The sequence below is a fragment of the Martinezella dioscoreae genome, assembly GCF_009176305.1.
Classification (GTDB): Bacteria; Pseudomonadota; Alphaproteobacteria; order Rhizobiales; family Rhizobiaceae; genus Rhizobium; species Rhizobium dioscoreae.
Map to the genome: position 1 here is coordinate 1 of NZ_BLAJ01000011.1, position 57671 is coordinate 57671.

Annotated in this window: 51 protein-coding genes and 1 tRNA gene (1 of these 52 running past the window's edge); 27 read left to right on the forward strand and 25 right to left on the reverse strand. The window is 60.7% G+C overall.

The features are described 5' to 3' along the window. Positions 1-171 precede the first annotated feature (171 nt). Positions 172-1383, reverse strand: a complete 1212-nt coding sequence (locus tag GDN47_RS27010; protein WP_113354301.1) for an acyltransferase family protein — start codon at positions 1381-1383, stop codon at positions 172-174. A 166-nt stretch (positions 1384-1549) separates the two neighbouring features. Then, complete coding sequence (locus GDN47_RS27015; RefSeq protein WP_152094658.1) at positions 1550-2125, reverse strand: NADPH-dependent FMN reductase; 576 nt, start codon at positions 2123-2125, stop codon at positions 1550-1552. 73 nt (positions 2126-2198) lie between these two features. Here GDN47_RS27015 and soxR point away from each other — a divergent pair, with 73 nt between their 5' ends. Beyond that, entirely contained in the window at positions 2199-2663 is a 465-nt protein-coding gene (soxR, locus tag GDN47_RS27020; protein ID WP_145636333.1) for a redox-sensitive transcriptional activator SoxR, read from the forward strand. A gap of 9 nt (positions 2664-2672) precedes the next feature. On the opposite strand, the gene glpD is transcribed toward soxR, so the two are convergent. Continuing rightward, the gene (glpD, locus tag GDN47_RS27025; RefSeq protein ID WP_113421293.1) at positions 2673-4184 is read right to left on the reverse strand and encodes a glycerol-3-phosphate dehydrogenase; all 1512 of its coding nucleotides are present in this window, start codon (positions 4182-4184) and stop codon (positions 2673-2675) included. 114 nt (positions 4185-4298) lie between these two features. After that, a complete protein-coding gene (locus tag GDN47_RS27030; protein ID WP_113333658.1) occupies positions 4299-5072 on the reverse strand; it encodes a DeoR/GlpR family DNA-binding transcription regulator in 774 nt (257 codons plus the stop codon). Between the two features lie 97 nt (positions 5073-5169). Between GDN47_RS27030 and GDN47_RS27035 the strand changes: the two genes are divergently transcribed. From GDN47_RS27035 to GDN47_RS27075, 9 genes are all read left to right on the forward strand, one after another. Then, positions 5170-5940 (forward strand): SDR family NAD(P)-dependent oxidoreductase, encoded by a 771-nt coding sequence (locus tag GDN47_RS27035; protein WP_152094659.1) that lies wholly within the window; start codon positions 5170-5172, stop codon positions 5938-5940. Between the two features lie 102 nt (positions 5941-6042). Next, the gene (locus tag GDN47_RS27040) at positions 6043-6381 is read left to right on the forward strand and encodes an ArsR/SmtB family transcription factor (protein WP_113354296.1); all 339 of its coding nucleotides are present in this window, start codon (positions 6043-6045) and stop codon (positions 6379-6381) included. 70 nt (positions 6382-6451) lie between these two features. Beyond that, the gene (locus GDN47_RS27045; protein ID WP_113333661.1) at positions 6452-7348 is read left to right on the forward strand and encodes a LysR family transcriptional regulator; all 897 of its coding nucleotides are present in this window, start codon (positions 6452-6454) and stop codon (positions 7346-7348) included. Between the two features lie 160 nt (positions 7349-7508). Next, positions 7509-7988, forward strand: coding sequence for a formate dehydrogenase subunit gamma (locus GDN47_RS27050; protein ID WP_113354295.1), 480 nt, complete (start codon positions 7509-7511; stop codon positions 7986-7988). Next, entirely contained in the window at positions 7985-9541 is a 1557-nt protein-coding gene (locus GDN47_RS27055; RefSeq protein WP_113354294.1) for a formate dehydrogenase beta subunit, read from the forward strand. The genes GDN47_RS27050 and GDN47_RS27055 overlap by 4 nt, the downstream gene beginning before the upstream one ends. Positions 9542-9546: 5 nt before the next feature. Next, on the forward strand, positions 9547-12426 hold the full coding sequence (gene fdhF, locus GDN47_RS27060) for a formate dehydrogenase subunit alpha (protein WP_113354293.1): 2880 nt from the start codon (positions 9547-9549) through the stop codon (positions 12424-12426). Positions 12427-12613: 187 nt separating this feature from the next. Continuing rightward, the gene (gene fdhD / locus GDN47_RS27065) at positions 12614-13441 is read left to right on the forward strand and encodes a formate dehydrogenase accessory sulfurtransferase FdhD (protein WP_145636329.1); all 828 of its coding nucleotides are present in this window, start codon (positions 12614-12616) and stop codon (positions 13439-13441) included. Next, positions 13431-13697 carry a formate dehydrogenase subunit delta gene (locus GDN47_RS27070; protein ID WP_113333905.1) on the forward strand — a complete coding sequence of 89 codons (267 nt, stop codon included), beginning with the start codon at positions 13431-13433 and terminating at the stop codon, positions 13695-13697. Before fdhD ends, GDN47_RS27070 begins: the two co-directional genes overlap by 11 nt. A gap of 103 nt (positions 13698-13800) precedes the next feature. Further along, positions 13801-15462: an OFA family MFS transporter gene (locus GDN47_RS27075; protein WP_145636327.1), complete on the forward strand. Its 1662-nt coding sequence runs from the start codon at positions 13801-13803 to the stop codon at positions 15460-15462. 72 nt (positions 15463-15534) lie between these two features. Here the strand turns inward: GDN47_RS27075 and GDN47_RS27080 are convergent, their stop codons facing one another. The 6 genes from GDN47_RS27080 to GDN47_RS27105 form a co-directional block, all read right to left on the reverse strand. Beyond that, positions 15535-17208, reverse strand: a complete 1674-nt coding sequence (locus GDN47_RS27080; RefSeq protein WP_145636324.1) for a methyl-accepting chemotaxis protein — start codon at positions 17206-17208, stop codon at positions 15535-15537. Positions 17209-17506: 298 nt separating this feature from the next. Continuing rightward, complete coding sequence (locus tag GDN47_RS27085; RefSeq protein WP_095436032.1) at positions 17507-17983, reverse strand: chemotaxis protein CheW; 477 nt, start codon at positions 17981-17983, stop codon at positions 17507-17509. A 367-nt stretch (positions 17984-18350) separates the two neighbouring features. Then, positions 18351-19286, reverse strand: a complete 936-nt coding sequence (rocF, locus tag GDN47_RS27090; RefSeq protein ID WP_113354439.1) for an arginase — start codon at positions 19284-19286, stop codon at positions 18351-18353. 473 nt (positions 19287-19759) lie between these two features. Continuing rightward, positions 19760-23944 (reverse strand): translocation/assembly module TamB domain-containing protein, encoded by a 4185-nt coding sequence (locus GDN47_RS27095; protein WP_145636322.1) that lies wholly within the window; start codon positions 23942-23944, stop codon positions 19760-19762. A gap of 65 nt (positions 23945-24009) precedes the next feature. Further along, complete coding sequence (locus GDN47_RS27100) at positions 24010-25935, reverse strand: autotransporter assembly complex protein TamA (protein WP_145636320.1); 1926 nt, start codon at positions 25933-25935, stop codon at positions 24010-24012. Between the two features lie 302 nt (positions 25936-26237). After that, entirely contained in the window at positions 26238-26537 is a 300-nt protein-coding gene (locus GDN47_RS27105) for a YMGG-like glycine zipper-containing protein (protein WP_069612891.1), read from the reverse strand. 297 nt (positions 26538-26834) lie between these two features. Between GDN47_RS27105 and GDN47_RS27110 the strand changes: the two genes are divergently transcribed. The 4 genes from GDN47_RS27110 (at position 26835) to hemA (ending at position 31991) form a co-directional block, all read left to right on the forward strand. Beyond that, complete coding sequence (locus GDN47_RS27110; protein ID WP_113333911.1) at positions 26835-27323, forward strand: (2Fe-2S)-binding protein; 489 nt, start codon at positions 26835-26837, stop codon at positions 27321-27323. Positions 27324-27404: 81 nt separating this feature from the next. Continuing rightward, complete coding sequence (locus tag GDN47_RS27115) at positions 27405-29750, forward strand: xanthine dehydrogenase family protein molybdopterin-binding subunit (protein WP_152094660.1); 2346 nt, start codon at positions 27405-27407, stop codon at positions 29748-29750. A 15-nt stretch (positions 29751-29765) separates the two neighbouring features. After that, positions 29766-30560: an FAD binding domain-containing protein gene (locus GDN47_RS27120; RefSeq protein WP_113354285.1), complete on the forward strand. Its 795-nt coding sequence runs from the start codon at positions 29766-29768 to the stop codon at positions 30558-30560. Between the two features lie 219 nt (positions 30561-30779). Continuing rightward, positions 30780-31991, forward strand: coding sequence for a 5-aminolevulinate synthase (gene hemA / locus GDN47_RS27125; RefSeq protein WP_069612971.1), 1212 nt, complete (start codon positions 30780-30782; stop codon positions 31989-31991). 88 nt (positions 31992-32079) lie between these two features. Here hemA and GDN47_RS27130 read toward each other — a convergent pair whose 3' ends face one another. Continuing rightward, positions 32080-32709, reverse strand: coding sequence for a LysE family translocator (locus GDN47_RS27130; RefSeq protein ID WP_113354438.1), 630 nt, complete (start codon positions 32707-32709; stop codon positions 32080-32082). A gap of 120 nt (positions 32710-32829) precedes the next feature. Next, positions 32830-34023: a 1-deoxy-D-xylulose-5-phosphate reductoisomerase gene (dxr, locus tag GDN47_RS27135; RefSeq protein WP_113390813.1), complete on the reverse strand. Its 1194-nt coding sequence runs from the start codon at positions 34021-34023 to the stop codon at positions 32830-32832. 197 nt (positions 34024-34220) lie between these two features. On the opposite strand from dxr, the gene GDN47_RS27140 reads away from it, so the two are divergent. Beyond that, positions 34221-34487, forward strand: coding sequence for a BON domain-containing protein (locus GDN47_RS27140; RefSeq protein ID WP_113354283.1), 267 nt, complete (start codon positions 34221-34223; stop codon positions 34485-34487). 362 nt (positions 34488-34849) lie between these two features. On the opposite strand, the gene GDN47_RS27145 is transcribed toward GDN47_RS27140, so the two are convergent. Both GDN47_RS27145 and GDN47_RS27150 read right to left on the reverse strand, forming a co-directional pair. Further along, positions 34850-34926: transfer RNA gene (locus GDN47_RS27145), tRNA-Arg, on the reverse strand. 122 nt (positions 34927-35048) lie between these two features. Further along, positions 35049-36209, reverse strand: a complete 1161-nt coding sequence (locus GDN47_RS27150; RefSeq protein ID WP_113354237.1) for a M20 aminoacylase family protein — start codon at positions 36207-36209, stop codon at positions 35049-35051. A 195-nt stretch (positions 36210-36404) separates the two neighbouring features. On the opposite strand from GDN47_RS27150, the gene GDN47_RS27155 reads away from it, so the two are divergent. Together GDN47_RS27155 and GDN47_RS27160 are read left to right on the forward strand one after the other, a co-directional pair. Next, positions 36405-37571 carry a D-alanyl-D-alanine carboxypeptidase family protein gene (locus GDN47_RS27155; protein ID WP_113354236.1) on the forward strand — a complete coding sequence of 389 codons (1167 nt, stop codon included), beginning with the start codon at positions 36405-36407 and terminating at the stop codon, positions 37569-37571. Between the two features lie 15 nt (positions 37572-37586). Next, the gene (locus GDN47_RS27160) at positions 37587-38789 is read left to right on the forward strand and encodes a CobW family GTP-binding protein (RefSeq protein ID WP_113354235.1); all 1203 of its coding nucleotides are present in this window, start codon (positions 37587-37589) and stop codon (positions 38787-38789) included. A gap of 378 nt (positions 38790-39167) precedes the next feature. Here GDN47_RS27160 and GDN47_RS27165 read toward each other — a convergent pair whose 3' ends face one another. The 5 genes from GDN47_RS27165 to GDN47_RS32150 all read right to left on the reverse strand — a co-directional run bounded on the left by GDN47_RS27165 (position 39168) and on the right by GDN47_RS32150 (position 43108). Beyond that, positions 39168-39401 carry a sulfurtransferase TusA family protein gene (locus tag GDN47_RS27165; protein WP_113354234.1) on the reverse strand — a complete coding sequence of 78 codons (234 nt, stop codon included), beginning with the start codon at positions 39399-39401 and terminating at the stop codon, positions 39168-39170. Beyond that, a complete protein-coding gene (locus GDN47_RS27170; RefSeq protein WP_113354435.1) occupies positions 39394-40707 on the reverse strand; it encodes a L,D-transpeptidase family protein in 1314 nt (437 codons plus the stop codon). Before GDN47_RS27170 ends, GDN47_RS27165 begins: the two co-directional genes overlap by 8 nt. Before the next feature lie 230 nt (positions 40708-40937). Then, a complete protein-coding gene (locus GDN47_RS27175; protein WP_113333922.1) occupies positions 40938-41891 on the reverse strand; it encodes an acetyl-CoA carboxylase carboxyltransferase subunit alpha in 954 nt (317 codons plus the stop codon). A 63-nt stretch (positions 41892-41954) separates the two neighbouring features. Further along, on the reverse strand, positions 41955-42944 hold the full coding sequence (gene xerD / locus GDN47_RS27180) for a site-specific tyrosine recombinase XerD (protein ID WP_145636314.1): 990 nt from the start codon (positions 42942-42944) through the stop codon (positions 41955-41957). Beyond that, positions 42941-43108, reverse strand: coding sequence for a hypothetical protein (locus GDN47_RS32150; protein WP_167078112.1), 168 nt, complete (start codon positions 43106-43108; stop codon positions 42941-42943). Before GDN47_RS32150 ends, xerD begins: the two co-directional genes overlap by 4 nt. Positions 43109-43268: 160 nt before the next feature. Between GDN47_RS32150 and GDN47_RS27185 the strand changes: the two genes are divergently transcribed. Genes GDN47_RS27185 through GDN47_RS27195 form a run of 3 tightly spaced genes read left to right on the forward strand, consistent with a single transcriptional unit; the run spans position 43269 to position 46299 of the window. Continuing rightward, positions 43269-43862 (forward strand): shikimate kinase, encoded by a 594-nt coding sequence (locus GDN47_RS27185; protein WP_069612905.1) that lies wholly within the window; start codon positions 43269-43271, stop codon positions 43860-43862. After that, a complete protein-coding gene (gene aroB / locus GDN47_RS27190) occupies positions 43859-44989 on the forward strand; it encodes a 3-dehydroquinate synthase (RefSeq protein WP_152094661.1) in 1131 nt (376 codons plus the stop codon). The genes GDN47_RS27185 and aroB overlap by 4 nt, the downstream gene beginning before the upstream one ends. Next, on the forward strand, positions 44989-46299 hold the full coding sequence (locus GDN47_RS27195; RefSeq protein WP_113333925.1) for an HlyC/CorC family transporter: 1311 nt from the start codon (positions 44989-44991) through the stop codon (positions 46297-46299). The genes aroB and GDN47_RS27195 overlap by 1 nt, the downstream gene beginning before the upstream one ends. Positions 46300-46314: 15 nt before the next feature. Here GDN47_RS27195 and GDN47_RS27200 read toward each other — a convergent pair whose 3' ends face one another. Next, on the reverse strand, positions 46315-46602 hold the full coding sequence (locus GDN47_RS27200) for a BolA family protein (RefSeq protein WP_113333926.1): 288 nt from the start codon (positions 46600-46602) through the stop codon (positions 46315-46317). A 109-nt stretch (positions 46603-46711) separates the two neighbouring features. Here GDN47_RS27200 and GDN47_RS27205 point away from each other — a divergent pair, with 109 nt between their 5' ends. The 4 genes from GDN47_RS27205 (at position 46712) to GDN47_RS27220 (ending at position 51656) form a co-directional block, all read left to right on the forward strand. After that, positions 46712-47332: a J domain-containing protein gene (locus GDN47_RS27205; protein ID WP_145636310.1), complete on the forward strand. Its 621-nt coding sequence runs from the start codon at positions 46712-46714 to the stop codon at positions 47330-47332. Between the two features lie 309 nt (positions 47333-47641). Further along, entirely contained in the window at positions 47642-48631 is a 990-nt protein-coding gene (gene cobS, locus GDN47_RS27210; protein ID WP_095436016.1) for a cobaltochelatase subunit CobS, read from the forward strand. A gap of 17 nt (positions 48632-48648) precedes the next feature. Beyond that, positions 48649-50550, forward strand: a complete 1902-nt coding sequence (gene cobT, locus GDN47_RS27215) for a cobaltochelatase subunit CobT (protein ID WP_113333927.1) — start codon at positions 48649-48651, stop codon at positions 50548-50550. A 110-nt stretch (positions 50551-50660) separates the two neighbouring features. Beyond that, the gene (locus GDN47_RS27220; protein ID WP_152094667.1) at positions 50661-51656 is read left to right on the forward strand and encodes an esterase-like activity of phytase family protein; all 996 of its coding nucleotides are present in this window, start codon (positions 50661-50663) and stop codon (positions 51654-51656) included. Positions 51657-51755: 99 nt separating this feature from the next. Here GDN47_RS27220 and GDN47_RS27225 read toward each other — a convergent pair whose 3' ends face one another. Further along, complete coding sequence (locus GDN47_RS27225; RefSeq protein ID WP_113333929.1) at positions 51756-52391, reverse strand: queuosine precursor transporter; 636 nt, start codon at positions 52389-52391, stop codon at positions 51756-51758. A gap of 117 nt (positions 52392-52508) precedes the next feature. Beyond that, positions 52509-52808, reverse strand: a complete 300-nt coding sequence (gene rpmB / locus GDN47_RS27230; protein WP_069612914.1) for a 50S ribosomal protein L28 — start codon at positions 52806-52808, stop codon at positions 52509-52511. 237 nt (positions 52809-53045) lie between these two features. Between rpmB and GDN47_RS27235 the strand changes: the two genes are divergently transcribed. Continuing rightward, entirely contained in the window at positions 53046-53822 is a 777-nt protein-coding gene (locus GDN47_RS27235) for a DUF3108 domain-containing protein (protein ID WP_112336429.1), read from the forward strand. Positions 53823-53956: 134 nt separating this feature from the next. Next, positions 53957-54856 carry an aromatic amino acid exporter YddG gene (gene yddG, locus GDN47_RS27240; protein WP_113421385.1) on the forward strand — a complete coding sequence of 300 codons (900 nt, stop codon included), beginning with the start codon at positions 53957-53959 and terminating at the stop codon, positions 54854-54856. Positions 54857-54877: 21 nt separating this feature from the next. On the opposite strand, the gene GDN47_RS27245 is transcribed toward yddG, so the two are convergent. From GDN47_RS27245 to gloB, 3 genes are all read right to left on the reverse strand, one after another. Next, entirely contained in the window at positions 54878-56035 is a 1158-nt protein-coding gene (locus tag GDN47_RS27245) for an esterase (RefSeq protein WP_113421386.1), read from the reverse strand. A 134-nt stretch (positions 56036-56169) separates the two neighbouring features. Beyond that, the gene (locus tag GDN47_RS27250) at positions 56170-56595 is read right to left on the reverse strand and encodes a cupin domain-containing protein (protein ID WP_113333931.1); all 426 of its coding nucleotides are present in this window, start codon (positions 56593-56595) and stop codon (positions 56170-56172) included. Beyond that, positions 56595-57365 carry a hydroxyacylglutathione hydrolase gene (gene gloB / locus GDN47_RS27255; protein WP_113421404.1) on the reverse strand — a complete coding sequence of 257 codons (771 nt, stop codon included), beginning with the start codon at positions 57363-57365 and terminating at the stop codon, positions 56595-56597. Before gloB ends, GDN47_RS27250 begins: the two co-directional genes overlap by 1 nt. A gap of 53 nt (positions 57366-57418) precedes the next feature. Between gloB and GDN47_RS27260 the strand changes: the two genes are divergently transcribed. Then, positions 57419-57671 carry the beginning of a class I SAM-dependent methyltransferase gene (locus GDN47_RS27260; protein ID WP_145636305.1) on the forward strand. Its footprint extends 527 nt past the window's final position, so the window shows 253 of its 780 coding nt (coding positions 1-253); it begins with the start codon at positions 57419-57421; the stop codon falls past the right edge of the window.

A 57671-nucleotide genomic window follows, 5' to 3' on the forward strand; every position in this document is an offset into this window, starting at 1 on the left:
GAAAGGGAAGTTACAAAGGTGCCGTCAGGCGGATGAGGGGGTGTTGCCAAGAGCACGAAAATCCCCGCATCCAAATCGGTCGCCCCCCTCATCCGACCCTTCGGGCCACCTTCTCCCCGAGGGGAGAAGGAGTTTGTGGTGTCTACGCACCTCACATGCGATTGCCCTATATCACGCAGCTACGGGCTGCATTTGTTTGTTTTCCCGTGTCCGTGCCCAATGGATGACGGGGCGTTCGAGCAGGACATAGCTCAGCGTGCCGATGGCGAAGATGACGGTGGTTGCAACCAGGCTTGAGACGATCCAGCCGCCCAGCACGTCATCCGAGCCTGCGCCGAAGGATGAGGGAAAGAGCTGCGGCATCAAGGTCAACACGATATCCTGCCAGATGTAGACGCCGAAGGAGACGGTGGCGACATAACGGCTGACAGGATTGTCGAGCAGCTTTGCCAGCAGCAGCGATTGGGGAAGCGTGCAAAGCGCAATCGCGACCGCCAGGGGAAGCAGCGGGAATTGATAGGGAATGCCGAGCCAGGCGTAGCCCTCCGCAGCACCGCCGATCGACTGCGGCAACTGCCACGCGCCCATGATGATCGCGAGTGCGCCGATGATGTCATAGATCGCTGAGCGTCGGGCTGGGAGGAGTGTCTGAATGCCGGCGGCGAGCGCGCCGATCGCGAATATCGCAAAGAAGCCGATCGGGTTGTAGCGCGGCATCCATTCCTTGGCGCCGCCCTGGAAGCCATATTGCCATCCGCGCCCGACATTGTCGGTTGGAAGATAGGTGACCACGAGCCAATGGCCGACCAGAGATATTGCGATAATGCCGATCCAGAGCGCACGGCTGACAAGAATGGAACGGGTTCTCAGTTTCGGATGAAACAACAGCAGGAAGCCGATCGGCATGAGAACATAGCAGGTCGTCTCGAAGGGGATCGACCATAGCGGCCCATCGCCTTGCACCGGGAAAAAGGTGCGCCAGTGCCATTGGCTCATCAGGAAGAAACCGGCGATATAGCGGCCGACCAGTTCTGCATCGAGCGGAAAGCCGTAGATGGTGAAGCTGATCACGAAGCCGAACGTCAGGGCAAACCAGAAACCCGGCAGGATGCGTGCGGCGCGGCGCATGGCATAGATCTTCAGCGAAGGTAGGGGTTGAGCTCTATCCAGTGCCAGCCAGAAGGGACGTGCAAGAAGGAAACCGCTGAGGACGAAGAAGACCGAGACGCCGTGATTGCCGAAGCGCGCGATTATGAAGGTCATGTCCAGATCCGGCGGGATTTTGTAGAAATTCATTCGGAGCACGAGATGGTGAACAAGCACCATCAGACATGCGACAGCGCGCACGAAATCCGCTCCTCCCAGCCGCTTGGCGTTCTCCATTCGCGTATCCGCCCGAGATCTCCTTCTATTGGGTTAGGTCATTGCGACGGTTTCGGCAAGCGTGATCCTTGAAGGCAGGACGCCCGGACCCGTGGTGCCGGGTCCGGGCGTCGGACCGATCTCCCGCACCTGCCAGAAACGAGAGATCGGATTACTGGGATAAGGATCAGGCGGCGGCGGAGCGATAGGGGCGCGTGGCGCGCGCCGGTTTCAGGGCGTTGCTCCACCAAGTCAGCCGCGCGATCATGACAACGAGCGATTTTCTGGCATCGAGCGGGTTTTCCAATGTGCCATCCTCGGCAAATCTGCCCCACGGATTGGCGAAGCTGATAGTATCGCGCACGGTGACGGTATGGAGTTCGGCAAAGACGAGCCGCAACTGTTCGACCGCGCGCAGGCCGCCGGAAACTCCGCCATAGGAAACGAAGGCGACAGGTTTGCCATGCCAGGGCTCATAGACGAGATCGAGGACGAATTTCAGCGAGGCCGTGAAGCTGTGATTGTATTCCGGCGTGACCACGATGAAGGCATCGGCATCGGAAAGCCGCTCCGATAGGGCCGCGACGCCCGGATGCTCGCGATTGTGTGCGAAAGGCAGATCGAATTCGAGGGGATGGACCAGATCGATGTCTATAAGCGGATAGTGTGCCAATTCGCGGGCAACCCAATTGACCACCCGGTCGCACAGCCGGCCGGGACGCGTGCTGCCGTAGATGATCGCCAGCCGGGTTCTTTCTGTCATGTCTTGCTCCTGCTTTACGCGGTTCGGAGCCAGGGTTATAAAACCTCAAGTAAAGTTGAGGTCAATAGCGAAAATGGGAAAAATCGATCCGGCTCAATTTCCGAAGCTGCTGACTGTTGGCGAGGTGGCGGCGCGCAGCGGCGTGGCCGTATCGGCGCTGCATTTCTATGAGGCGAAAGGCTTGATCGAGAGCCATCGCAGCAGCGGCAACCAACGGCGCTATCCGCGCGAAGTGCTGCGGCGAGTCTCCATCATCAAGGTGGCCCAACGCGTCGGTATTCCGCTTGCCGAGGTTCAGGCGGCTCTTCAATCGCTGCCGCAGGGGCGCACGCCGACCGCGTCCGACTGGAAGGCGCTTTCGGAGCGGTGGAAGGACGATCTCGACGCTCGCATCAAGCGCCTGCAGGGACTTCGCGATCAGCTGGACAGCTGTATCGGTTGCGGCTGCCTTTCGCTCGATAGCTGTCCCTTGCGCAATCCGTGGGATGTGCTTTCCGAAGAAGGCGCAGGCCCGCGGCTGCTCGATCCCGGAGAGTGAATTGGCGACTCAGGCGTGGACGTGGCTCTCTGCCATATAGCCGTCGAGAGCTGCGGCTTCTTCCTTCGAAAGATAAAGACCCTTTTTGGAGCGCCGCCACAAGATGTCTGCGGCGTTATACGCCCATTCCTGTTCCATCAGGTAGCGCACTTCCGCCTCGTAGAGATCGCTTCCGAAATAGCGGCCGAGATCGGCGACCGTCTTTGCGTTGCCAAGGATCATGGCGGCGCGTGTGCCGTAGCGGCGGATGAGGCGGCGGGCATGCGGATCGGCAAGGAAAGAATAGCGCGACTTGAGCTTGGAGACTTCGGCCTCATAGCCGCGAACCGGAAAGTCGCCGCCGGGCAGCGAACTGCCGGCAGTCCAGGGCGTACCCTTCAGGCCGATGGCCTCGCCGATCTTCTCCAGCGCATGTTCGCCGAGGCGGCGATAAGTGGTGAGCTTGCCGCCAAAGACATTGAGCAGCGGTGCCTGGCCTTCTTCGCCTTCGACCTTCAGCACGTAATCGCGCGTGGCTTCCTGCGCCTTCGATGCGCCATCGTCATAGAGCGGGCGGACGGCCGAGTAGGTCCAGACGATATCCTCGGGCTTTACCGGCTCCTTGAAATATTCGCTGGCGGCGTTGCAGAGATAGGACGTCTCCTCTGCCGTGATCTTCACATCCTTCGGATCGTCCTTGTAGTCGCGATCCGTGGTGCCGATCAGCGTGAAGTCCTGCTCGTAGGGGATGGCGAAGATGATGCGGTTGTCCGGGTTCTGGAAGAAATAGGCGCGGGGATCATCGAACTTCTTGCGCACGACGATATGGCTGCCCTGGACGAGGCGGACATTGTGTACCTGGTTCTTGCCGAAGGCACCGGCGAGCACCTGATCGACCCAGGGACCCGCGGCATTGACCAGCATGCGCGAACGAAACTGGCGCTTCTCGCCGCTGATCGTATTCTCCGTTTCGATCGCCCAAACCGCGCCTTCGCGGCGCGCGGAGATCACTTTCGTCCGCGGCATGATCGTTGCGCCGCGATCGGCCGCATCGCGCGCATTCAGCACCACCATGCGGGCATCGTCGACCCAGCCGTCGGAATATTCAAAAGCCTTGGTGAAGAGCGCCTTCAGCGGCTTGCCCGCGGGATCCTTCTTCATGTCCAGCGTCGCGGTCGGTGGCAGCAGCTTTCGTCCGCCAAGGTGGTCGTAGAGGAAAAGGCCGAGGCGGATCAGCCAGGCCGGGCGGATGCCACCCTTGTGATAGGGCAGGACGAAGCGCATCGGCCAGATGATATGGGGCGCCATCGCCCAGAGCACTTCGCGCTCCATCAGCGATTCGCGCACGAGACGGAATTCGTAATGTTCGAGATAGCGCAACCCGCCATGGATGAGCTTGGTGGCGCCCGACGACGTGCCGGAGGCGAAGTCGTTCATCTCGGCGAGCGCGACCTTATAGCCGCGCCCAACGGCATCGCGGGCAATGCCGCAGCCATTGATGCCGCCGCCGATAACGAAAATATCGTAGACCTGCTCGCTCACCCGCCCCTCCGCAAAGGTCAGCCATCCCCTGAAGATGGAAAATCGAAACTAATCCATCTAAAGCGAAACAGATACGAATGTCAAACGAACGTTTCTTGACGGAAAGCGCGCCGATCAAGCTGGTCTGCGAGAGGTTTCAACAAGATGCACGTCATGTTCCGCGGCGATGGAGCGCACGGATTCGATGCTGCATTCGTCCGTTACGAAGGTATGAACCTGCGATAGATGGCCGATGCGAACCGGAGCGGTTCGTTCGAATTTGGTGCTGTCGGCGACGAGAATGACGTGCCGCGCATTGGCGATGATGGCCTGCGCGACTTTCACTTCGCGAAAATCGAAATCCAGAAGCGCGCCGTCGGGGTCAATCGCGGAGGCGCCGATGACAGCGTAATCCACCTTGAACTGCTTGATGAAGTCGACGGCGGCTTCACCGACGATACCGCCATCCGAGCCGCGCACGACGCCGCCGGAAATCACGACTTCGATGGATGGGAAAATACGTAACTTATTGGCAACGTTGATATTATTGGTGATGACCATCAGTTCGTGGTGGCCAAGGAGTGCCTCGCCGACGGCTTCCGTCGTTGTGCCGATATTAATGAAAAGCGAGCTGTTGTTGGGGATCAGGCTTGCTGCGGCGCGGCCGATCGCCTGTTTTTCGGGCGCGGCGATGGAGCGTCTCGCCTCATATTTCACGTTCTCGGTTCCGCCGGGAAAGATCGCGCCGCCATGCACGCGCGATAGCACGCGGCCGTCGCAGAGGTCGTTCAGGTCCTTGCGAATGGTCTGCGGCGTGACCGAGAAGCGCATCGCCAGCTCTTCCACCAGCACGCGGCCCTCCGCCTTGGCGATTTCGAGGATCTCTGTCTGACGCCCGGACAGGAACATGGTTTTCGCTCCCTTTCTTTCGTTTTTTCGTCATCATATGATAAAGTGAAAATTCCGCAATTACCGGCGCGCGAATAGTGCGGTTTGGGAGGTCATCGTGTTTCATCCGAAGCTATTCGAAAATCGCAACGTCGTGGTCACCGGCGCCGGCCGTGGCATCGGGCTGGAGGTCGCGCGCCAGTTTCTCGATTGCGGAGCCCATGTCCTTATTCATGTTGGCCGCGATGGCAGTCGCGATTTGCCTGATTTTCTGATGGAAGCGGAAGCCGAGCGCCGCGCCTTTCTCATTGCCGGCGATTTCGCCGCCCGCAATGGCACGCGCGATTTCGTCAGCGCTGCCGGCGAGCGTTTCGACCGCATCGACGTGCTTGTCAACAATGCCGGCACCATGGTCGGGCGATTCCCAGCCGGCGAGCTTACGGACGAACAATACGAGCAGATCGTTCATCTCAATCAGACTTCCGTGATGGAGGTGACGAGAGGACTGTTGCCGCTGCTGCGGGCAGCCGGGCAGGCGGCGATCGTCAATACGGTTTCGATTTCGGCACGGACCGGCGGCAGCCCGGGATCGGCGATCTATTCCGCCTCGAAGGCCTTTGTCGCAACCTACTCGAAAGCACTGGCGCGCGAACTGGCACCTGATGGCATACGGGTCAATTGCGTCTCTCCCGGCACGATATCAACCGATTTTCATGAGCGCTATTCCTCGAGAGAGAAGCTGGAGCAGACGCGCAAATCGATCCCACTCCAGCGCCTGGGAACGCCCGAAGATTGCGCGCCCGCCTATCTCTTTCTCGCAGCGCCCCTGCTTTCCGGCTACATCACCGGGCAGGTGCTCGAGATCAATGGCGGGCAGCTTATCTGCTGATAAAACGGACCTTTTTTGGTTTTCCGTGTCTTTTTGAATCAGCTTCTGATTTGATAATATTATAAGCATACCTCTGGGGGATTTCTTACTAGAGGCTGTCATATGTCGTCGTCTCTACCGCAGGGCGGTGCAGCGGAACGTGATGTTGAGGAAATGACTGACACGGCGCGAAAGGCGAGCGCCCTGCTGAAAGCACTATCGCATGAGACCCGCCTGGCAATTCTCTTCACGCTTGCCAAGCACGAGAAAACGGTGATGGAGCTCGAGGCTCTTCTTGATCTGCCGCAGGCCGTCGTGTCGCAGCATTTGGCACGCCTTCGCCTGGACAAGCTGGTCGATACGCGCCGCGAAGGGCGACTCATCCATTATGCCGTCGCGCGGTCGGAAATCTGCGCCGTCGTTGAGTCGCTGCAGAAGGCGTTTTGTCAGACCGATCGCTGAACCCTGAGGCCGCTTTGTATGTTGCGCTCGCCATGCTGTCGGTCTAACTCTTTCGTCGCGGGAGAGCGGGATGATCGACAAGCTGGAATTCTTCATAGCATTGGCGAATCAGAAGCATTTTGGCCGCGCCGCGGAAGAATGTGGCGTGACGCAGCCCACCCTGTCTGCGGCCATCCGCCAGCTGGAGGACCAGCTTGGCGTGATGCTTGTTAGCCGCGGTTCGCGCTTTCAGGGACTGACGCCCGAGGGACAGCGCGTGCTGGAATGGGCCCGTCGCATCGTCGGCGACAGCCGCACGATGCGCGAGGAGATGCGCGCGGCGCGCAAGGGCCTTGCCGGCCATATCCGGATCGCCGCCATTCCGACGGCGCTTGCCATGGTGCAGAAAATCACTACGCCTTTCCAGGAAAGGCATCCCGATGTCACCTTCTCCATCTTGTCGCGCAATTCGCTGCAGGTTCTGAGCCTGCTGGAAAATCTTGAGATCGATGCCGGCATCACCTATCTGGAGAACGAGCCGCTCGGCCGCGTCACCAGCGTGCCGCTCTATGCCGAGCGCTATCACCTGATCACCGCGGCGGGCAGCCCGTTTTCCGAGCGCAAGACCGTCACCTGGAAGGAAGTCGGCGATCTTCGGCTTTGTCTATTGACTGCTGACATGCAGAATCGCCGCATCATCAATCGGCATCTTGCCGAGGCAGGCGCAACGGCGAGGCCGACGCTGGAATCCAATTCGATGATCGTGCTGTTTTCGCATGTGCAGACCGGGCGCTGGGCGAGCATCATGCCGAAGAATATCGCTGATTCCTTCGGTTTTCCGGCGGATATTCATAAGATCCCAATCACTGAACCTGACGCCGAGCACCTTGTCGGCCTTGTCGCCACGCATCGCGAGCCCTTTACGCCGCTCGTCTCTGCCTTGCTGCATGAGGCGAGACTACTCGCGGAAGAGGACGAGAATCGATAGAAATTTTCTATCGAGCAACGAGACTGCCTTATTGATCCCCAGCCTTCTCCCTGCGACCTTAACGGCATGGCGTGTCGATCGCGCGCCAGGAGGAAATGCCGCATAGGCCTTTTCCGAAGATTCGCCTTCGATCTTCGGAGCTATGCGCGGGAGGCTGCTAATGAGCTTGAATCAGGCCGCGGGCGATGTCGCAACCCGGGCCGGCACCATCATCGATAGCATGAAATCGATGGAGGGGCCGCTTTTGCCGATCCTGCATGGGATCCAGGAAGAATTCGGTTATGTGCCGCAGGATGCGTTGCCGCTGATCGCCAAGGCACTGAACCTTTCCCGCGCTGAAGTGCACGGCGTCATGACCTTCTATCATGACTATCGCGATCATCCGGCAGGCCGCCATGTTCTGAAGCTCTGTCGCGCCGAGGCCTGTCAGTCGATGGGCGGCGATGCGCTGGCGGAGCGCGTCAAGCAGTTGCTGGGCGTCGATTTCCATCAGACCACGCTCGATGGCAGTGTCACGCTGGAACCGGTCTACTGTCTCGGGCTTTGCGCCTGCGCTCCGGCTGCGATGCTCGACGGCGAGCTGCATGGCCGGCTCGACGACGAAAGCGCCGAAGACCTTGTCAAGGAGGCGCGCCAATGACGATCACCATCTATATTCCCCGCGATGCCGCCGCCCTTTCGCTGGGTGCGGAAAAGGTGGCGCAAGCCGTCACGCAGGAGATTGCCAAGCGCGGGCTCGATGCGCGCATCGTGCGCAACGGCTCGCGCGGCATGTTCTGGCTCGAGCCCCTGGTCGAAGTCGAGATCGACGGCAAGCGCATCGGCTATGGACCGGTGAAGGCCAAGGATGTTCCCGCACTATTCGATGCCGGGCTCGCCGAAGGCGGCGAGCATCCGCTCTGTCTTGGGGAGGTCGAAAGCCTCCCATTCCTCAAGGAACAGACCCGCCTGACTTTTGCCCGCTGCGGCATCACCGACCCGCTTTCGCTTCAGGATTACGAAGCGCACGGCGGCCTGAAAGGTCTGCGCCGCGCCACCGGCATGGCTGCTGGCGATATCGTCAAGGAAGTGACCGATTCCGGCCTTCGCGGCCGCGGTGGCGCGGGTTTCCCGACCGGCATCAAGTGGAAGACGGTGCTCGATGCGCCGGGGACACGCAAATATATCGTCTGCAACGCGGACGAGGGCGATAGCGGTACCTTCGCCGACCGGATGATCATGGAAGGCGACCCCTTCGTGCTGATCGAGGGCATGGCGATTGCAGGCCTCGCGACGGGCGCGACCAAGGGCTTCGTCTATACGCGTTCGGAATATCCGCATGCGATCGCCGCGATGACGGAAGCCGTGGAAATCGCGCGCAAGGCCGGTATTCTCGGCGCATCCGTGCTCGGCTCAGGCAAAACCTTCGACATGGAAATCCGCACCGGCGCCGGCGCCTATGTCTGCGGCGAGGAAACGGCGCTCTTGAACAGCCTCGAGGGCAAGCGTGGCATCGTGCGTGCCAAGCCGCCGCTGCCGGCGCATAAGGGCCTGTTCAACTGTCCCACCGTCATCAACAATGTGATCTCGCTCGCCTCGGTCCCCGTCATCATGGACAAGGGTGCTGCCTTCTATCGCGATTTCGGCATGGGCCGGTCGCGCGGCACGATCCCGCTGCAGATCGCCGGCAACGTCAAGCATGGCGGCCTCTACGAGACGGCCTTCGGTCTTTCGCTCGGCGATATCGTCGACCGGATCGGCGGCGGCACAGCGACAGGGCGGCCGGTCAAGGCCGTGCAGGTGGGTGGTCCGCTGGGAGCCTATTTCCCGCGCGCCCTGTTCGACACACCGTTCGACTATGAAGCGTTCGCGGCCAAGGACGGTCTCATCGGCCATGCCGGCATCGTCGTCTTCGACGATACCGCCGACATGCTGAAGCAGGCGCGGTTCGCCATGGAATTCTGCGCGGTCGAAAGCTGCGGCAAGTGCACGCCCTGCCGCATCGGCTCGACGCGCGGCGTCGAGACGGCCGACAAGATCGCGCGAGGGATCGAGCCGGAGAAAAACCGGGTGCTGCTTGCCGATCTCTGCAACACCATGAAGTTCGGTTCGCTCTGCGCGCTCGGCGGCTTCACGCCCTATCCCGTCATGAGCGCGATGACCCATTTTCCGGAGGATTTTTCTCCGGCTCCCTTGATTGAAGCGGCGGAGTAAGACCCATGTCCCTCGTTCCAGAAATCGATTACGGCACGCCGGCCTCCACATCCGAAACCATGGTGACGCTCACCATCGACGGTCGCCAGATCACGGTGCCCGAGGGTACGTCGATCATGCGCGCCTCGATGGAAGCAGGCATTCAGGTGCCGAAGCTCTGCGCCACCGATATGGTCGATGCCTTCGGCTCCTGCCGCCTCTGTCTCGTCGAGATCGAAGGCCGCAACGGCACGCCGGCCTCGTGCACGACGCCTGTGGCACCCGGCCTCGTCGTTCACACGCAGACCGGCCGGCTGAAGGACATCCGCCGCGGCGTGATGGAACTCTATATCTCCGACCACCCGCTCGACTGCCTGACCTGCGCCGCCAATGGTGATTGCGAGCTACAGGACATGGCTGGCGCCGTCGGCCTGCGCGATGTGCGCTACGGCTATGAGGGCGACAACCACGTCAAGGCGCGCAACAACGGCGACATCAATCTGAAATGGATGCCGAAGGACGAGTCGAACCCCTATTTCACTTATGATCCTTCGAAGTGCATTGTCTGCTCGCGCTGCGTGCGCGCCTGCGAGGAAGTGCAGGGCACGTTTGCGCTGACGATCGAGGGCCGCGGCTTCGGCTCGCGGGTCTCGCCCGGCATGCATGAGAGTTTCATCGACAGCGAGTGCGTTTCCTGCGGCGCCTGCGTGCAGGCCTGCCCGACGGCGACACTGACCGAGAAATCTGTGATCTCGATCGGCCAGCCGGAGCATTCGGTCGTCACCACCTGCGCCTATTGCGGTGTCGGCTGCTCCTTCAAGGCGGAGATGCGCGGCGAGGAGCTGGTGCGTATGGTGCCCTGGAAGGACGGCCAGGCCAATCGCGGCCATTCCTGCGTCAAGGGCCGCTTCGCCTATGGCTATTCGACCCACAAGGATCGCATCCTTAACCCGATGATCCGCGAGAAGGTGAGCGATCCCTGGCGTGAAGTGACATGGGATGAGGCCTTTGCCCATATCGCCACCGAGTTCAAGCGGCTGCAATATCAGTATGGCCGCGATTCCATCGGCGGCATTACCTCCTCGCGCTGCACCAATGAAGAGACTTTTCTGGTGCAGAAGCTGGTGCGCGCAGGCTTCGGCAACAACAATGTCGATACCTGCGCCCGCGTCTGCCATTCTCCCACAGGCTACGGCCTCGGCCAGGCGTTCGGCACCTCCGCCGGCACGCAGAATTTCGACAGCGTCGAGCATTCCGACGTCGTCATCGTCATCGGCGCCAACCCGACGGATGGCCATCCGGTCTTCGGCTCGCGCCTGAAGAAGCGGCTGCGCCAAGGCGCCAAGCTCATCGTTATCGATCCGCGCCGCATCGATCTTGTGCGCACGCCGCATGTCGAAGCCAGCTATCATCTGCCGCTGAAGCCAGGCACTAATGTCGCCATTCTGACGGCACTGGCGCATGTGATCGTGACGGAAGGCCTGTTCGACGAGAAATTCATCCGCGAGCGCTGCGACTGGTCCGAATTCGAGGATTGGGCTGCCTTCGTTTCCGAACCGCAGCACAGCCCGGAGGAAACGGAAAAATACACCGGCGTTTCTCCGGAACTCGTACGCGGTGCTGCTCGTCTGTTTGCCAAGGGCGGCAATGGCGCGATCTATTACGGTCTCGGCGTCACCGAGCACAGCCAGGGCTCGACCACCGTCATGGCGATCGCCAACCTTGCCATGGTGACGGGCAATATCGGCCGTCCGGGCGTCGGCGTAAATCCGCTGCGCGGACAGAACAACGTGCAGGGCTCCTGCGACATGGGCTCCTTCCCGCACGAGCTGCCGGGCTATCGCCACATCTCTGACGATGCGACCCGCGATATCTTCGAAAAGCTCTGGGGTGTGAAGCTCAACAACGAGCCGGGCCTGCGTATTCCGAACATGCTCGATGCCGCCGTCGAAGGCACGTTCAAGGGCATCTACATCCAGGGTGAGGACATTCTCCAGTCCGATCCGGACACCAAGCATGTTGCGGCCGGCCTTGCTGCGATGGAATGCGTCGTCGTCCACGACCTCTTCCTGAACGAGACCGCCAACTACGCCCACGTCTTCCTGCCCGGTTCGACCTTCCTGGAAAAGGACGGCACCTTCACCAATGCCGAGCGCCGCATCAACCGCGTGCGCAAGGTCATGACCCCGCGCAACGGCTATGCCGATTGGGAAGTGACACAGAAGATGGCGCAGGCCATGGGTCTCGGCTGGAACTATACGCATCCGTCCGAAATCATGGACGAGATCGCCGCGACGACGCCGAGCTTCGCGCTCGTCTCCTACGACTATCTGGAAAAGATGGGCTCGGTGCAGTGGCCCTGCAACGAGAAGACGCCGCTCGGCTCGCCGATCATGCATGTCGATGGCTTCGTGCGCGGCAAGGGCAAGTTCATTCGCACGGAATATGTGCCGACGGACGAGCGCACCGGCCCGCGCTTCCCGCTGCTACTGACGACCGGGCGTATCCTCAGTCAGTACAATGTCGGCGCCCAGACGCGGCGTACCGAGAATGTCGTCTGGCATGCGGAGGATCGCCTGGAAATCCACCCACACGATGCCGAGCAGCGCGGCATCCGCGAGGGCGATTGGGTGCGGCTCAGCAGCCGATCCGGCGACACGACGCTTCGGGCGTTGATTACCGACCGCGTCGCGCCCGGTGTCGTCTATACGACGTTCCATCATCCGGACACGCAGGCGAACGTCATTACCACGGATTATTCCGACTGGGCGACGAACTGCCCGGAATACAAGGTGACGGCCGTGCAGGTCTCGCCCTCGAATGGTCCATCGCAGTGGCAGGTCGAGTATGATGAACAGGCCCGGCAGTCCCGGCGCATCGTTGGGAAGATGGAGGCTGCGGAGTGAGTTTGAGGATGCTTTCTCCTTCTCCCCTTGGGGAGAAGGTGCCCGCAGGGCGGATGAGGGGGTCTTTTCGCGCGGGAAGAATGGCCCTTCGCTCGCGCTCAGGACGCTCGGAGCCGTCGCTCCTCGCCCCCCTCATCCGACGCTTCGCGCCACCTTCTCCCCGAGGGGGAGAAGGGGAGACCGGATAATGACCAAATTCACGCCCACCACCCCCGTCCCCGAGACCGCCCGCCGCAACGGGTTGGTGCGGTCCGGCTCCCGAATTGTCCCCGAGGAAGTACCGATCGCTTTTTCCTATGGCGGCACCTCGCACGCGGTCATGATGGGTACGCCCGCCGATATCGAGGATTTCGCTGTCGGCTTCAGCCTCACCGAGGGCATCATCACCGATATGAGTGAGATTGCTGCGATCGAGCCGATCGAGGACGGGCAGGGGATCGACGTGCAGATCACGCTCGTCGATGATGCTGCGGATGCCCTGCGGCTGCGTCGCCGCCATATGGCGGGCCCCGTCGGCTGCGGCCTTTGCGGCATCGAATCGATCGAACAGGCAGTTCGCAAGGTGCCGGATGTCTCGAAAGTTGCTTTGAAGCTGACGCAGAGGGATATCGTCCGCGCCATCGCTCTCCTCAATGATGCCCAGCCGCTGCATCGCGAGACGCATGCCGTGCATGGCGCGGGCTTCTATATTCCGTCCGAGGGTCTGCTTGCCGTGCGCGAGGATGTCGGCCGGCACAATGCGCTCGACAAGCTATGCGGCGCGGTCATTCGGTCCGGTCATAAGGGCGCGGATGGCGTGGTCGCCGTCACCAGTCGCCTTTCCGTCGAGATGGTGCAGAAGGCGGCGATATTGGGCAGTTCCGTCCTTGTAGCGATTTCCGCGCCGACGGCGCTTGCCATCCGTACGGCCGAGGAGGCCGGCATGACGCTGGTGGCGCTGGTGCGCGGCGACGATTTCGAGATTTTCACCCATCCGCATCGCATCATCCCGGGGAGCATCGCCGATGTCGCCTGACGAAACACCTCATGGCAAGACCGAGACCAAGCTTATCTATATGGCGAATCAGATCGCCACCTTCTTCAAGACACAGCCGGCGGGCGAGGCGGTGCAGGGTGTGGCTACGCATATCAACAAATTCTGGGAGCCGCGCATGCGGAGACAGCTGTTCGCGATCATCGATCATGGCGACAGTGGGCTGAATCCTTTGGTCCTGGAGGCGGCCTCGCTGATCCACAGGCCGGCGCCGGCCGAGGAAATTAAGTCGGCTTAATACTAACACAGATGGCGCATTGGGATGGAGAGTGGAGGCTCTATCGTCGAATGCGGTTCCTTTGAGGAAGGGTGCCGGTCTTTGAAGCAAGGAGGAGTTGTTCATGACGGCTGCGGATACGAATATTTCCCGAGGGACGGCGACGGCGGGTCTGCTCGACCGTGAGCGAATTATCGCCAAGCCGGGCTTCAACCGGTGGCTGGTGCCGCCGGCGGCATTGGCGATCCATCTCTGCATCGGCATGGCCTATGGATTCAGCGTTTTCTGGCTGCCGCTCTCCAAGGCGCTCGGTACGCCGACTCCAGCCCCTGCAGAATGCGCCAGCCTCAATCTTCTGACCGCCCTGTTCACGACGAGCTGCGACTGGCGCGTAAGCGATCTCGGCTGGATCTATACGCTGTTCTTCGTGTTGCTCGGCTCCTCCGCCGCCATCTGGGGCGGGTGGCTCGAGAAAGTCGGGCCGCGCAAGGCCGGCGTAGTCGCTGCCTGCTGCTGGTGCGGCGGTATCCTAATCGCGGCCGTTGGCGTCATTTTCCATCAGCTCTGGATCATGTGGATCGGCGCCGGCGTCATCGGCGGTATTGGGCTTGGTCTCGGCTATATTTCACCCGTGTCAACGCTGATCAAATGGTTTCCGGATCGGCGCGGCATGGCGACCGGCATGGCGATCATGGGTTTCGGCGGCGGCGCGATGATCGGGGCGCCGCTTGCGAGCCTGCTGATGAACCACTTCCGCACTGATGGATCGGTGGGCGTCTGGCAGACCTTCATCGTCATGGCGGCGATCTATTTCGTCTTCATGATGGGCGGCGCCTTCGGCTATCGCCTGCCGCCGGCCGGCTGGCGTCCTGAGGGCTGGACGGCGCCTGCCGCCAAGAGCTCGATGATCACCACCAAGCATGTGCATCTCCGCGATGCCCACAAAACCCCGCAGTTCTGGCTGATCTGGGCAGTATTGTGCCTGAATGTCTCGGCCGGCATCGGCGTCATCGGCATGGCCTCGCCCATGCTGCAGGAGATTTTCGGCGGAGCCCTCATCGGCCTGCCGGATGTGAAATTCGCCGATCTCGGCAAGGATCAGATCGCCACCGTCGCTGCCATAGCCGCCGGCTTTGCCGGTCTGCTGTCGCTCTTCAACATCGGTGGGCGCTTCTTCTGGGCGTCGCTGTCCGACAAGATCGGCCGCAAGAACACCTACTATTGCTTCTTCGTCATCGGCATCGCGCTCTATGTCCTGGCTCCCTGGGCGGCCGGTATTCATAGCAAGGTGCTGTTCGTGGGCGCTCTCTGCATCATCCTATCGATGTATGGCGGCGGTTTCGCTACTGTTCCCGCTTATCTCGCCGATATCTTCGGCACGCAGTTCGTAGGTGCGATCCATGGCCGGTTGCTGACGGCATGGGCGACGGCCGGGATCATCGGGCCTGTCGTCGTCAACTATATCCGCGAGGCGCAGAAGGCGGCAGGCGTGGAAGGCGCCCAGCTTTACACCTTCACCATGTATATTCTTGCGGGCATGCTGGCTCTGGGCTTGATCGCCAATTCGCTGGTCAAGCCGCTCTCGGATAAATGGTTCATGTCGGACGAGGAGGTGGCGGCGCTGCAGGCAAAGACCGCCGCCGCCAATGCCGGCCCCACCGGCTCTTTCGGCATCGGCACGGGCGGTTTCGATGGCAAGGCGCTGATCGCCTGGGCACTCGTCGGCATTCCGCTCCTCTGGGGCGTATGGGTGACGATCAAGAGCACCTACGCATTGTTTGGCTAAACGATCCTCCGCAAGACGACGAGGCCGCCCCGAAGTTCGGGGCGGCCTCGTGCTTTTCAGCAAGTTTGGCGGTCAAGCTGCGCGCCGCATCACCATATCGCGGATCATCGAGTCGGCGAGGCGGAATTGCGCAAGCAGCATGTGCAGCGCATCCGCCTCGTTGGCGAGCCGGAGGCTTGCCGCCGTGCTTTCCTCCACCATGGCAGCGTTCTGCTGAGTGGTCTGATCCAGCGAATTGATCGCCGAGTTGATTTCCCGAAGACCGATCGTCTGTTCCTTCGAAGCCTTCACGATGGCGGCGACGTTGGTGTTGATATCGGCGACTTGAGTAACGATATGCTCCAGCGCCCTGCCTGTCTGACCGACCAGGCCGACACCATTCTTGACGTGCTGGCTTGATGTCGTGATCAGCGCCTTGATCTCCTTGGCGGCACTGGCCGAACGCTGAGCAAGCTCGCGCACTTCCTGCGCCACGACGGCGAAGCCTTTGCCCGCCTCGCCGGCACGTGCCGCTTCGACACCGGCGTTCAGCGCCAGCAGATTGGTCTGGAAAGCGATATCGTCGATGACGCCGATGATGTTGGTGATCTCGCGCGAGGATTTCTCGATCTGATCCATGGCGGCGACGGCATTGCGGACCACTGTGCCGGATTCTTCGGCGCCGCGTTTGGTTTCGGCAACGAGACGCCCTGCTTCTTCCGCACGCTGGCTGGAATCGGTGACCGTCGTGGTGATTTCCTCCAGAGCCGCCGCCGTCTCTTCCACCGATGCAGCCTGCTGTTCGGTACGCCTTGAGAAGGCTTCTGCTGAGTGGCCGAGCTCGCGCGAGCCGGCGGCAATGGCGCTAGCATTGTGGCCGACGGTGGTCAGCGTTTCGGAAAGCTTCTCGATCGTTGCGTTGAAATCGTGGCGAAGCTGCTCCATGGATGGCACGAAGGACCGCTGGAGCGTCTTCGTCAGGTCGCCTTCCGACAGGCTGCGAAGGGCGCCGGCGATTTCGTTGATGGCGCTCATGCGCGAGGTAACGTCCGTGGCGAATTTCACGACCTTGTAGACCTTGCCGTCGGCGTCGACGATGGGGTTATAGGCCGCCTGGATCCAGATTTCCTTGCCGCCCTTGCCGTAGCGGACGAATTCGTTGGCGATGAACTCGCCCTGCGCTAGGCGCTGCCAGAAGCGCTTGTATTCCTCGGTGCGGGCATAGGAAGGATCACAGAAGATGCTGTGATGCTTGCCTGTGATCTCGCCGAGCGCATAGCCCATTGCGCTGCAGAAGTTTTCGTTCGCGGTCAGAATTTCGCCGGTCGGCAGGAATTCGATGACGGCCTGCGAGCGCGAGAGCGCCTCTAGCTTGCCCGCATCGTCGATTGCCTTCTTCTTGGCTTCGGTGACATCGACAGCGAATTTTACGACCTTGATCGGCTTACCGTTGCGGAAGACAGGATTGTAGGAGGCTTGTATCCAGATCTCGCGATTGCCCTTGGCATGACGCTTGTAGGTGCCGGCATCATGTTCGCCGCGGCCGAGACGCGCCCAGAAATCTTGATAGGCAGGGGTTGTGACATAGGAGGGATCACAGAACATCCGGTGATGATTGCCGACGATTTCCTTCAGCTCATAGCCCAGCGTGCGGCAGAAATTCTCGTTTGCGGTCAGAACCTTACCTTGAATGTCGAATTCGATGATGGCCTGCGATTTGGAAACGGCGGAAAGAATGCGGCTGGCATCGGATGATAGACTGAACATTCCCATTCCCTCTTAGAAAGCTCGCCTTTGTCGGGCGTCGATTAATGGCTTCGAAGCGGGCGGCCGCGCTCGTCGGCACGCCGAAGGACGACGTTCCGCAAGGGATGGTCGGAATGTATAGATTGTATTTTCTTTCCTCGCTTCACAATCGATGATGGAGTTTCCTCCTTTAATTTTGAGTAAAAATTAGCTCATTAGAAATTATAATTTAAATAAAATATAACTAGCTAAAATTAGGAGATAATAAAAAACCGCCGCAAGAGAGCGGCGGTTTCTTAAAAAGGACTATGCGGCGAAGTTATGCGGCAAGTTCATCTGTTTCGTTTTCCTTGAACATCTTGGCGAGGTTCAGGAAGCAGATCATGCCATTCTCCGTGGCGATGATGCCTTCGCAATAGGCGCGATCGAAGGAGGCGGTCACTTCCGGCACCGGTTGCACCTGGCTGGAGGCGATCGTCAGGATGTCGGAGACGCGGTCGACCAGCATGCCGATGACCATGTTGTGGACTTCGGCGACGACAATGGCGCTGCGTTCGTTGGCGACCGTGCTCTGCATGCCGAGTTTGTAGGCAAGGTCGATGATCGGGATCACCGAACCGCGCAGGTTCATGACGCCGATGACATCGGCCGGCGCATGCGGGATCGGCGTCGAGGGTGCCCAGCCGCGTATTTCGCGGATCGTGGTGGTCTTGACGCAGAATTCCTGATCATGCAGCCGGAAGGCAATGATCTCCAGAGTATCGCCGCTGAAGCTGGTGGAATTGATCGTGGCCATGAACGTTCTTCCCATTGAACCCGTGACGCCGAATGCGGCGCGTTATTGGCACGATAGGGCAAGAAGATTGCTTAAACCTAAACCTATGCAAGCGGTTTCGATAGTATTGGCTGGCAAAGCAAGATGCTGGAAGTATGGAGGTTGTAAAGGGAGAGCGGCCACCCGCCCCCGTGGTTCGAGGGCGGTCACGCGCCGCCTCATCATGACGGCTGATCGTCTCCCTTTGCTGCCAAAGAACGTACCTCTATCAGCGAAGGGCTCACTCCACCCTCATCCTGAGCTTGTCGAAGGACGAGGGTGGTCCCAGTGAGGACTGGTTCGCTCATTGGCGAAGCGTGTTCGATTTCTCTGCCGGCCGGACAGCGCCTCAGGCCGCCCGGGTCGGTCGATCGAAGATGCGCCGGCCAAAGAGGCTTGCGGCCATTTCCACCAGCACGCGGGCGCTCTTGCCGCGATCATCGAGGAACGGGTTGAGCTCGACCAGATCGAGCGACGAGACGAGATTGCTGTCGGAGAGCATCTCCATGATGAGATGCGCTTCGCGATAGGTCGCGCCGCCCGGCACGGTGGTTCCGACGCCCGGCGCGATATCCGGATCGAGGAAATCGACATCGAAGCTGACATGCAGCAGGCCGTTGGCTTCGCTGACGGTATCGAGCACCTTGCGCATGATGGCGGCGACACCCTGCTCGTCGAGCGAACGCATGTCGAAGACGTTGACGCCGTGTTCGCGGATTTCCTCGCGCTCGCGGGGGTCGACGGAGCGGATGCCGACCTGGAAGACCTTCGTCGGGTCGACCAGCGGCCGCCCGGCCGGCAGAACACCCTCGATCTCGGCTTCGCCGCAGAAGAATGCAACGGGCATGCCGTGAATATTGCCCGAGGGGGAGGTGGCGGGCGAATTGAAATCGGAGTGGGCGTCGAGCCAGAGCACGAAGAGCGGGCGGCCGACCTCCGCCGCATGGCGGGCCATGCCGGAGACGCTGCCCATGGAGAGACTGTGGTCGCCGCCGAGGATCAGCGGGAAGCCGCCAGACGATGCGACATCATAGACCTTCGCTTCCAGCGCACGCGTGAAAGCGCCGACAATTTTCAGATTGTGAGCGTGGGGATGGTCCGGAAGATCCGCTGCCGGAACAGGATGCAGGTCGCCGCTATCCGTGACGCGATGGCCAAGTTCGGTCAGTGTGGTTTCGATGCCTGCGATGCGGAGCGCCGTCGGACCCATGCCGGCGCCGCGGCGGCCGGACCCTTCTTCCAGGGGGACGCCGATCAGGGTAACGGGAGTGGATTGCGTATTCATCGGCATTGCTCCGAGGGTTAGAGCGCTTCCGGAAGAGCCAGTAGCGGCTCTGCCCGGGACGGCATGAAAATGAGATAGACCAGTTCGGAGAATCCATGAAGAGCCGAACCGGTCTGAATTATGTTGGCGCGCATTATCGATTGTCTGGATGACAGCAAAAAGATGAAAAATTGTCCAAAATCGACTGGGTTTCGACAGATTGATCAATCCGATTGCGCAGAATGACAAGCGCATGGACGATCTTAATGCAATCTCGCCTTGTTCGACGAGATGCTTCGTGTTTCGAGGCTACAGCCCTTGGACGGACTCAGGAGCCTACGCACCTCAGCATGGGCTGATCTTCTATGCGTGGCGGCAAAACTCTCCCCGTCTCACCCTGAGGTGCTTTGACGATTGAGCGTCGGCGAAAGCGGCAAAGCCTCGAAGGGCGAGGTGGCCGCGCATTGGCCTGAGCAGAAAAGCGCGAGATCTTCTCAATATTCATGCTCGTAGACGACGCCGGCTTCCCCGGCGCCGTCGGATCCCGCCGCACCGCGCAGCTTCACGCCGCGACCGACGTTAAAATTGATGATGGCCTTGGTGTTGTTTGAAGCGCCCTGCTGCAGTTCGATATAGGTGCGCTTGTTGATATACTTGCCGGCGCCAACCTGTGCCTGGCCGTTCGCATCCGTCGAGATGTCGAGATCGTCGACGCCAAGATGGCTGCGCAGGCCTTCGAAGAGCGAGGTGGAGCGTCCGCCGGCCAGCTGGCTGGCGGCGTCGGCGAGCTGGGCGATCTGCATGGCCGATAGTTTCGACATGGATTGGCCGAAGATCAGTTGTGCCAGCACCTCGTCCTGCGGAAGGGCCGGCGATGAGGAGAAGCCGATCTGCGGGTCGGTCGCCAGCCCGGTGACGTCGACCGTAATGGTGGTGGAGCCTGCCGTCGACGTCGCCTCCATGTTGAGTGCCGGCGTCAGATCTCCGCCGAAGGTGATCTTGCTGGTATCGGTGAAGTCAAGCCGACGGCTCAAGATGGTCAGACGCCCGCGCCGCATGGTGAAACCGCCGGACACGATTGGTTCTGCTGCCGTGCCGCGCACCGTGATGTTGCCGCCGAGTTCGGCATCGATGCCGCGGCCGCGCACGAAAATCTGCGAGGGTGCCTCGAGTTGCAGATCGATACCGAGGGTGGTCGATTTGCTGCGCGGCGCCTCCGGTTTCTGATCCTTGAACTGGGCATTGACCGCAGCCGGCGCATTCTTGTGCTTGATGTTGATCTCAGACAGCGAGGCCGGCAGCTTCTGCGGCACGGTGATCGATGCCTTGTTGATCCTAAGATTGCCCGTCAGCATCGGCGCGGTCATCAGCGGTCCTTTGATGCCGAGCGTGCCGTTGACCGTCGCGGTGACGAGTGTCCCGTCGACATAGGTCGCATTGTTGAACTTCATCTGGATATCGGCAGGGAAGCCGCTATCCGGGGTAATGCCGACCGTGCCGCTGCCGGAAACGCTGCCGCCGCTCGTGAGGTTGCCGCTCAGCCGCGAGATGACCGCCTGCCTGCTGTCGAGTGTTACGGTGACGGCAAGGCCGTTGAGCGTTAGGTTTCGCCGAACATCGACCAGTTTGGCACCGTCGGTGGTAATCGAGCCGGTGATGGCGGGTGCTGCCGTCGTGCCGCCGATCTGCATGTCGATTTTCGCCGTACCCGTCATGACCAGGCCCTGGGCGGCCAGCTGGCCTGCCAAGGCATCGAACGGCAGACTACCGGCAAACCTCAGCGCCATCGCCTTGTTGCCGGCAATGGCGACGGTGCCGCCGCCATTCAACGCCAGGCCGCTCTGGCCGGTCAGGTTGGTGTTGATGGTGACGACATTATCGGCGAACTTGCCGTCGGCCTTGATGCCGAGCGCGGCGAGGCCGGCGGATTTCGTCTGGCTTGTTGCTGCTCCCGACCAGTTGGTCTGGAAGACAACGGCCGGTGAGGCGGCCTTGCCGGTGACCGCGATCGTGCCCGAGATGACGCCTTCTGCCGCAAGCGTCGGCGCAAAGACATTGGCCAGGCTCGCGGGCAGGTTGGCTATCTTCGCATTGATGTTCAGGACCTGCCCGGCGGTGCCATCAACGGTCACTGAACCGCCACCGGTCTGAAGGGTCAGGCCGTTCAGAGAGGCGATGCCGTCCTTGATGACGATCTTCGTCGGCGATGTGAGCTTCACCGGTATCGTGCGCGGCGCGCCTGCAAACGAGTCGAGGCTCACCGTCGTCTGGCCGCCAGCCGTTTCGACGCTGCCGTGTGTCGTCAGCGGCGCGTTGTCGTATGTGGATTTCAGATCGAAATCCGTGCGGCTGCCCTGCTGGGTGAAGGTTAGGTTGAGATCGGCGATGCGGTTGGCGCCGGAGGCGATCGTATCGGCGCGGATGGCGCCATTTGCGGAGAGGGCCTTGAGATCATCGACGGCAAGTGCCACGGCCGGCTTGCTAATGACGAGATCGTCGCGGCGGATGCCGCTGCCGTTTGCATTGACTTTCAGGCCGATCTTGCCGCCGGTGCTGGCGATGTCGAGCGAGCCCTTGAGGTCACCCTCGGCCTGCTGGCCGGCAAGCGCGGCCAGAAGGCTGAGATCCGGCAGGTCAAAGGTCAGCGCGCCTGTCGGCTCGAAGCTCGGCGACAGATCCAGCTTGCCTTGCAGTTTGTTGGTGCCGATTTCGGCTGCCAGCGATGGGATACTGGTGCGGCCATCCTTGGAAACGGCGTCGGCGGTGATGCGGATCGGCTTGCCGTCGATTGCCCCATTTGCCTGGATATTTGCCTGCGGTGCCTTGGGATCGGCGGTACCGGTCACGCCGATATCGAGCGTATCGAGCAGCCGTCCCGCCAGCTTGACATTGACGGCCTTGACGGTCGCGTCGATGCCGAGTGCAGAGAGCGGTCCCTTGGCCTTGAGACCGATATCGGCCTGTCCTTGTGCGTTCGGGACGAGCTTGGAAAGGTCGAGTACCTTGCCGGATAGATCTGTGGTTAGCGATTGGTCGTTGAGCGCGACATTGCCATTGATTTCGGCGACATTGGATTTCACCGCAAGATTGGAGAGCGTCATCTTGGTCGGCACCGTGCCGGCGACCTGGCCTTCCAGGGAGATCGTGCCTTCGAACTTGTCCGAGACACCATCCGGCAGAACGCCGGGCAGGGCGAAAAGCTTGAAATTGCCCGTCAGCGCCTTCGACGACAGCGTATATTTGCCGTTGACGGTGCCGCCGATGCTGGCGCTTTCCAATGTCGTATTGTTGAAGCCGATCGTATCGGGCGAGAGCTGCAGCGGCGCAGTCAGCGCAATCGGCGCGCGGATGAGGCGATTGAGGTCGGGGCTCACGAAGGCCGTCTGGCCGACAACCAGGCGAAGCTGCAGCGGGCCGGACATACCGGTGAGATTGAAGGCATCGCTGCGGGCACTGAGATTAATCTGTCCGATATTGCCCTGCGGCGTGCTGGCGCTATCGAGAGCAGCTTTTGCGTCGATCTTCACCGATTGGGCCGCACCCGTCAGCGCGATGTCAACCCGCGAAATCAGGGCGCGGACCTCGCCGTTTTCCATAGGCCAGCGGAAATCGACGGGGCCGGAGGTGCCGATGAGATTGGCATTGAGGCTGTTGTTGCCGGCGGGATCGAGTGTGCCTGATGCGGCAAGCACGGCGCTGCCGGTGGCGAGATTGCCAGTCTGGATATCGATCTTGCCCTTGCCGTCGAAGGTTGCGGAGAGATCGATGGTGGTCTGGCCGGCAAAGAGCGCACGCATGGTCGGCGGCAGGAGGGAATCGACGTCGCCGCCGCCTTTGACATCGATATGATGCAGGCCGTCGTTGGAGAGGCTGTGGTGACCGCTGATGGCGACTGTCGGCTTGCCGTCGAGTGACGCCTGCAGCTTGCCGGCCCAGTTGGAGAGAGGGCCATCGCCGGAAAGATCGATATTGACGGCAGGGCCGCCCGGCAGGTGCAGCAGCCCGGCCAGCATGCCGTCGCGCGGCTCGGAGATCTGTGTCTTCAGTTTCAGCTGATTGTCGGCCGGAGCAAAGGCGATATCGGCGGAAAGCTTGGCATCCGGCACATCGTGCCTGAAGGCATTGAGTGTCAGACCCATACTGCTGTTGTTTGCCTTGACGCTGCCGTCGGCGGCGAGAACGAAGTCCTGCCCGGCAACGGCCTGTCCGATGCGAAGATCAGGCAGGGCGATGGCGCCGATATCGATGGCGATGGGCAGGGAGAAACCGCTGGAGCTTGCCGGCTGCGTTGCCTGTGCGGATGCGACCGTCGAAACCGGCAGCCGTCCGAAATCGACCACATCGGCTGCGACGCGATCGGCATGGAAGGTGCCGGTCAGCAAGGACAGGGGAGACCAGTCGATGGCAAGGTTCTGCACCTTGGCATAGCGGCCTTTCGTGTCGGACACAGTGATCGAACCGACCCTCAGATTGCCGTTCAGCAGTCCTGAGGGCGCGGCGATGGCGATGGTACGATCCGGCGTAGATGCGAGCTTTGCCACCTGATCGACGGCATAGCCGGTTGCGGAGGGTACGAGGCCGACGACGAGCACAGCCACGATCACGAGCAAAAGGATTGCCACGACCGCATAGGCGATCCAGCGCACCAATTTCCCGAGGATTCGAATCAATATGCTCATGAAAGCGACAGTAACCTCAATTTCGTAACCGTGTGCTGAAAGGCCCGCGACAACTCTGCGCTTTATCAGAAGGCCTGACCGATGCCGGCATAGATGCCATAAGATGTGCCATTGTCATATTTCTTCAACGGCACGGCGACATCGAGCCTGATCGGACCGAAGGGCGTAGCGTAGCGCAAGCCGACGCCAGCGCCAATGCGCAGATCGGACGCGTCGGGCAAGACGCTGTCTGTGACGCTACCCATATCGACGAAGGGCACGACGCCGATCGTGTCTGTGATCTTCACCCGCGCTTCGAAGGAGGCGGTCACGTAGGAGCGTCCGCCAGTTTCGTCGCCGTGGGAGTTATAGGGCGAGATTTCCTGATAGCTGTAACCGCGCACCGAGCCGCCGCCACCGGCATAGAAACGCCGGGTCGCGGGAATGTCCTCGATGCTGTTTGCGCCCAGCAACGAGCCTGCGGCAAGCTTGCCGGCGAAGACCACGTTGTTGTTGGCCCCTATGCCCCTGTAACCGGTAATCGAGCCCTCGAAGGAGCTGAAAACCGTGCCGCCCATTGCTTCATAGCTCGGTTTGGCGCTGATGGAGGCACGATAACCTTCGGTCGGATCCAGTTTGTTGTCGCGCGTGTCCCTGACGTATTCGAGCGGGATCGCGACCGTCAGGTAATTATGTTTTCCGAAAGCATCGGTGGTATCGGATTCATAGGACACCTCGCCGCCGGCAGATACCGTATCCTGATCGTTGATTTCATAGGCAAGGCTGCCGCTTGCCGTCGCAGTGTTGGCGTCGTAGGCGTCCGGATGCAGGCTCTGCATCTTGAGGCCGGCCGTGAAGGTCGCCGAAGGATAGAAAGTCGCAGGTCTGACATAGGTGATGCCGGCCGTGTAATCGAACTGGCCAACATCGGTCGTTTCGCCGATGCGGGAGATGGAGCCCTCGATGCGCAGCGAATCCGCGCGCCCCGTGAGATTGCGGTGTCCCCAATAGCCCTGCAGGCCGAAACCGTCGATGGTGGAATATTGTGCGCCGACACCGAAGAAGCGCTGCTTGCCTTCCGACACCTCGATGGTCGTCGGGATGCTGCCATCCGGCGCCAGCTTGTCGGCCTCGCGAATGGTAACGCTTGAAAAGACGCCGAGCTTTCTCAGGCGGTCCGAGGCCTTCTTCAGCTCGTCGGGCGAGTAGGGCTTGCCTTCGTTGATGCGGGCATAGCGCTTAATGAAGTCTGGATCGACCGACTTCTGGCCGGTAACGCCGACATTGCCGAAGGGAGCGACGGGGCCGCTTTCGACCTTCAGCGAGACATCCACGGTATTGGTCGAATGATCGGCAACGACCTGGCGCTCGTCCAGTCTGGCGAGTGGGTGGCCTTCGTTCTTGAAGTCGACGACCATCTTGTCGCCTGCCTTCAGAATGGTCAATGAGCCGGCATCGCCGCCCCGCACGAGGCCATAATTGGCCGGGTCCAGCCTCGCGGCGTCGCCAAGCAGGTTGATCTTGCCGAGTTTGAAGACCGGGCCGGGATCGACGCTGATGGTGACGGCAACGGGCTTGGCGCGGCTGAAGGTCGGCGTCGGCGGTAAGGCGTCGAGAGGCGTGCCGTTGACGGCAATGGTGACCACGCCGCCGTAACGGGCCTTTTCGTAAAGCGCTGCTATCAGCCGGTCGCGATCGTCGCGCGCCTTGACGACGACGCCAAGGTCGCCGGATACCGGCTTCTTTTCGTCGGAGATCAGCATTGAGCTATCGCTCAATGCTTCCTTGAGGTCCTTGTCGAGATTATCGGACTTGAAATCCACCGTGTAGCGGACGGGATCGGAAACCTGATCCGCCGTTTCGTCTTCACCCCAGAGCTTGATGCCGAAAAGTTTGAATGCAAAGGCATTTTTGGCGCACACCGGACCGAGCGCCAGCATTGCCGCAACCGCTGCCACGGTTCCTGCCCGCCGATACGCAATACTCTTTCTCGGTTCAGTTCTTTTATGCATACGCCGCTTTACGGTTACATGAGAACTTACTCAGTTTGACGTTTCCCGGGAGTTAACGCGCGGCCACCATAGAGGCAAAAGTCCCTCAGGTGTACCGTTTTGGAGTCAAAAACGGGGAAAAGATAACCTCTTGCGGGCAAAAAGTCCGCGTTTCGCGGCGAAATTCCACCTGTTCAGTCGAGCTAAAAAAAGCGGGTTGGAGCCATTCTTCGACAGCGGGACCGACATCAAAGGTCTTGCAGCCCGAATAAAAAAATCCCGGACTTGTAGCCCGGGATCTCCGAAATTCTATGAAAAACCGATCAATAGCCGCCGTAACCGCCGCCATAACCACCGCGATAGCCGCCGCGCGGGCAATCGTCGATGTAGCGACGGCCGTAGCGGTCGCGATAGTAGCACTGGCCGGGTTGTTCCTGGACGCTGCCGATGACGGCGCCGGAAACGCCACCGATTGCTGCGCCGACTGCCGCGCCGCGGACGTTGCCGGTGACCGCGCCGCCGATGATCGCGCCGGATGCTGCGCCGATGCCAGCGCCCTGTTCTGTCGGCGTGCAGCTTGCGATAGACAAGCCGACCAATGCGAGCATAAGAACTTTCTTCATTTACTCTCTCCAACGTTAGTTAAGCCGAACCCCGGCCAACGTCGTCCCAATTCTTCAGCTCCACCACGATGGGCTGTCTTTACAGTCCTGCAATGATAGAAAATATCGTGCAAAATATGATTGTCTATTGGCGGACGTCAGTTTTTTTATTGCTGAATAAAGGCGGCCTTGCGCCTGGAGAGTAAAACAGTCCTTTGCGAGCATAAAATCAGCCTCCTCTCTAAAGTAGAGGTTGATTGGATTGCGAAAAAGTCAAATGATGCTCCTTGCCTCTGGAGGAGAGGCGAGGAGGAAAATATGGCAAAAGTGACTTTGACGGTGAATGGCCGTTCGGTCAGCGGCGAGTGCGAGGATCGCACGCTGCTTGTCCATTTCATCAGGGAAAAACTCGGCCTGACCGGAACCCATGTCGGCTGCGACACCAGCCAGTGCGGCGCCTGTGTCATCCATATGGATGGCAAGTCTGTGAAGAGCTGTTCGATCCTGGCCGTTCAGGCTTCCGGCTCCAAGATCACAACCATCGAGGGTCTGGCCGCCAATGGCGAGCTGCATCCGGTTCAGGCCGCCTTCAAGGAACATCATGGTCTGCAATGCGGCTTCTGCACACCGGGCATGGTGATGACATCGGTCGATATGATCAATCGTCATGGCGGCAAGCTGGACGAAAAGACGGTGCGCAGTGAACTCGAAGGCAATATCTGTCGATGCACCGGCTATCACAACATCGTCAAGGCGGTGCTTTCAGCCAATGCCGCGATGAACGCCGCAAGCCAAGCGGCCGAATAAATTCCACCGAGACCGTCTGGCTAAACGCCCGGGCTGTGATCTTGGCGGATTGCCAGGCCCGGAACCCCAATGGAGGATGTGATGGGCGTTGAAGGCATTGGCGCGCGCGTGGCGCGCAAGGAAGACAAGCGATTTCTGACGGGCAAGGGGCGCTACACCGACGACATGGTGACGCCGGGAATGAAATATGCCTATTTCGTTCGCAGCCCGCATGCGCATGCGAAGATCAAGGGCATCGATGCATCGGCAGCACTCTCCATGCCGGGCGTGATCGGCGTGCTCGACGGCAAGCAATTGCTTGATGATGGCATCGGCAACCTGATCTGTGGCTGGATGATCCATTCTAAGGATGGATCGCCGATGAAGATGGGCGCGTGGCGGCCGCTGGCGGTCGATACCGTCCGCTATGTCGGCGATGCCGTCGCCATCGTCGTGGCCGACAGTCTTGGCGAGGCACGCGATGCGGCGGAAGCCGTGGCAGTCGACTACGAGGAACTGCCTGCCGTCGTAGAGGCGGTGGATGCGCTGAAAGCCGGCGCGCCACAGATCCATCCGGAAGCGCCCGATAATCTGATCTTCGACTGGGAACTGGGCGATGCAGCGGCGACCGACAAGGCGATTGCCGAGGCCGCGCATGTCACCGAAGTCGAGATTCATAACAACAGGCTTTCGCCGAATGCCATGGAGCCGCGCGCTACGCTCGGCATCTATGATGCGGCCGAAGACCATTATACCTGTTACACGACCAGCCAGAACCCGCATGTGGCCCGGCTCGTCATGAGCGCCTTCTATAATGTCGCGCCGGAAAACAAGCTGCGCGTCATCGCGCCCGATGTCGGCGGCGGTTTCGGCTCGAAGATCTATATCTACCCGGAGGAAATCGTCTGCCTCTGGGCATCGAAGAAGACTAGCGTGCCTGTGAAATGGACGGCCGATCGCACGGAAGCCTTCCTCACCGATGCGCATGGTCGCGATCATGTCTCCAAGGTCAAGATGGCCTTCGATGCACAGAACCGCATGACGGCTTTGAAGGTCGACACGATCGCCAATCTCGGCGCCTATATGTCGCTCTTCTCCTCGGCGGTACCGACCTATCTCTATGCGACGCTGCTGTCGGGCCAATATGATATCCCGGCAATCCATGCCAATGTCCGCACGGTCTATACCAATACCGTGCCCGTCGACGCCTATCGCGGGGCAGGGCGGCCGGAGGCGACCTATCTGCTGGAGCGCACGGTGGAAACGGCTGCGCGCGAACTCGGCGTTTCGCCGGCGGAGCTAAGAAGGATCAACTTCATCCGCTCCTTCCCCCATCAGACGCCCGTCATCATGAACTACGATGCCGGCGACTACGAAGCTTCACTCAACGCCGCCATGCAGCAGGCGGATTGGGCAGGTTTCCCTTCCCGCAAGGCAGCAGCCGCCGCCCGCGGCATGAAACGCGGCATCGGCATGAGCTGCTACATCGAGGCCTGCGGTATCGCGCCATCGCAAGCGGTAGGATCGCTCGGGGCCGGCGTCGGCCTCTGGGAATCGGCCGAAGTGCGGGTGAACGCGGTCGGAACCATCGAAGTGCTGACGGGCTCGCACAGCCACGGACAGGGGCATGAAACGACCTTCGCGCAATTGGTCGCCGATCGCCTCGGCGTGCCGATCGACAGCGTCTCCATTGTCCACGGCGATACCGACAAGGTGCAGATGGGCATGGGCACTTATGGTTCCCGCTCCGGCGCCGTCGGCATGTCCGCGGTCGTCAAGGCGCTCGACAAGGTGGAGGCGAAGGCGAAGAAGATCGCCGCGCATCTGATGGAGGCCGACGAAAGCGACATCGTCATCGAGAACGGCGAAGTGAAAGTGGCAGGCACCGACAAGGCGCTGCCATGGTTCCAGGTGGCGCTCGCCTCCTATACCGCCCACAATCTGCCCGCCGGTATGGAGCCAGGCCTGAAGGAAACCGCCTTCTACGATCCGGCGAACTTCACCTTCCCGGCCGGCTGCTACATCTGCGAGGTCGAAGTGGACCCGGAAACGGGCAAAACCGAGATCGTGCAGTTCGTCGCGGCCGACGACTTCGGCAACATCATCAATCCGATGATCGTCGAGGGACAGGTGCATGGCGGCATCGCGCAGGGTATCGGTCAGGCGCTGCTGGAAGGCGTACATTACGACGAGAGCGGCCAGCTTCTGACGGCGAGCTTCATGGACTACACCATGCCGCGCGCCGATGATCTGCCGTCCTTCCAGCTTTCGCATCAGAATACGCCATGCCCGAACAATCCCCTGGGGATCAAGGGATGTGGCGAGGCGGGTGCGATCGGCTCGCCGCCGGCGTTGATGAACGCCATCACCGATGCGATCGGCAACAACAGGCTGACCATGCCGGCAACCCCGCTCAAGGTGTGGGAAGCGGCGCGGGCGGTTGGCTGAGAGGAGGATAGGACAATGTACGCAACGAATTACCATCGCGCCTCCTCGGTCGACGAAGCCGTGAAGCTTCTGTCTGATGCCGACGAAGGCAAATATGTCTCCGGCGGCATGACGCTGATCGCCACCATGAAGCAGCGTCTGGCATCGCCGAGCGATCTCGTCGATCTCCGGCATATCCCTTCGATCAAGGGAATTCGCGTCGATGGCCGCAGGGTCACGATCGGCGCGGCGACCACCCATGCGGAGGTTGCCTCTTCGGCAGCGATCCGTGCGGTCTGCCCGGCGCTTTGCGACCTTGCCGGCATGATCGGCGATCCGCATGTCCGGCACATGGGGACGATCGGCGGCTCCATCGCCAATAATGACCCGGCGGCGGATTATCCCTCGGCAATGCTGGCGCTGAATGCCACCATCGTCACCGACCGGCGCCAGCTCGCGGCTGACGACTTCTTCCGGGGTCTGTTCGAAACGGCACTGGAAGGGGCGGAGCTCATCACCTCCATCGCCTTCGACGCACCGGAAAGGGCAGCTTACGCAAAATTCCCCAATCCGGCTTCACGCTATGCGATGACGGGTGTCTTCGTCGCCAAGGGGGCGGGGGGCGTGCGCGTTGCCATTACCGGTGCCGGTGCGGACGGCGTGTTCCGCCATACCGAACTGGAGCAGGCGCTTGCGGCGAACTTTCTGCCGGACGCGGTTACCGGCGTGACGGTGGACCCATCCGCGCTGCTGTCCGACCTGCACGCCACGGCCGAATATCGCGCCAATCTGATCAAGGTTATGGCCAAGCGCGCTGTGGCTGCCGCCTAGATTCGCCATGAACAAGCCCGGAGCGGCAGGGTTTACCCTCCGCTCCGGAGAGAGTGTTTCCAGCATGGTTTCGATTGTCAATTTGACGTGAATGGTTATTCTTGTCTGGAATTGTTCAAAATTAGGGGCCATTTGCCGCAGTGGGCGCGAAAGCAATGCGGAGGGGTTGACGTGTGAACCGGCATTCTCGAAAACGGTCGCACGGTACTGGAGCATATGATGGATTTCGAAGCATTTTTTAAAGGCGAGCTGGAAGGCCTGCACAATGAGGGCCGTTATCGGGTTTTCGCAGATCTCGAACGCCGCCGTGGCAATTTCCCCCGCGCTGTCAGACATACCCCGAATGGCCCGCAGGAAGTGACTGTCTGGTGCTCCAACGACTATCTCGGCATGGGCCAGCATCCGAAAGTGATCGAGGCGATGAAGCAGGCGATCGATCACTGTGGCGCGGGTGCGGGAGGCACCCGGAATATTTCTGGCACCAACCACTACCATGTTCTGCTCGAGCAGGAACTCGCCGATCTCCACGGCAAGGAATCCGCCCTGATCTTCACCTCGGGCTACATCTCCAACTGGGCGACGCTCGGCACGCTCGGCGCGCGCATTCCCGGCCTGATCATCTTCTCGGATGCGCTCAACCATGCGTCGATGATCGAGGGCATCCGTTATGCGAAGTGCGACAAGGTCATCTGGAAGCATAACGACCTGCACGATCTCGAAGCCAAGCTGAAGGCTGCCGATCCCAAGGCGCCGAAGCTGATCGCTTTCGAATCCGTTTATTCCATGGATGGCGATATCGCGCCCATCAAGGAAATCTGCGATCTCGCCGACAAATATGGCGCGATGACCTATCTCGACGAAGTGCATGCCGTCGGCATGTACGGCCCGCGCGGCGGCGGTATTGCCGAGCGCGAGGGATTGATGGATCGTCTGACCGTCATCGAAGGCACACTCGGTAAGGCATTCGGCGTCATGGGCGGCTATATCGCCGCTTCGACCGCGCTCTGTGATTTCATCCGCTCGTTTGCGTCGGGCTTCATTTTCACGACGTCGCTGCCGCCGGCTCTGGCTGCGGGTGCCGTCGCCTCGATCCAACACCTCAAGGTCAGCCAGTTCGAACGCATGCGCCATCAGGATCGCGTGCGCAAGCTGCGCGCCCAGCTCGATGCGGCTGGCATTCCGCACATGCCGAACCCGAGCCATGTGGTTCCGGTCATGGTCGGCGATGCTGCCAAGTGCAAGTGGATTTCCGATCTGCTGCTGGACGCCGGCGTCTACGTGCAGCCGATCAACTATCCGACTGTGCCGAAGAAGACCGAGCGCCTGCGTATCACGCCGACGCCGCTGCATTCCGATGGCGATATCGAGCAGCTGGTCGGTGCGCTGCACGCGCTTTGGTCTCGCTGTGCGCTCGCAAGGGCCGTTGCGTAAGGGACCACGCCTGCCTGAAAATCAAAATGCGCTTCATTGCGGAATATCGGTGCGATGCCGATTTCCGCAATGATTGTTTGTGCCGGCGTTAGCCGCGGCTTCCCAAAGCCAGGCGGCAGGCGAGGCCGGCAAATACCGTCGCCAGTAGATATTGTGGCAGCTTCGGAAGGCGCTTGATCGCCGAGAACCGGCCGCGGATGTGGCTGCCAAGCAGGATGACGGAGCCGTTCACCAGGAAGCCGATTCCGTTGAGAATGGTGGCGAGCAAGGCCATCTGCAGGATCATCGAGCCGCTGGGATCGACGAATTGCGGGAAGAGCGCAAGCACGAACAGGGCCATTTTCGGGTTAAGAATGTTGGTTGCCAGGCCCTCGACGAAGATGCGCTTACCCGAAAGGCGCTTGAGCCCGGCTGACGGTGTGAACGCAGAACCCTGGGAGCGGAGCGTCTTGACGGCCAGATAGAGCAGGTAGGCGCAGCCTGCCCAACGCACGATCTCATAAGCGACCGGCACGGTGAGAAAGAGCCGTGACAGTCCGAAGGCTGCCGCCATGGCGTGGCAATAGGTTCCGAGCGCAATGCCGGCATAGGTGAGAAAGCCGGCGGAGCGGCCCTGGCTGACGCTGCGCGAGGCGATGAGAAGCATGTCGGGACCGGGCGTGGCGGTGAGCACCAGCGCAGCGGCGGCAAAAAGAATGATCGTGGAAAAGTCCGGCATCGTGATTCCCTTGAAAGTGAAGCCGGAATTCCTCTCTAGCATCATCGCCGGGAATGGCAACCGCCGTATATGCGGTTGCGTAACGAATGCGGAACGCTGCGATCTATTGTAAGATTATGCTTACGCAGCCTTTTCCCGCTGGGCGACGAGTGCGGCGGCGCGGCCGCGCGCTTCCTCATCGGCGGCAAAGACCGCATCCATGGTTTCGGCGCTGCCGGTTGCAATCATCTCGTCCATGACGGCTTCGGCGATATCGGCCATTTCCAGGAAGCCGATGCGGCCATCGACGAAGGCGTGGAAGGCGATTTCCTCGGCGGCGTTCATGACGGCGCCCTGCAGGCCGCCGCGCTCCAGTGCTGTGCGGGCAAGGCGCAGTGCCGGGAAGCGCACTTCGTCCGGCGCCTCGAAATCGAGCCGGGCGAGCTTGGTGAAATCCAGCCGGTCGACATTGAGCCTGCTGCGAGCGGGATAGGTCAGCGCGTAGCCGATGGCGGTGCGCATGTCGGGACAGCCGAGTTGCGCCAGAATGGAACCGTCCGTATAGCCGACCATGGAATGAATGACGGATTGCGGGTGGACAACGACTTCGATCTGGTCGGGCCGGACGTCGAACAGGTGCTTAGCCTCGATCATCTCCAGCGCCTTGTTGAACATGGAGGCGCTGCCGATCGAAATCTTTAAGCCCATCGACCAGTTGGGATGGGCACGCGCGATCGCCGGCGTGACATTGGCCATCTGCTCCCGTGTCCAGGTGCGGAAGGGGCCGCCCGATGCCGTGATGATGATGCGCTCCACCGCGTGCTGCTGATCGTCCTCCAGTGCCTGGAAAATCGCGCTGTGCTCGCTATCGACGGGGATCAGCCGGCCGCCGCCTTCGGCCACGGCGCGCACGAAGAGATCGCCGGCGGAGACGAGACATTCCTTGTTGGCAAGCGCGATATCGGCGCCGCGGCGGGCGGCTGCCAGCGTCGGCGCCAGGCCGGCCGTGCCGACGATCGCCGCCATCGCCCAGTCCGAGGGCATCGAAGCCGCCTCGATCAAGGCATTCTTGCCCGCGCCGACGGCAATGCCCGATCCAGCCAGCGCATCCTTCAGATCCCGATAGCGCTCCTCATTGGCCGTCACGGCAAAAGCGGCACCGCAGGCCTTGGCCTGCGCGGCCAGCAGGCCGATATTGTCATGTCCGGTGATGGCCGCGATATCGAAGGCCTCACGTCCGCCCAGCTGGGCAATGACGTCGAGCGTATTCTGGCCGATGGAGCCGGTCGAACCCAATATCGTCAGGCGACGACGCGCCGTGCTGCCGGTGTTCATTCAGGTATCCGCATTTGCTGCTGTTCCCCAAGGCTCTACAGGGGATTGGGCGGAGCGGCAAGTCCGGAGCCATGCAACCGCTCCCCCGGCGATACACGCGAAAAGCGACCGTGTGAATTAGTCATATTTTTTTCAATCTCCATTGAACCAAATGCAAACTGCTGCGTTTTCCGACCACTCGACTGCGGAGGTAACGAATGGTTTTCAAGGCGGCAACGTTTCACGGCATGGAGCTCTATCTGGAAAACGACCAGGCCAGGCGCTCGGCGTTGGAATCCGCGGTTGCCAATGCGCTCGCCGTTGCCGGCGGAATCGATGCTTCCGATGTCACCGTGATTGCGGCAGGCCAGGAAATCCGCCTGCACGGTTCGGTCGCGACGTATCAGGAGGTGACGCGAGCAACCGCGGTCGCGGAATCCATTCCCGGCGTGCGGCTGGTGAGGAACAGGATTGCGGTGGGGTGATATCCGCCTTTTAAGTTCGCGTTTACGCGGCGCCCGATGGGCTCACGGCAGAGTGATCGCATATGGGCGAAAGTTCCTTCTCCCCTCGGGGAGAAGGTGGCCCGAAGGGTCGGATGAGGGGGCTGACCGATTTGAATGTGGGGTTTTCGCACCCTTGGCAACACCCCCCTCATCCGCCTGTCGACACCTTCTCCCCGAGGGGAGAAGGAGGACGCGGCAACGGCGTCGTTTCATGTACGCTTGCCTTGGGGGCTCACGGGATACTCCGTTCTCGAGGCGAAACGCATGAAAAGATCGTGATCGCCGCAACCTTCGCCAGCTCGAAACGCGGACTAAGAGCGATACTGAGTGCTTGAGTATAATGGTGATCTCGACGCGATTCGAACGCGTGACCCTCAGATTAGGAATCTGATGCTCTATCCTGCTGAGCTACGAGACCACTCGGCATGATCCATACAAAAGCCAAGGCCCGAAGCCAAGCCCTTTTGCGTCGTGGAGACAATCTGTCTTGAGCGTGCGCCCCGCGCGGCTTTGAAGGCTGCGCGGGGCATTGATGGAGCCTCAGGCGTTGAGGCGGTGTTCGGCGAGGCGTACCCAGTAGGAAATGCCGTGGGCGATGGCTTCGTCGTTGAAGTCGTACGCCGGGTTGTGCAGACCGGCGCTGTCGCCGTTGCCGACGAAGATGAAGGCGCCGGGGCGGGCGAGCAGCATGTAGGAAAAATCCTCGCCGCCCATCATCGGGTCGATATTCGGGATGACATTGCCTGCACCGGCGATTTCCTCGGCCACCGCAATCGCGTGATCGGTCTCGTCGGCATGGTTGAAGGTGACAGGGTAGTTGCGATGAAACTCGATCTCGGCTTCCGCACCATGGCTTGCGGCAATGCCTGTCACGATCTGCTTGAAGCGCTGCTCGGCAAGGTCGCGCATTTCGGGATCGAGCGTGCGCACTGTGCCGGTGAAGCTCGCATCGTTGGGGATGACGTTGTGGGCATTGCCGGCGTTGAATGTCGTGACGGAGACAACAACCGATTTCAGCGGATCGGCGCTGCGCGAGGCGATGAGCTGCAAATTGGAGACGATCTGCGCGCCGATGGCGATCGGGTCGATCGTCTTGTGCGGCATGGCGGCGTGGCCGCCGACGCCTTTGATGGAGACGGTGAATTCATCCGTCGCCGCCATGATCGCGCCCTTGCGGATGGCGAAATGGCCGACGGGCAGGCCCGGCATGTTGTGCATGCCATAGACTTCGGCGATCTGGAAGCGCTCCATCATGCCGTCCTTGACCATGGCGTCGCCGCCGGCGCCACCTTCTTCGGCCGGCTGGAAGATGACGGCGATGTTGCCGTTGAAATTGCGGTTCTCGGCGAGGTATTTCGCAGCGCCCAGCAGCATGGCGGTGTGGCCGTCATGGCCGCAGGCATGCATCTTGCCGGGAGTCTGGGAGGCATAGGGCTTGCCGGTGATTTCGGTGAGGGGCAGGGCATCCATGTCGGCGCGCAAGCCGATCGTGCGCCCTTCGCCCTTGCCACGGATCAGGCCGACGACGCCGGTGCGGCCGATGCCGGTCACCACCTCGTCGACGCCGAAGGCGCGCAGTTTCTCAGCCACGAAAGCGGCCGTATTCTCGACCGCATAGAGGAGTTCGGGATGCGCATGGATATGGCGGCGCCACTCGGTCACTTCGCCCTGGAGTTCTGCGGCTCTGTTCAAGATCGGCATATGCTGATTTTCCTGCTGCTCAATATCGATTCTGGTTCAACCTGCGGGTCCTTGGCACAGCCTTGGCCAGCTTATCGTGGCCTTGGCGGCGTGCCATCGGGAAATAAAGTCGTCAATCGCCTTTGCCTTCTCCTAGCCATATAGGTTAAATAGACGAAGCTTTCGAGAAAATTCCGGACTTCTGAAGGATAGATCGTGCCGACGAAGCAGAATCGTTTGTATGCCGCCCTGCGGCTCGTTCCTATGGCCGCAGCAACATCCATGCTTTTCCTGTCGACCGCGCAAATGGCCGGAGCCAATCCGCATATTCTCGTCGATGTCAGCACCGGACGCGTTCTCGACCAGCAGGAGGCGTTTCGCCGCTGGTATCCCGCCTCGCTCACGAAGCTGATGACGACCTATGTGACCTTCCGGGCCATTCAGTCCGGTCAGATCCGGCTCGATACGCCCGTCGTCATGTCGAAGCTTGCTGCCGCACAGCCGCCGGCCAAGATGTACTTCAAGCCGGGCCAGAAGATGACGCTCGACAACGCCTTGAAGATGATGCTGGTCAAATCGGCAAACGATCTTGCCATGGCGGTCGCAGAGACGGTCGGCGGTTCGCAGCAGGGCTTCGTGGCGCGGATGAATGCGGAAGCCGCGCGCCTCGGCATGCGCGACTCGCATTTCATCAATCCGAACGGTCTGCCCGGCAAGGGACAGTATACGACGGCGCGCGATCTTGCCATTCTCAGCGTGGCGCTGCGCCGCGAGTTCCCGCAATATGCCGGCTATTTCTCGCTCGAGGGCTTCACCAACGGCGTCAAGCAGGTGCCGAACATCAACATGCTCATCGGCCGTTTCGACGGCGCCGACGGCATGAAGACCGGCTTCATCTGCGCTGCCGGCTTCAACCAGATCGCCTCGGCAACCCGCAACGGCCGCACGCTGATCTCGGTCGTTCTCGGCACCGATAGCCTGGCGGCGCGCGCCGACGATTCTGCCAATCTCCTGGAAAAGGGTTTCCAGAACCAGCTGTCCACCCGCGACACGCTGGCGACCCTCAGGCCCGATGCGCCGCTTGCAGCCGACGTCGCCGATGTCACCGCCGACATCTGCAGCACAAAGGGCGCGCAGGCGCGCAGCGAGACCCGCGATCCCTTCGGTCGCACCAAGGTACAATCACCCTATATCCACGAAATGGATCACGAGCCCAATTTCGTCTATGCCGGTCTGATCGGCGGCCAGGATATCGCGACGGCCGCCAAGAGCGACAAGGACGATGTCACGGCCAGAGGCGACAAGGCGACCAGGGACAACAAGATCGCGATCTCCGGCAGCGCGTCCAATGTGCCGGTCCCGATGCCGCGGCCCACTTTCTAATATCGGACAGGAATCATGAGTGTTTCGCAGCTAAGAGTGCCGGTTGCCATCCTGACCGGCTTCCTCGGTGCGGGTAAATCGACCCTGCTCAACCGCATCCTCAAGGATGAGGCCATGCGCGATGCGGCCGTCATCATCAACGAGTTCGGCGATGTCGGTATCGATCATCTGCTGGTGGAAAGCTCCGGCGATTCCATCATCGAGCTTTCCGATGGCTGCCTGTGCTGCACGGTGCGCGGCGAGTTGGTGGATACGCTGGCGAACCTGATGGACGCGATGCAGACCGGCCGTATCCGGCCGCTGAAGCGCGTCGTCATCGAAACGACCGGCCTTGCCGATCCTGCTCCCGTCATGCAGTCGATCATGGGCAATCCGATCATCGCCAACAATTTCGACCTCGATGGCGTCATTACCGTCGTCGATGCGGTCAACGGGCTGCAGACGCTCGACAATCACGAAGAAGCGCGCAAGCAGGTGGCGGTCGCCGACCGGCTGATCGTGTCCAAGACGGGGATTGCCGGCGCCGTGCCGGAAGCGCAGCTGGAGAGCAGGCTGAGGGCGCTCAATCCGCGCGCGCAGATCCTGAATGCCGATAGCGACGAGGCGGGACGCGCCGCCATTCTGGTCAACGGCCTCTACGACCCGGCGTCCAAGATCGCCGATGTCGGCCGCTGGCTGCAGGACGAGCTGGAGGCGGACGACGATCATCATCACCATGATGAGCACGATCACCACGACCATGATCATGACCATCATCATGGCGATCGTGGACACCACCATCACCATCATGGGCACCACCACGGCCACCGGCATCAGCACGCCCATGACGTCACGCGGCATGACAGCTCGATCCGGTCGTTCTCGATCGTCGAGACCCAGCCTATCGATCCGATGGCGCTCGAAATGTTCATCGACCTGCTGCGTTCGGCGCATGGCGAGAAGCTCCTGCGCATGAAGGCGATCGTTGCAGTGTCCGACCGGCCGGAGCGTCCTGTCGTGCTGCATGGCGTGCAGAATATCTTCCATGCGCCGGTGCGCCTGCCGGCATGGCCTGACCCCGAAGACCGCCGCACGCGCATGGTCATCATCACGAAGGATTTGCCGGAAGATTTCGTGAAGGGCCTGTTCGACGCCTTCCTCAGCAAGCCGCGCGTCGATACGCCTGATAGGGCAGCGCTGGAGGATAATCCGCTCGCCGTGCCGGGGATGCGGTTCTAGTTTCAGCCTTTGAGATTTGGCAACCCGCCTCTCCCTTCGACGGGCTCAGGGTGAGGGCCAAGCTAATCGGATATGAGATGGTCGCCACGCAACCCCTTCTCCCCTTGGGAGAGATCGTGCCGACAGGCGGATGAGGGGGATTGCTAACAGCACAAAGCCGATCGATTGGGAGCGGTCACCCCCTTATCCGACCCTTCGGGCCACCTTCTCCCCAAGGGGAGAAGGAGCTTACGGCGCTCGTCCGCCTCCATATGCGATAGCCCTTCTCCCTGAGGGGAGAAGGAATCCGTGGCACTCGCATGCCATATGCAAGCGGCCTGTTTTGAGGCGGGAGCGTAGCGACCCTCGAACCATGAGAATGGTCCCGGTCGCAGACAGTCAGCCCTTGCGAATCACGAAGCGATGGCCGCCATCCGTCTTCTCGTTCACGAGAAGCGTGTGGCCCTTCTCGTTGCAGAGATGCGGGATGTCGATGACGGCGAGCGGATCCGTGGTTTCCACGGTCAAGGTCGCGCCGCTTGCCATGCCGCGCAGACGCTTCTCCGTCTTGATCGCCGGATAGGGGCATTTCAGGCCGCGCAGATCGTAGATCTCGGTATCCGGACTATTCACTCTTGGCCCAGAACTTCCAGAAAGGCGGTTTCTTGGCCTCGGTCTGCGCGGTTTCGACAGGAGGCGCTGGCGCGTAGGCGAGCGCGTTGAGGCTGGGGTTCATGGGGTTTGCCGTCGGGATCGGCACATTTGCCGGAACATTGGCCGCAATGACGGGGCCGGCCGCGGGCTGCTGCGCAGGTGCCATCGGAGCACCTGTCGCAGGACTTGCCGTAGCCACGCGAATGCTTGCCGTCGTCGGGTTGCCCGTCGGGCTTACTGCCGTGCCACCGCGCGCGATCTGCTGGGCCGACTGGTTCGCCATCATCGATTCGAGATCGGCGACCTTCATCATCTTGCCGGCGGCAAGGGCGGTGCCTGTGGGAGCATAGGCGATATCGTGGCCCTTGCGCTGCTTGGCGACGACGGCCTTGCGCTCGGCTTCGGTCGGGTCGTACCAGGCCATGCCGTCGAACTTCTTCGAGGCAGCTGCATAGTCGGCCTGATACTGCTTGTCATAGGTCGCAAGCGCCATCTGCAGGGCAGGCGGCGTGGTCATGACGGGGCATTTGCCGCTGGCGTTGAACGGGCCGCTGGCCTGCTGGTTGAAGACGTATTTCTTCTCGCAGACCTCGACCTCGGGCGGGCGCTTGGTGACTTCGAAATTGTCGTAGCCAACCTTCAGCATCTTCCAGAATTCGATATTGGGGCTGAGGCGATGCTTCCACATGTTTTCCGCCGTCATGCGGAAGGGGAAGGCTTCGAGCTGAACGGCCTTCTGGCCGCCCTTGAAGGCGTCGCGCGCGAAGGCATAGATTTCCAGTACCTGCTGGTCGGTCATCGAATAGCAGCCGGACGACGAGCAGGCGCCGTGGATCATCAGATTGTTGCCGGTGCGGCCATTGGCTGCATCGTAGCGGTTCGGGAAGCCGGTGTTGATGGCGAGGTAATATTTCGAATTCGGGTTCAGGTTAGCCGGCGTCAGCATGTAGAAGCCTTCCGGCGCCTGCCGGTCGCCTTCCTTGACCTTCGGGCCCAGACGGCCGGACCAGGCGCAGATCTTGTAATCCGCTATGACTTCGAAACGGTTGTTCTGGTTCGCCTTCAGGATCTCCATCACGCCTTCTTCCTTGAAGATGCGGATCATGATCGGCGAGTTGCGGTCCATGCCCTTCTTGGCCATGTCGGCGAGGATATGGCTTGGAAGCGGCTGTTCGACCTTGTTCTTCACCTTCGACAGGTCAATCGACGCGGTATCCAGCGCGTCGTTGCAGCCGGCGAGGGCCAGTGCCATCAGGGAAACATAGGCAAGGTGACGAATGCGCATTCTGACTTGGTCCATAAATGCGAAGAGTGGCAGCTCGATCTGTTTCGCCACTCCCCTCGAAGCATGAAACGGAATCATAGATGGCTTATACTTGAAAATTCCTTACCAGCCTATGACGTGCCCGCAGCGCGTCGGCAAGCTTTTCTTTGCCATAAAAGCTTCGATAACGGAAATGTGGCCAAGGTTTGGCCTCATTCCCGCTTTCAGCGATCACTTTTTCCGAATGCCGCTTAGAGATTGCGACCGATGTTGAGGAATTTCTGGCGGCGGTCGCTGCGCAATTGTTCGCCCGAACGGCTGGAAAGCTCTGCAAGCGCGGTCGCAATCGTTTCGCCGGCCGAGCTTATCACCGCGTTCGGATCGCGATGCGCGCCGCCGACGGGCTCGGAGATGATGCCGTCGATCACGCCGAGGCTCTTCAGATCATCGGCCGTTATCTTCATGTTGGTTGCTGCTTCCTTGGCGCGCGTTGAATCGCGCCAGAGGATCGAGGCCGCACCTTCGGGCGAAATCACGCTGTAGATCGAGTGCTCGAGCATATAGACGCGGTTGCCGACGGCTATCGCGATGGCGCCGCCGGAACCGCCTTCGCCGATAACGATGGAGATGATCGGCACCTTCACGCCGAGACACATCTCGGTCGAGCGGGCGATCGCTTCGGCCTGACCGCGTTCTTCGGCGCCAACGCCCGGATAGGCACCGGCGGTGTCGACCAGCGTGATGACGGGCAACTGGAAGCGGTCGGCCATTTCGAGGATACGGATCGCCTTGCGATAGCCTTCCGGCCGGGCGCTGCCGAAATTGTGCTTCAGGCGGCTCTTGGTATCGTTGCCTTTTTCCTGGCCGATGAGGGCGACCGGCTGGCCGCGGAAGCGGGCAAAACCTGCCTGGATCGCGGCATCTTCGGAGAATTGGCGATCGCCGGCGAGCGGTGTGAATTCCGTAAACAGTGCACTGGCATAATCGACGAAATGCGGGCGCTGCGGGTGGCGGGCGACCTGCGTCTTCTGCCAGGCGTTGAGCTTGGAATAGATGTCGGCCATCGCCTCGCGGACGCGGATTTCAAGCCGCCCGACTTCCTCGGACGTGTCGATGCTTTCGTCTTCGCTCGCCAGTTTCTTGAGCTCGTGAATCTTGCCTTCGAGATCCGAGATGGGTTTTTCGAAGTCCAGATAATTGTGCATGAGGTGCGTTTCCGATCCTTTTGCCCGTGACGAGAGATGGCGGCTTCAGCCTGTGTGCCGGTCCTAATCCTGTTTTTTTGCCTGTTTGGCAAGGGGGTGATGCGTTTGGACCAGCTGATGAAGGCGTTCTTCCAGCACATGTGTGTAGATTTGCGTCGTCGAAATGTCCGAATGGCCGAGAAGTTCCTGCACGACGCGCAGGTCCGCGCCGTTGGCGAGAAGATGGCTCGCGAAGGCATGGCGCATCACATGCGGTGAAATCATCGAAGGCGTCAGGCCCGCCCGAATGGCAAGGTCCTTGAGATCGCGCGCAAAAACCTGACGCGGCAGATAGCCCTGCCTGGACGCGGCGGGGAAAAGCCACGGACTTTCGGTGGCAGGGTTCTTGGCGTTTGCCGCAATCTCGGCCTGCAGCCGCCCATAGCTTTTCAGCGCCGAAATGGCCGACTGCGACAGCGGTACCAGCCGCTCCTTGTTGCCTTTGCCGCGGATCATCAGGAAGCGGCCTTCCTGATCCAGCACCTTCGCCGGCAGAGAGATGAGCTCGCTTACACGCATGCCGGTGGCATAGAGCATTTCCAGGAGCACCAGCATGCGCAGGCGCTGCAGCCGGTCCGGTCCGTCGGCCGCGGCCTCCTCCTCAGCCTGGCTCAGAAGCCTCGTCACTTCGTCGACGCCCATCGTCTTCGGAAGGGCGCGGCCCTTCTTGGGAGCATCGAGGATCCCCGTCGGGTCGTCTGTGCGCAGACCTTCAGCATAGAGGAACTTATAGAATTGCCGCATGGCAGAGAGCCGGCGTGCCTGGGAGGACGGTTTGAAGCCCTGGCTCGACAGGCTGGAAAGATAGGCTCCCAGGTCGCTGGAGCTGGCTTCCGTCAGACGAACTCCTTGCCCGGATAGGAATGAATGGAGATCGTCGAGATCGCGCTCGTAGGATTGCAGCGTGTTGATGGCAGCACCCCGCTCGGCGCTCATCATTTCCAGAAAGGCTTCCAGATGCACTCGCCCCAGATCTCTCTTGCCCGCTCGTATATTTTCGGCTTGCGCGCTCATGGTTTCAGCGAGCCTGTCGTCGGAGGATTGAGGCGTTCGGGGGCAATGCGGATCGTCACATCACGTGGCTGGGGATCGACGAAGAGCACCAGAGCCCACATTGCTCCATATATCGATCCGGCGATGACCGCGCAGATGACAAGGAAGCGAAATAGGGTTGGCATTCGAAAACTCTCCTTCGCCGTTCATTGGCGCGGCGATGCGCAATAATTATGTCCTTCAAGGGTTAGCTGAAGGATATTGCAGACATGTTTACGATAGCGGCGTCTTGACGCTACCGGTGCATTTGACGATACCGTTTCCAAAGAAATTGTGAATGGGCCGATGAGTGAACAAGTCCTGACCCTTGCCGAGAGCCTTAAAGACAGGGCGCGTGCTGCGCTCGGTCAGCGCAATCTCGTCTTCGTGGGATTGATGGGAGCAGGAAAATCCTCGATCGGCCGGCCAGTCGCGCAGCAGCTCGGCCTTCCCTTCGTCGATACGGATATCGAGATTGAGCGCGTGTCGCGCATGACGATCGCCGAACTGTTTGCCGCCTATGGCGAGCAGGAGTTCCGGGCGCTGGAAACGCGTGTCATCAAGCGGCTGCTCAAGGGCGGCCCGCGTGTCGTCTCGACCGGCGGCGGCGCATTCATCAACGAAAGCACGCGCCTGCATGTCAAGCGCGGCAGCCTTTCCGTCTGGCTGAAGGCCGACCTCGACGTCTTGTGGGACCGCGTCAACAAGCGCGACACACGGCCGTTGCTGAAGACCGAGAATCCGAAACAGACCCTCGAGAACCTGATGAATGCGCGCTATCCGATCTATGCGGAAGCCGATATCACGGTTCTTTCCCGCGACGTAAGCAAGGATATCATGGTCAGGGAAGTCCTTGCCGCGATTGCCGAGGGAAAGAAAGCAGAAAGCAGAATACCATGAATGCGATCACACCGGCTTCCGCTGAGCGTCTCGTGCGCGTGCCTCTCGGCGAGCGTGCCTATGACATCCTGATCGGCCCCGGCCTGATCGCGCGTGCGGGCCAGGAGATCGCAGTCCGGCTGAAGGGGCGCAAGGCCGCCGTCATCACCGATGAAAATGTCGCGCCGCTTTACCTCGATGCTTTGGTTGCGAGCCTTGAAGCGGCCGGTATCCAGGCTTCCAGCCTCGTTTTGCCCGCTGGCGAAAAGACAAAAAGCTTCGAGCATCTGATTACCGTTTGCGATGCGGTGCTGACGGCGCGTGTGGAGCGCAACGATGCGGTGATCGCACTTGGCGGTGGCGTCATCGGTGATCTCTCCGGCTTTGCTGCCGGCATCGTGCGCCGCGGCGTTCGTTTCGTCCAGGTGCCGACATCGCTGCTGTCGCAGGTGGATTCGTCCGTTGGCGGCAAGACCGGCATCAATACCCATCATGGCAAGAACCTCGTCGGCGTCTTCCATCAGCCTGATCTCGTGCTTGCCGATACCGATGTGCTGAATACGCTGAGCGAGCGTGAATTTCGCGCCGGCTATGCCGAAGTCGCCAAATATGGCCTGATCGACAAGCCGGATTTCTTCGCCTGGCTGGAAGCCAATTGGAAGGATGTCTTCTCGGGTGGTGCCGCTCGCATCGAGGCGATTGCCACCAGCTGCCAGGCAAAGTCCGATGTCGTCGTTGCCGACGAACGCGAAAACGGCCCTCGCGCGCTGCTCAATCTCGGCCATACCTTCGGCCACGCGCTGGAAGCCGCCACTGCCTATGACAGCCGCCGGCTGGTGCATGGCGAGGGTGTTGCGATCGGCATGGTGCTGGCGCATGAATTTTCCGCGCGCCTCAATCTGGCAAGCCCGGATGATGCCAAGCGTGTCGAGGCGCATTTGAAGGCCGTGGGCCTGCCAACGCGGATGGGCGATATTCCGGGCGAGCTGCCGCCGGCCGAAGCGCTAATGGATGCGATCGCGCAGGACAAGAAGGTCAAGAGCGGCAAGCTCACCTTCATCCTCACGCGTGGCATCGGTCAGTCCTTCGTTGCGGACGATGTACCGTCTTCCGAAGTCCTGAGTTTCCTGAAGGAAAAACATCCCTGATGACCGTCGAGGGCACGCTGGCTGTTTTGTGGGAATATTGGCCCGAGATTATATCGATCGTGGCCCTGGTGCTGCTTTCCGCCTTCTTTGCCGGCTCGGAGACGGCGCTGACGGCGGCTTCGCGCAGCCGTATTCATACATTGGAAGCCAACGGCGACAGGCGTGCCGGCATCGTGCGGCTCTTGATAGAACGTCGCGACCGATTGATCGGCGCGCTGCTGATCGGCAACAATCTCGCCAATATTCTGTCGTCCTCGCTTGCGACCAGCGTGTTCCTGGGTCTGTTCGGCAATTCCGGCGTGGCGATCGCTACCGCCGCCATGACCGTCATTCTCGTCATTTTCGCGGAGGTTCTGCCGAAGAGCTGGGCCATTGCGACGCCGGACCGCTTCGCGCTGAATGTCGCCAGTGCGATACGCCTCTTCGTTATCGTCGTTGGGCCTGTGTCGAGCGTCGTCAATGCCATCGTGCGCCAGATCCTGGGCATTTTCGGCGTCAATCTCTCCCGGGAAGTGTCGATGCTGTCGGCGCATGAGGAGTTGCGCGGCGCCGTGGACCTGCTTCACCGCGAGGGTTCCGTGGTCAAGGCCGACCGCGACCGTCTGGGTGGCGTTCTCGATCTCGGCGAGCTGGAACTGTCTGATATCATGGTTCACCGTACGGCAATGCGCGCCATCAATGCCGATGATCCGCCAGAAGTGGTCGTGCGTGCGATCCTCGACAGCCCTTATACGCGCATGCCGCTCTGGCGCGGCACGATCGACAACATCATCGGCGTCGTGCATGCCAAGGACTTGCTGCGGGCGCTCGCGGAACGTAATGTCGAGCCGGAAAATCTCGATATCGTCAAGATCGCGCAAAAGCCCTGGTTCGTGCCCGACAGCACCAATCTCGAGGACCAGCTCAACGCCTTCCTGCGTCGCAAGCAGCATTTCGCCGTCGTCGTCGACGAATATGGCGAGGTGCAGGGCATCGTCACGCTGGAGGATATTCTGGAAGAGATCGTTGGCGACATCGCCGATGAGCACGATCTGGATATCCAGGGCGTGCGGCAGGAGGCCGACGGCTCGATCGTTGTTGACGGAGTCGTGCCGATTCGCGATCTGAACCGCGCGCTCGACTGGGATTTGCCCGACGAAGAGGCGACGACGATTGCCGGCCTCGTCATCCACGAATCGATGACCATCCCTGAAGAGCGGCAGGCCTTCACGTTCTACGGCAAGCGTTTCATCGTCATGAAGCGCGAAAAGAACCGCATCACCAAGCTGCGCATCCGTCCCGCGGAGTCGGAAGAGGCGAAGCCGGCTTAAGGCGTCCCCAGCGCCCTACCAGCGCACCGTCTCTCCCGGAGCTGCCGGCTCTACCGCCAGCGCGTGCAGCCCCGCCTCCAGTTCCGGCTTCAATAACTCGTTGATCGCCCTGTGGCGCGCGAGGCGCGGCATGCCGGAAAACTTGGCGGACACGATGCGAACTCTTATATGAGTTTCGCCCGTCCCGGTCATGTCGGGCTGATGACCCGCATGCAGGTGGCTCTCGTTGATGACGGCAAGGCGCTCGGGCGCGAAGGCATCGGTGAGCTTCCGCTCAATGCGGGATTGCAGTGTCGTTTCCATATTCCCGCGTCGACCTCGCTTGCGAAAAAAAAGGCTCCCACAAAGCCTATAACATTCCTGTTTGTCAATTCTTGTTGTGGGGTATCCAAGGCCCCATAATTAGGACGCCATGAGACTTGATTCAAAATATTTCGATCGCATCCGCACCCGCCGCAAGCGCGCGCAGGAGCCCGAACAGGGTCCGCCGACGTGCCAGTGGGACGGCTGCGACAAGCACGGTACGCATCGCGCCCCGGTGGGGCGCAATGCTGAAGGGCAGTTCTTTTTGTTCTGCTTCGAGCACGTCAAGGAATACAATAAGGGCTACAATTATTTCTCCGGCCTCTCGGACGGGGAAATCGCGCGCTATCAGAAGGAAGCCATCACCGGCCACCGTCCGACCTGGACCGTGGGCGTGAACAAGGCTGCCAGGAACAGCCCGCTTCATTCCGATATCCGCTCGGGCGCTTATTCCCGCGTTCGCGACCCCTTCGGCTTCGTTAGGGAAGGCGACGGCCAAGGTCGCGGCCCGCGTTTTCCGCAGCAGCGCAAGCTGAAAACGCTGGAGGCGAAAGCCTTCGACACCATGGGTCTCGGCGCCAATGCCTCGGCTCCGGAAATCAAGCGCCGCTACAAGGAATTGGTGAAAATGCACCATCCCGACGCCAATGGCGGCGACCGCGGCTCGGAAGAGCGCTTCCGCGCAGTTATTCAGGCCTATCAATTATTGAAGCAGAACGGTTTTTGTTAATTCCCGTCCTTGCTCTCCGCCTTCAATCAGGTATGGTCCAAATCGGCTGAAGCTGCGGGCAACCGCGGCAGGGTGCGCATTTGGCTGGCTGCACCTCGGTCAACTTTCCGGACGCGGCGTTTCTTGTCCGGGGACTCTGTTCAAGGATGCTCGCAAGCGATCATATTATCGCGCCGAGATTTTGCTTTAGTCCCGGAGAAGTATCGCCGCTGTTCCGACCGGACGGATGCGGGCAACAAGCTGCGGCGTTTCGGATAAATCGGCTGAGTTTGATATGGCAGGGTGAGAGCCACCCGCCCTGGAGACATGATGAGCAAGATTGACCTTGATATTTCCGAGATCCCCGATACCACAGTTTCGGTCCGCGAAGTCTTCGGCATTGATTCCGACATTCGCGTGCCCGCTTACAGCCAGGGCAGTGCCTACGTGCCCGATCTCGACACGGACTATCTCTTCGACCGCGAGACCACGCTCGCCATTCTCGCCGGCTTCGCTCATAACCGCCGTGTGATGATCTCGGGCTATCACGGCACCGGCAAGTCCTCCCATATCGAGCAGGTCGCCGCGCGCCTCAACTGGCCGTGCGTGCGTATCAACCTCGACAGCCACGTCAGCCGTATCGATCTCGTCGGCAAGGATGCGATCGTCGTCAAGGATGGCCTGCAGGTCACCGAATTCAAGGACGGCATCCTGCCCTGGGCCTATCAGCACAATGTCGCGCTCGTGTTCGATGAATATGACGCCGGCCGCCCGGACGTGATGTTCGTCATCCAGCGCGTGCTGGAATCCTCGGGCCGTCTGACCCTGCTCGACCAGAGCCGCGTCATCCGTCCTCACCCGGCCTTCCGCCTGTTCGCAACCGCCAATACCATCGGTCTCGGCGACACGACCGGCCTCTATCACGGTACGCAGCAGATCAACCAAGCGCAGATGGACCGCTGGTCGATCGTGACGACGCTGAACTACCTGCCGCACAACAATGAAGTCGATATCGTACTGGCGAAGGTGAAGTCCTTCCGCAACGACAAGGGCCGCGACACCGTCTCCAAGATGGTCCGCGTTGCCGACCTGACGCGCGCTGCCTTCATGAATGGCGATCTGTCGACCGTCATGAGCCCGCGTACCGTCATCACCTGGGCCGAAAATGCGGAAATCTTCGGCGATGTCGCCTTTGCTTTCCGCGTCACCTTCCTCAACAAGTGTGATGAGCTGGAACGGCCGCTGGTTGCCGAGCACTATCAGCGCGCGTTCGGCGTCGAGCTGAAGGAAAGTGCCGCCAACATCGTGCTCGAAGCCTAAGGAAAAGCCGACACATCATGTCAGGTCGCGGAGATAATTCCAAAGCGAAGCCGGGCGCCCCGGTGGACATGGAGCCGTTGCGCCGGGCGATCACCGGCTGTGTCCGCTCGATCGCCGGCGATGCCGAGGTCGAGGTGGCCTTTGCCAATGAACGCCCGGGTATGACCGGCGAGCGCATCCGCTTGCCGGAGCTTTCGAAGCGGCCGACAGCCCATGAGCTCGCGGTGACGCGCGGCCTTGGCGATTCGATGGCCCTGCGGCTTGCCTGTCACGATGCCCGCGTGCATGCCGTCATGGCGCCGCAAGGCGCGGACGCCCGCTCGATCTTCGATGCTGTGGAGCAGGCGCGTGTCGAATCGATCGGCTCGCTGCGCATGAGCGGTGTTGCCGCCAACCTCAACTCCATGAATACGGAGAAATACGCCAAGGCGAATTTCTCCGGCATCGAACGGCGCGAGGATGCGCCGATCGGTGAAGCCATGGCGATGATCGTGCGCGAGAAGCTGACCGGCCAGAAGCCGCCGGAAACTGCCGGCAAGGTGCTCGATCTCTGGCGCCCCTTCATCGAGGAAAAGACCGGCGGTCAACTCGACAATCTGCTGTCTGCCATCAACGACCAGCAGAGCTTCGCCCGTGTCGTCCGCAACATGCTGACGGCTATGGAAATGGCCGAGGAGTATGGCGACGAGCAGTCGGAACCCGATAGCGACGACCAGCAGAGCGAAGAGGACAAGCCGAGCGGCGAGGATCAGAACGACGACGACGTCAAGGAAGACGAAGGCGCCGACGCCGCCCCAGCCGAAGATAGCGAAGCTTCCGACGAGCAGATGGAAGACGGTGCGACCGAAGACGGCGGCGAGATCTCCGACGACGATATGAGCGAAGAGGGCGAGGAAGATTCGGAAACGCCGGGCGAAACCCGTCGCCCGAACACGCCTTTCGCCGACTTCAACGAGAAGGTCGACTATCACGTCTATACGGAGGAGTTCGACGAAACCACGACGGCGCAGGAATTGTGCGACGTGGCCGAACTCGAGCGCCTGCGTGCCTTCCTCGACAAGCAGCTTGCCCATCTGCAGGGCGCCGTGGGCCGGCTCGCCAACCGCCTGCAGCGCCGCCTGATGGCGCAGCAGAACCGCTCCTGGGACTTCGATCTGGAAGAGGGCTATCTCGATCCGGCACGCCTGCCGCGGCTGATCATCGATCCGATGCAGGCGCTGTCCTTCAAGATGGAGCGCGATACGCAGTTCCGCGACACGGTGGTGACGCTGCTGATCGACAATTCCGGCTCGATGCGCGGTCGTCCGATCACGGTTGCCGCCTCCTGTGCCGATATTCTGGCCCGCACGCTCGAGCGCTGCGGTGTGAAGGTCGAGATTCTCGGCTTTACCACCAAGGCGTGGAAGGGCGGCCAAGCGCGTGAAAAGTGGCTGGCCAGCGGCAAGCCGCAAACCCCGGGCCGGTTGAACGACCTGCGCCACATCATCTACAAGTCCGCGGACGAGCCCTATCGACGGTCTCGCAGCAACCTCGGGCTGATGATGCGCGAAGGCCTGCTCAAGGAAAACATCGACGGCGAAGCGCTGATCTGGGCGCATAACCGCCTGCTCGGACGCCGTGAACAACGCCGCATCCTGATGATGATCTCGGATGGTGCGCCGGTCGATGATTCCACGCTGTCGGTCAACCCGGGCAATTATCTGGAACGGCATCTGCGCGCCGTCATCGACCAGATCGAGACGCGCTCGCCGGTGGAATTGCTTGCCATCGGTATTGGCCATGATGTCACGCGCTACTATCGCCGCGCCGTCACCATCGTCGATGCCGACGAACTGGCCGGCGCCATGACAGAACAGCTTGCCTCGCTTTTCGAGGATCAGACGAGCATGCCGCGCTCGCGCATGCGCCGCGCCAGCTGAGCCCGCTGTGGCGTTTATCGGCATCGGCCTTATGGCCGGTGTCGTTTTCGGACGAGATCGCCGGTTCGCGACGCTGGCCGGTTGCCGCGAAATCCGTGTGTTTCATTGCGATGGTCGCGGGTCTGCTTTCGGGCTGCGGTTCCGGAAATGACGCCGACGAGCGTGGCAAGGCGGCAATTCAGGCCCAGGTCATTTCCACCTTCAAACGAGGCTCGGATCAAACGCGCTTCGGCGCGCTGGAATTTCTCGGCGGTCTTGAGTTCAGCTCGGACAATGCGTTTCTCGGCGCTGTTTCGGCCATTCGTTTTCGTGACGATCAACGGCGGTTCATTTCGGTCCTGGATACCGGCCACTGGTTCACCGGCACCATCGAACGCGACCAGGAGGGGCGGCTGAAGGGGATCAGCGATGCGCGGATTGCGCCTATGATCGACCGCTTCGGCGAGACGGATGCGGGCGATGGGGTCATGGATGCCGAAGGCTTGGCGCTGCGCGGCAATCACGTCCTCGTCAGCTATGAACAATATCACCGCGTCGATGCCTATCCCGATCCAGGCTTTGAGATTTCGCCGCCCGATGGCAGCATGCCCGTTCCTATCCCGAGATGGGAACTGCGGTCCAATCGCAGCCTCGAGGCACTGATGATCGCGCCGCAGTCGAGCCCGCTTGCCGGCGGGGCTGTCATCGTCGCCGAAGACAGTCTGGACGATCAGGGTAATCTGTTCGCCGCCGTTCTGGACGGGCCGCTTCAGGGGCGCTTCACCGTGAGACGCCATGGCGGCTTCAATGTCAGCGACGGCGTCTTTCTGCCTGATGGTGACCTATTGCTGCTGGAGCGGCGCTTCGGGCTGATCCATGGCCTCGGCGTGCGTATCCGCCGCATCGTCGGTGCTCACATCAAGCCGGGCGCTGTCGTGGACAGCAAGGTGATTTTCGCGGCTGGCTCGGGAGATCAGATCGACAATATGGAGGGCCTGGATGTCTTCCACGCTGCCGATGGCTCCCTGCATCTTGTCATGGTCTCGGATGACAACCATTCAATTCTGCAGCGCAGCCTGATGCTGGAGTTCAAGCTGCATGATGACAATATCGTCAGCCAGAATTGAGAGCGGGCGAGCGGTCTGGTTCTCGGCCGCTGGCCATCCTTCTTTATCAGGAAATGGTGCCGCGCGTCATATTGAGTCGCGCAGCGGATCATTTGGCTGTCAGGCAGTCGGCGCCTGCGACATCGGCTTCAGCATGTTCATCAGCGCGCCATAGGGCAGCAGCATCACGAGGCCGACGGTCACCTTGACTGAGAAATCGCCGATCGCCCAGGATACCCAGCGCGGGGCCGAGGTGGAGAAAGCGCCGAGGATCGGAGCCCAATCGATCGCGAAGGGATCGTTCGGGCCGAAGAAGACGAAGAAGGGCGCGAAGGCGAAGGAGAAGAAGATCAGAGTGTCCAGCATCGAGCCGATGAGCGAACCGAACAGCGGCGCGCGCCACCAGGCCATGCGGCGCAGGCGGTTGAAGACCGAGATGTCGAGCAGCTGGCCGGCAAGATAGGCCGAACCGGAGGCGATCGCGATGCGCGGCTGGGCCGTGTAGAACGACAGCGCGACACCGACGACGAAGCCGGCAAAGACGACCTTGCGCGCGGCCTTGGGGCCGAACTGGCGGTTGGTCAGATCAGTGATGAGGAAGGCGACTGGATAGGTGAAGGCACCCCAGGTGAGGATATCCGCGAGATTGATGCCGGCGAGGCTGACCTGCAGCGGATACTGCACGAGGATGTTGGAAGCGACGACGACCAGCGTCATCAGCAGAACGTAGATAAGGGTATGACGTATCGTCAGCATTTTTTTATCCTGGGAGATGCCACCAGTTGAAAGAAACCGGACATGGAAAAGGGCTTGTCCGGATATGATCCGTACAAGCCTCTTAGCCGGTATGAAATCGCGAAATGCTAGCGCCGCTTAGGCAGCAACGGCAGCTTCAGCGGACTTCTTGACGATCTGGCGACGCAGCAGGCGAGCGCGCATGCTGAGTTCGTTTTCGCTTGCCTTCAGGAGGAAAGCGTCCAGACCACCGCGATGCTCGACCGAACGCAGCGCTGCAGCGGAAACGCGCAGGCGATAGCGCTGGCCGAGAACGTCGGAAATCAGCGTGACCTGGCAGAGGTTCGGCAGGAACCGACGCTTGGTCTTGTTGTTGGCGTGGCTAACGTTGTTGCCCACGAGGACGGCCTTGCCGGTCAATTCGCACATGCGGGACATGGTACACCTACTTTTGTTTTTCTCGGCCATCGGATAGACATACCGGGCAAAACCCGGCGCGCAATCCAACAGGCCATAATTGGAAAGTTGCGGTTCTATAGTCAGAGAGGCTGGCCCCGTCAAGCCAAACCTTGTGTTTTCCCGCAATTCCGTCAAAAAGCTGCTGTTGTCTGACGCTCGCAGCAGGCGAGCAAAGCAACTATATAACTTGCCTGATCCTCGTTGAAGGCCCTGATCATGGTTCAAATTCGGAAGTGGCTTCTTATTTCAGCGATCGTCGCGTCAATGCCGTCGATGGCACTGGCCGACGTGCTGCGGCATGAAACGCGCTATCGCGTTTCGCTGGCCGGCCTGCCGATCGCCAGGGCGGATTTCAAGACCGAGGTCACGGGCAAACAGTTCACCATTCGCGGCGATATCACCTCGGCAGGCCTTGCGGATCTCGTTACCTCGATCGATGCGAAGACCGATGTGACTGGGGTCGTCAACGACAGTAAGCTGCAGGCGACCCACTACACGCTCTTCTACAAGAGCGGGAAGAAAGAGCGCACCTATGATGTCGCCTATACCAACGGCAATGTGACGTCGAATACGATCACGCCCGAGCCGAAGCGTCCGGACACCTGGGTCCCCATCACGGAAAGCGACTTGAAGTCCGTGCTCGATCCGATATCGGGCATGATCTTCCCGATCACGCCCAGCCTGAACCTCTGCAACCAGACGCTGGCCGTCTTCGATGGCGAGATGCGCATGGATCTGAAGCTGTCGCCAAAGGGATCGCATCCTTTCTCGACCGATGGCTTCAAGGGCAAGACCATTGCCTGTGGCGTGCGCTTCACGCCGAAGAGCGGCTACAAGAGCACCCGCAAGGATTATCTTTACCTCGCCAAGAGCGACAATATGGAGATCTGGTTCGCCAAGGCGGATACGATGAATGTCTATGCCCCGGTCTACGTCCGCATCCCGACGCAATACGGAACGGTGACGATTACGGCCGTAAAATACGGCAGCTAGACCGGCTGCTGTTTCACGGAAACGCTTGACGATTCTCGCCGTTGTTTCTACGCAATTCACGAAAATTGCTGTACATTTTCGTGGAATTGCTTTGGCGGGCTGGGGACGTCCGCGGCGATAAGCTGGGGGCAGGGATGAAATTTCGCGCGACGTTGACAGGCTTTTCAGCCATTCTGATGTGGTCGTTTCTGGCGCTTTTGACCGTTGCCTCCGGCAAGATGCCACCCTTCCAGCTGCTCGCCGTCTGCTTTGCGATCGGCAGCATTCCGGGCATCATCGTTCTTCTGTTGAGGCCCGAGCGGTTGCAGCTGCTGCGCCAGCCGGCCAAGGTCTGGATCACAGGTATTGCCGGCTTGTTCGGCTACCACTTTCTCTATTTCACGGCATTGCGTCACGCGCCGGCGGTGGAGGCGGGCCTGATTGCCTATCTCTGGCCATTGCTGATCGTCGTCGGCTCCGCATTGCTGCCAGGTGAGCGGCTGCGCTGGTATCATATTGTCGGCGCACTGATGGGGCTTGCGGGCACGGTTCTGATCGTCGGCCGCAACGGCTTTCATTTCGAAGGCGCCTATGCCGTCGGCTATGGCGCGGCGTTTCTCTGTGCCTTCACCTGGTCGGGCTATTCCTTGATAACGCGCCGCTTCGAGGCCGTTTCCACAGATGTCGTCACCATCTTCTGTCTGGTCACGTCGATTCTCTCCTTTTTCTGCCACCTTGGCCTGGAGGAGACGATCTGGCCGGAGAGCATCTCCCAGTGGATCGCCGTTCTCGGCCTTGGCCTTTTTCCGGTCGGAGCCGCCTTCTATGCCTGGGATTATGGCGTCAAGAACGGCGATATCCAGATCCTCGGCGCGGCAAGCTATGCCGCACCGCTGCTCTCGACGCTGATCCTGACGTTGTTCGGTTTTGCCGAGCCGAGCTGGGGCATTGCGCTTGCTTGCCTGCTCGTGACGGGAGGTGCGGTGCTGGCCGCCCATCGCATGATCCTGCGCCGGGATGATGTCGTGCGGACGCAGGCGGAAGCGGCGGAATAGCTCCGCCGCCCTCGCTGCCGTTTATTTCTTGAAGACTTTTTCCAGGAAGGCCGCGAGCGACGGCCGCCAGACATCCATCTCATGCTGGAGGTCGGGGTATTCATGGTATTCGTGCTTGATCTTCTTGGCGTCGAGCGTCGCCTTCAAGCCGGCTACGTCCTTGCCGACGATCTGATCCTTGCTGCCGACGGTCACTGTGAAATTATGCAGCGCCTTGTTGATCTTTTCCGGTTCGTTCAGCACGGCATCGACTGTCTTGTTCGGGACGGTCGTCGTGCTGACGCCGCTGAAGGTTGCGACCCAGCCGAAGGTATCCAGATGTGAAAGGCCGGATACGAGAGCCTGATAGCCGCCCTGCGACAAGCCGGCAACGGCGCGGCCGCTCGCCTCGTTTCGCACCCGATAATGCTTCTTCATGTAGGGGATAAGGTCTTCCGTCAGCTCGCGATCGGCTGCCTCGGCATTGGCCGGATAGAAATTCGCGCGACGATCGGCGGCGGGGAAGTTTTCGGCGATCGCATTCGGCACGTCGGTTTCCGTATCCGGAATGACGACGATCATCGGCTCGATCTTCTTTTCGGCAAGGAGATTGTCGAGGATCTGCGGCGCGCGGCCCTGGAGCACCCAGGACCCCACGGTATCGCCGAAGCCGTGATAGAGGTAGAGCACCGGCAGCGGCTTGGAGGAATCGGTGTAGCCGGGCGGCGTGTAGACATACATCTGCCGTTCCGAATCGAGCGCCTTGGAATGCAGGGTCACCAGCCGCAGGTCGCCATGCGGCACGTTGCGGATATCAAGAATGCTGCCGGGCACTAGGATCAGGCTGGTATTGACCTGCCGTTGCGGCTTCGGCGCATTGGTGCCGGTGTCGATGCTGCGGAAGCCGTCGACGTTGAAGTAATATTCGTAGAGGTTCGGCTTCAGCACCTCCGTCTTCGCGCTCCATGTGCCATCGTCGCTGCGTTGCATGGCGAGGGGATCGCGCGAGCCCAAAGTGACCGAAACCGCTTTTGCCGCCGGCGCATAGAGGCGGAAGGTGATAGACCCATCCTTCTCTACCGCGGTCACGAAGTTCTTCAGTGGCTTGTCGGCCGGCGGCGAGGCCGGAGCATCAAGGGCAAAGACAGGGGCGCTCATGACGCAGCCTGCTGCGACGAGCAAAGGAAACAACAAACGCACGAAAAAACCTCCTCCGGATGAATCAATTTTCACTTTCCCCGTGTAAAGCTGACACAGCGCGTCGCTTTTTCAAGACCGTCGCTGCGCGCTGTCTGGCCGCATCCTGCGTGATGTCAATGAAAGGTAGAAAAGGGTCAGTCTGAGGCCGGCTTCCAGTCAGGTGGCGCCATCTCGAAGCTCGAAAATTCGAAGCCGGGTGCGACCGTGCAGCCGACGAGCGTGAATTGCCCGAGGCTTTCGGCCGACTGCCACCAGTTGGCCGGAATGATCGCCTGCGGGCGCTCGCCCTTTGCCAGATCCATGCCGAGAACGAGTTTTTCACTCGCCTTGCCGTCGGCCGAGCGATGCAAAGCGAGGGGGGCGCCGGCATAGTAGTGCCAGACCTCGGCGGCGTCGTGCACCCGATGCCAGTGCGAGCGCTCGCCCGCCTCCAGCAGATAGTAGATGGCGGTGGAGTGGCCTCTCGTGCCGCCGTTCTCGTCGCGAAACGTCTGCACGTACCAGCCGCCTTCCGGATGCCGCTGCATGGAAAGCGTTTCGATGATCTCTTTTGCCTGCATCAGAAATTGTCCTTGCGCTTGCGGATCTCGGCGAAGACTTCTTCGTTGCTGCGGCTTTCCATCAGCAGATGGCGGCGGATTGCCGGATCGGCGGCGCGCAGGAACGGGTTCGTTTCCTTCTCAAGCGCCAATGTCGTCGGGATGGTGAACTTACCCTCCGCTCTCAATGCCTCGATATCGGCGGCGCGCGCCTTCAGCCGCTCATTGTCGGGATCGATGGTCAGTGCGAAGCGGGCGTTGGAGAGCGTATATTCATGGCCGAAATAGACGGCTGTTTCATCCGGCAGCACGGCGAGCTTCTGCAGCGAGGCCCACATATCCGCTGCCGGCCGTTCGAACAGGCGGCCGCAGCCGAGCGCAAACAGCGTATCGGCAGCAAAGAGCAGCTTGTCGTCGGCAAAATGATAGCAGACATGGCCGGCGGTATGCCCGGGCGTTTCGATGACATTGACCGTATGGCCGGCGAACTCGAACGTATCCCCATCAGCGACGGCGCGATCGAGGCCCGGAATGGCGACGGCCTCGTTGATCGGGCCGATGATCTCGCAGCCGAACTGCTCCTTCAGCGCCAGGTTGCCCTCGACGTGATCGGTATGGTGATGCGTGGTCAGGATATGGCTGATGGTCCAGCCACGACGATCAGCGGCCTTCAGGATCGCATCTGCTTCCGGAGCGTCGATCGATGCCGTCAATCCGGTTTCGGGATCATGGACCAAGACGCCGTAATTGTCGGAACGGCAGATAAAAATCTCTAATTCCAATGGTTTCATGATCGAAATCGTCCTCATCTTTTCCGTGAGTAGAGAATGTAAGCCGTTCGGCCTTGAAGTCCAACGTTCGGCTGATAACATTTGTTTCGATGCATACCGATATTGTCGATCTCCGCCAGTTTTATCATTCCGAGCTTGGTCGCTTGGCGGAGCAGTCGATTGCCATGGCGCTTTCTTCCATCTGGGCACGTATGCCGGAGGAGCGGCTCGTCGGCCTTGGCTATGCCGTGCCCTATCTCGATCGTTTTCGTGCCGATACCGAACGCACTTTCGCCTTCATGCCGGCGGGGCAGGGCGCGGTGAACT

Coding starts and splice junctions, on each gene's coding strand:
- GDN47_RS27050 (WP_113354295.1), top strand. CDS start 7,509: ATGAGCTTGAATCAGGCCGCGGGCGATGTCGCAACCCGGGCCGGCACC.
- GDN47_RS32150 (WP_167078112.1), bottom strand. CDS start 43,108: ATGCCAACCCTATTTCGCTTCCTTGTCATCTGCGCGGTCATCGCCGGA.
- dxr (WP_113390813.1), bottom strand. CDS start 34,023: ATGAACACCGGCAGCACGGCGCGTCGTCGCCTGACGATATTGGGTTCG.
- gloB (WP_113421404.1), bottom strand. CDS start 57,365: ATGAAACCATTGGAATTAGAGATTTTTATCTGCCGTTCCGACAATTAC.
- GDN47_RS27045 (WP_113333661.1), top strand. CDS start 6,452: ATGATCGACAAGCTGGAATTCTTCATAGCATTGGCGAATCAGAAGCAT.
- fdhF (WP_113354293.1), top strand. CDS start 9,547: ATGTCCCTCGTTCCAGAAATCGATTACGGCACGCCGGCCTCCACATCC.
- GDN47_RS27250 (WP_113333931.1), bottom strand. CDS start 56,595: ATGCAGGCAAAAGAGATCATCGAAACGCTTTCCATGCAGCGGCATCCG.
- GDN47_RS27130 (WP_113354438.1), bottom strand. CDS start 32,709: ATGCCGGACTTTTCCACGATCATTCTTTTTGCCGCCGCTGCGCTGGTG.
- GDN47_RS27225 (WP_113333929.1), bottom strand. CDS start 52,391: ATGCTGACGATACGTCATACCCTTATCTACGTTCTGCTGATGACGCTG.
- GDN47_RS27200 (WP_113333926.1), bottom strand. CDS start 46,602: ATGGAAACGACACTGCAATCCCGCATTGAGCGGAAGCTCACCGATGCC.
- GDN47_RS27095 (WP_145636322.1), bottom strand. CDS start 23,944: ATGAGCATATTGATTCGAATCCTCGGGAAATTGGTGCGCTGGATCGCC.
- GDN47_RS27220 (WP_152094667.1), top strand. CDS start 50,661: ATGGTCGCGGGTCTGCTTTCGGGCTGCGGTTCCGGAAATGACGCCGAC.
- GDN47_RS27075 (WP_145636327.1), top strand. CDS start 13,801: ATGACGGCTGCGGATACGAATATTTCCCGAGGGACGGCGACGGCGGGT.
- soxR (WP_145636333.1), top strand. CDS start 2,199: ATGGGAAAAATCGATCCGGCTCAATTTCCGAAGCTGCTGACTGTTGGC.
- GDN47_RS27040 (WP_113354296.1), top strand. CDS start 6,043: ATGTCGTCGTCTCTACCGCAGGGCGGTGCAGCGGAACGTGATGTTGAG.
- GDN47_RS27105 (WP_069612891.1), bottom strand. CDS start 26,537: ATGAAGAAAGTTCTTATGCTCGCATTGGTCGGCTTGTCTATCGCAAGC.
- GDN47_RS27140 (WP_113354283.1), top strand. CDS start 34,221: ATGGTTTTCAAGGCGGCAACGTTTCACGGCATGGAGCTCTATCTGGAA.
- GDN47_RS27110 (WP_113333911.1), top strand. CDS start 26,835: ATGGCAAAAGTGACTTTGACGGTGAATGGCCGTTCGGTCAGCGGCGAG.
- GDN47_RS27080 (WP_145636324.1), bottom strand. CDS start 17,208: ATGTTCAGTCTATCATCCGATGCCAGCCGCATTCTTTCCGCCGTTTCC.
- GDN47_RS27235 (WP_112336429.1), top strand. CDS start 53,046: ATGGTTCAAATTCGGAAGTGGCTTCTTATTTCAGCGATCGTCGCGTCA.
- cobT (WP_113333927.1), top strand. CDS start 48,649: ATGTCAGGTCGCGGAGATAATTCCAAAGCGAAGCCGGGCGCCCCGGTG.
- cobS (WP_095436016.1), top strand. CDS start 47,642: ATGAGCAAGATTGACCTTGATATTTCCGAGATCCCCGATACCACAGTT.
- fdhD (WP_145636329.1), top strand. CDS start 12,614: ATGACCAAATTCACGCCCACCACCCCCGTCCCCGAGACCGCCCGCCGC.
- hemA (WP_069612971.1), top strand. CDS start 30,780: ATGGATTTCGAAGCATTTTTTAAAGGCGAGCTGGAAGGCCTGCACAAT.
- xerD (WP_145636314.1), bottom strand. CDS start 42,944: ATGAGCGCGCAAGCCGAAAATATACGAGCGGGCAAGAGAGATCTGGGG.
- GDN47_RS27085 (WP_095436032.1), bottom strand. CDS start 17,983: ATGGCCACGATCAATTCCACCAGCTTCAGCGGCGATACTCTGGAGATC.
- rocF (WP_113354439.1), bottom strand. CDS start 19,286: ATGAATACGCAATCCACTCCCGTTACCCTGATCGGCGTCCCCCTGGAA.
- GDN47_RS27070 (WP_113333905.1), top strand. CDS start 13,431: ATGTCGCCTGACGAAACACCTCATGGCAAGACCGAGACCAAGCTTATC.
- GDN47_RS27205 (WP_145636310.1), top strand. CDS start 46,712: ATGAGACTTGATTCAAAATATTTCGATCGCATCCGCACCCGCCGCAAG.
- GDN47_RS27115 (WP_152094660.1), top strand. CDS start 27,405: ATGGGCGTTGAAGGCATTGGCGCGCGCGTGGCGCGCAAGGAAGACAAG.
- GDN47_RS27030 (WP_113333658.1), bottom strand. CDS start 5,072: ATGTTCCTGTCCGGGCGTCAGACAGAGATCCTCGAAATCGCCAAGGCG.
- GDN47_RS27010 (WP_113354301.1), bottom strand. CDS start 1,383: ATGGAGAACGCCAAGCGGCTGGGAGGAGCGGATTTCGTGCGCGCTGTC.
- GDN47_RS27185 (WP_069612905.1), top strand. CDS start 43,269: ATGAGTGAACAAGTCCTGACCCTTGCCGAGAGCCTTAAAGACAGGGCG.
- aroB (WP_152094661.1), top strand. CDS start 43,859: ATGAATGCGATCACACCGGCTTCCGCTGAGCGTCTCGTGCGCGTGCCT.
- rpmB (WP_069612914.1), bottom strand. CDS start 52,808: ATGTCCCGCATGTGCGAATTGACCGGCAAGGCCGTCCTCGTGGGCAAC.
- GDN47_RS27015 (WP_152094658.1), bottom strand. CDS start 2,125: ATGACAGAAAGAACCCGGCTGGCGATCATCTACGGCAGCACGCGTCCC.
- GDN47_RS27170 (WP_113354435.1), bottom strand. CDS start 40,707: ATGCGCATTCGTCACCTTGCCTATGTTTCCCTGATGGCACTGGCCCTC.
- GDN47_RS27195 (WP_113333925.1), top strand. CDS start 44,989: ATGACCGTCGAGGGCACGCTGGCTGTTTTGTGGGAATATTGGCCCGAG.
- GDN47_RS27175 (WP_113333922.1), bottom strand. CDS start 41,891: ATGCACAATTATCTGGACTTCGAAAAACCCATCTCGGATCTCGAAGGC.
- GDN47_RS27100 (WP_145636320.1), bottom strand. CDS start 25,935: ATGCATAAAAGAACTGAACCGAGAAAGAGTATTGCGTATCGGCGGGCA.
- yddG (WP_113421385.1), top strand. CDS start 53,957: ATGAAATTTCGCGCGACGTTGACAGGCTTTTCAGCCATTCTGATGTGG.
- GDN47_RS27160 (WP_113354235.1), top strand. CDS start 37,587: ATGAGTGTTTCGCAGCTAAGAGTGCCGGTTGCCATCCTGACCGGCTTC.
- GDN47_RS27120 (WP_113354285.1), top strand. CDS start 29,766: ATGTACGCAACGAATTACCATCGCGCCTCCTCGGTCGACGAAGCCGTG.
- GDN47_RS27055 (WP_113354294.1), top strand. CDS start 7,985: ATGACGATCACCATCTATATTCCCCGCGATGCCGCCGCCCTTTCGCTG.
- GDN47_RS27150 (WP_113354237.1), bottom strand. CDS start 36,209: ATGCCGATCTTGAACAGAGCCGCAGAACTCCAGGGCGAAGTGACCGAG.